Source organism: Pseudomonas sp. 300, assembly GCF_055803035.1.
The window spans coordinates 285470-343140 of sequence record NZ_JAVLRV010000003.1; the positions used below are offsets into that span (position 1 = coordinate 285470).

Consider the following 57671-nt stretch of genomic DNA (forward strand, 5'->3'; position numbering starts at 1 on the left):
AATGGGCACAAACAAAAACGCCCCGATCAATGATCGGGGCGTTTTTTATTGCCTTCGCGCAGCTTAGGCGGCGATCGACAACTTGAGCTTGTTCATCGCACTCTTCTCGAGCTGACGAATACGCTCGGCCGACACGTTGTACTTTTGCGCCAGGTCGTGCAGCGTGGCTTTCTCTTCAGCCAACCAGCGCTGATAAAGGATGTCACGGCTGCGGTCGTCCAGCACTTCCAGCGCTTCGTGCAGGTTGTGGTTGGAGTTGTCGCTCCAGTCAGCATCTTCCAGTTGACGGGCCGGATCGTACCGGTGGTCTTCCAGATAGTTGGCCGGCGATTGGAAAGCGCTGTCATCGTCCGCTTCTGCGGCCGGGTCGAAGGCCATGTCATGGCCGGTCAGGCGACTTTCCATCTCGCGCACTTCCCGCGGCTCCACGCCGAGGCTTTCCGCCACACGGTGGACTTCCTCGTTGTTCAGCCACGCCAGGCGTTTCTTCTGGCTGCGCAGGTTGAAGAACAGCTTGCGCTGGGCCTTGGTGGTCGCGACTTTCACAATGCGCCAGTTGCGCAGGATGAACTCGTGAATTTCCGCCTTGATCCAGTGCACAGCGAACGACACCAGGCGCACACCCATTTCCGGGTTGAAGCGCTTCACGGCCTTCATCAGGCCGACGTTACCTTCCTGGATCAGGTCAGCCTGAGCCAGACCGTAGCCGGAATAGCTACGGGCGATATGTACGACAAAACGCAGGTGGGCGAGCACCATCTGCCGAGCCGCCCCCAAATCCTGCTCATAGTAGAGACTCTCGGCCAGTTCACGCTCCTGCTCCGGCGTCAGCAATGGAATGCTGTTCACGGTGTGCACATAGGCCTCCAGGTTCGCACCCGGGACCAGAGCATATGCAGGTTGCAAAGAATTGGTCATACGAAAAAACCTCCGTCTTACAAACTCGTGCAGTTCAGCACTGCGAAAATTGACCGGAAACCGAAAGACAAGTTCCCAAAAACGCTGAAAGGTCAATACGAGCAAAATGATACTACTTAGGCGCAAGCTCCCTCAGGTGGCGTGCGACTGCAATCCATGCACCGATATACCCCAACAGCACCGCGCCAAGCAAGAGAGACAGACCGTCGGCTACTGGCACTCCGGCCAGCGCAAAATTACTGCCGTACAAACCAGCCAGTCCAACCACTGCCTCGTTCAGCCAGTTCAGGCCGAACGCCAATACGCCCCAGGAAAGTATCCCCGCACCGAAGCCATACAACGCGCCCATGTACAGAAAGGGCCTGCGCACATAACTGTCAGTGCCGCCGACGAGTTTAATCACTTCTATCTCTGTGCGGCGGTTTTCAATATGAAGACGAATGGTATTGCCTATCACCAAAAGTAATGCAGAAACCAGAAGCACGGTCAGACCGAAGACAAAACGGTCACCCAGCTTGAGGATGGCTGCCAGACGCTCGACCCAGACTAGATCAAGTTGCGCCTGTTGTACCTTCGGCAGCTCGGAAAGTTTTTGTCGTAATGCTTCAAGCGCAGGCTTGTCGACCTCGTTCGGGGTCACCAGCACCACGCCTGGCAACGGGTTTTCCGGCAATTCCTTCAACGCCTCACCCAGACCGGACTGTTGTTGGAACTCTTCCAGCGCCTGATCGCGGCCGACATATTCAGCATCGGCGACGCCCGGAATGCCTTTGATCTGGTCGCGCAACGACTCGCCTTCAGCCGGGCTGACCTCAAGTTGCAGGTACAGGGAAATCTGCGCCGCTCGCTGCCAGGAACCGCCGAGACGTTCCACATTACTTAGCAAAAGTGACAGACCCATTGGCAAACTCAGGGCCACCGCCATCACCATGCAGGTGAAGAAACTGCCGATGGGCTGCTTGCCCAGGCGACGCAGGCTGTCCAGCAGACTGGCGCGATGGCTTTCAATCCAGGCACGGAACAGCGTGGCAAAGTCCGGGCCGTCGTCATCGTCGCGTTTTTTCTTCTGCGGTTGCGGATCGGCGGCTTTCGGCGCCACGCGCTCGGAAACCTTGGGGCTGCGTGTCGCACTCATACGCCGGCCTCCCCGTCGCCGATCAGTCGGCCGCGTTGCAGGGTCAGCATGCGGTGACGCATGCGAGCGATCAGGGCCAGGTCGTGGCTGGCGATCAGCACGCTGGTGCCCAGACGGTTGATGTCTTCGAACACGCCCATGATTTCGGCCGCCAGACGCGGGTCGAGGTTACCGGTCGGCTCATCCGCCAGCAGCAAGGCCGGGCGGTGAACGATGGCGCGGGCGATGCCGACGCGCTGCTGCTGGCCGGTGGACAGGTCGCCGGGGTACAGATCGGTCTTGTCCGACAGCGCCACGCGCTCCAGGGCCGAATCCACACGCTTGGCGATTTCGGCTTTGGACAGACCCAGAATCTGCAACGGCAGTGCGACGTTGTTGAACACAGTGCGATCGAACAGCAACTGGTGGTTCTGGAACACCACACCGATCTGCCGACGCAGGTAAGGAATCTGCGCGTTGCTGATGGTGCCGAGGTCTTGGCCCGCGAGCAGTAATTTGCCGGTGGTCGGCCGCTCCATGGCCAGCAGCAGACGCAACAAGGTGCTTTTACCGGCGCCAGAGTGGCCGGTCACAAACAAGAATTCGCCCCGACGGACTCGAAAGCTCAGCTCATGCAAGCCGACGTGACCGTTCGGGTAGCGTTTACCGACCTGTTCGAAACGAATCATGAACGCTCCCGCTCGGCAAACAGTGCCTGGACAAAGGGTTCTGCTTCAAAAGTACGCAAGTCATCGATGCCTTCACCGACGCCGATGTAGCGGATCGGCAGGCCAAACTGCTTGGCCAGGGCGAAAATCACCCCGCCCTTGGCGGTGCCGTCGAGCTTGGTCAGCGCCAGGCCAGTCAGTTCGACCGTCTGGTTGAATTGCTTGGCCTGGCTGATGGCGTTCTGCCCGGTGCCGGCGTCGAGCACCAACAGCACTTCGTGGGGCGCGTCGGCGTCGAGCTTGCCGATGACCCGGCGCACTTTCTTCAGCTCTTCCATCAGATTGTCTTTGGTGTGCAGACGACCGGCGGTGTCGGCGATCAACACGTCGATACCACGGGCCTTGGCAGCCTGAACGGCGTCGAAGATCACCGAAGCCGAGTCGGCGCCAGTGTGCTGGGCGATGACTGGAATCTTGTTGCGCTCGCCCCAGACCTGCAATTGCTCCACCGCTGCTGCGCGGAAGGTATCGCCCGCCGCCAGCATGACTTTCTTGCCTTCGAGCTGCAGCTTCTTCGCCAGTTTGCCGATGGTGGTGGTCTTGCCGGCGCCGTTGACGCCGACCACGAGGATCACGAACGGCTTGTTCTGCGAGGTTATTTTCAGCGGTTGCTCGACGGGTTTGAGCATCGCCGCCAGTTCAGCCTGCAGGGACTTGTAGAGAGCGTCGGCATCCGCCAGCTCTTTACGCGCAACCTTTTGGGTCAGGCGCTGGATGATCACCGAAGTGGCTTCAACGCCAACGTCGGCGGTCAGCAGACGGGTTTCGATGTCTTCGAGCAGCTCGTCATCGATGATTTTTTTGCCGAGGAACAGACTGGCCATGCCTTCGCCGATGCTGGCGCTGGTCTTGGACAGGCCTTGCTTGAGGCGGGCGAAGAAACCGGCTTTGGTTTCTTCGGTGCGCGCAGGCTCTGCGGGTGTTTCGACCGGCACGACGGGCGCGGCGACCGGTGCAGGCTCTGGCGCTTGAACAACCGGCGCAACAAAGGCTGGAATCACAGGCTCTGGAACAACCGGCGCAGGCTCGGCCACAACAACCGGCTCAATCACTGGCACCTGAACCGGCGCAGGAGAAAACGCGCTCGGCGCTGGAATCGGCGGCGTAAAGTGCGGCGCCAACTCGTCCTCAACCAATGCCACCGGCTCTTCCGCCACCGGCAATGTCAGCCACGGCTCGGCGGCTGGGGTCTGCGGCTGTTCAGCCACAACTTCAGGTTGTGCCTCAACCACCGGCTGCAGCACCGGCTCGGAGATCGGCAAGACGACCGGCGCCGGCGCTTCATTTATTACCGGTGCAGGTTCTGGCTCAGGAATGGGTTGTGGCTGTTCGACGACGGTTTCCTGCGGCTTTTTGCGCAGCCATCCGAACAGGCTTTTTTTCTCGCCAGCCGCAGCTGGGGCTTTCTTGTCGTCGTTGGAACCAAACATGGAGGACGGCTATCTCACAGTAGCGACGCGCCAAAGGGCGCCTCGGCAAATAAATATTCGATGCAGAACAGACTGCGATTGACCCAGCTTGTTCACGCGCAACATTTTGTAGAGGTGCAAACAGCGCCTCAAAGGTCGACTAATACGAAGGACTGGAACGGCATCGTCGGCGAAAACGCAGAGTTTAGCTGACAAACTCAAAGCTTCCGGCGCAAACCCAAACAACCTGCTGACCGATCAAAGGCCTGATAGGCGTGGCCGCCAGTAAAACGGATCAGTATCCTAGCACCCTCTCGCCCGCCGACGCTAAGAACAAGCGGGCAGCTCAACAGGTTTAAAAACGAATGAATGCTCTAGCCCGCCGCGCTGCAGGCCTGCTGCTCAGCACAGTTTGTCTGCCACTTTCAGCCCTCGCTGCCGATCCGCAACCCACCCACGAATTCACCCTCGACAACGGTCTGAAGGTCGTCGTGCGTGAAGACCATCGTGCACCGGTGGTGGTTTCCCAGGTCTGGTACAAGGTCGGTTCCAGCTACGAGACGCCAGGGCAGACCGGTTTGTCCCACGCCCTGGAGCACATGATGTTCAAGGGCAGCGAGAAAGTCGGCCCCGGCGAGGCCTCGCTGATCCTGCGCGACCTTGGCGCCGAAGAGAACGCGTTCACCAGCGACGACTTCACCGCCTACTATCAAGTGCTGGCCCGCGACCGTCTGGGCGTGGCCTTCGAACTCGAAGCCGACCGCATGGCCAGCCTGCGCCTGCCGGCCGACGAGTTCGCCCGCGAGATCGAAGTCATTAAAGAAGAACGTCGTCTGCGCACCGACGACAAGCCGATGTCCAAGGCCTACGAACGCTTCAAGGCCATGGCCTACCCGGCCAGCGGCTACCACACGCCGACCATCGGCTGGATGGCGGACCTGGACCGCATGAAAGTCGAAGAGCTGCGCCACTGGTACCAATCCTGGTACGTACCGAACAACGCCACACTGGTGGTGGTGGGTGACGTGACGCCGGACGAAGTGAAAACCCTGGCCCAACGCTACTTCGGCCCGATCGCCAAACGCGACGTGCCACCGGCGAAAAAACCGGTCGAACTGGCCGAGCCCGGCGAACGGCAGATTACCCTGCACGTGCAGACCCAACTGCCGAGCCTGATGCTGGGCTTTAACGTGCCGAGCATCGCCACCGCCGAAGACAAACGCTCGGTCAACGCCTTGCGCCTGATCTCGGCCCTGCTCGATGGCGGCTACAGCGGGCGTATCCCGACGCAACTGGAGCGCGGCGAAGAGCTGGTGTCCGGTGGCTCGTCGAGCTACGACGCCTACACCCGCGGCGACAGCCTGTTCACGCTTTCGGCAACCCCGAACACTCAGAAAAACAAAACCATGGCCCAGGCCGAAGCGGGTTTGTGGAAGCTGCTCGAACAGCTGAAAACCACCGCGCCGTCCACCGAAGAGCTGGAGCGCGTGCGGGCTCAGGTGATTGCCGGCCTGGTTTACGAGCGTGACTCGATCACCAGCCAGGCCACCGCCATCGGTCAACTGGAAACGGTCGGCCTGTCGTGGAAACTGATGGACACCGAACTGGCCGAACTGGAAAGCGTCACGCCAGAGGACATCCAGAAAGCCGCCAAGCTGTATTTCACCCGCGAACGTCTCAGCGTCGCCCATGTCCTGCCACTGGAGACGACTCATGAGTGAGCGTAAAAAACCACGTCTGGCCTTGATCGGCCTGATCGCTGTCGCACTGATCGGCTCGGCGATCTTCTATTTCTCCAAGACCGATGATTCCAACGCCAGCGAGGCCCTCGACAAGGCCAAGTCCAGCCAGAAACTGCAATCGCTGGCCGAGCTCGACGGCAAGGCGCCGAGTCGCCGCTCGCTCAACGTGCAAACCTGGAACACCGCCGAAGGCGCCAAGGTGCTGTTCGTCGAAGCCCGCGAGTTGCCGATGTTCGACATGCGCCTGATCTTCGCCGCCGGCAGCAGACAGGACGGCGATGCGCCGGGCCTCGCCGTGCTGACCAACGCAATGCTTAACGAAGGTGTGGCGGGCAAGGATGTCGGCGCCATCGCTCAGGGCTTCGAAGGCCTGGGTGCCGACTTCGGCAACGGCGCGTTCAAGGACATGGCGCTGGCCTCGTTGCGCAGCCTTAGCGCCGCCGACAAGCGCGAACCGGCACTGAAACTGTTCTCTGAAGTCGTCGGCAAACCGACCTTCCCCGCTGATTCGTTTGTGCGCATCAAGAACCAGATGCTCGCCGGCTTCGAATACCAGAAACAGAACCCCGGCAAACTCGCCAGTATCGAGCTGATGAACCGCTTGTACGGCGATCACCCGTACGCGCATTCCAGCGATGGCACGGCGAAAACCGTTCCAGCCATCACTCTGGCTCAGTTGAAGGCGTTCCATGAGAAAGCCTACGCCGCCGGCAACGTGGTGATTGCGCTGGTGGGCGACCTGTCCCGCGCCGAAGCCGAGGCGATTGCTGCGCAAGTCTCCGGCGCGCTGCCAAAAGGCCCGGCGCTGGCGAAACTGCCGCAACCTGCCGAACCGAAAGCCAGCATCGGCCACATCGAGTTTCCATCCAAGCAGACCAACCTGATGCTCGCGCAACTGGGCATCGACCGTGACGACCCGGATTACGCTGCCCTGTCCATGGGCAACCAAATCCTCGGCGGCGGTGGCTTCGGCACCCGTTTGATGAGCGAAGTGCGCGAGAAGCGCGGCCTGACCTACGGCGTTTATTCGGGCTTCACTCCGATGCAGGCGCGCGGCCCGTTCATGATTAACCTGCAAACCCGCGCCGAGATGAGCGAAGGCACGCTGAAACTGGTGCAAGACGTACTCGCCGACTACCTTAAAACCGGACCGACCGAGAAAGAACTCGACGACGCCAAGCGTGAACTGGCCGGCAGCTTCCCGCTGTCCACCGCCAGCAACGCCGACATCGTCGGTCAGCTCGGCGCGATGGGTTTCTACAATTTGCCGCTGAGTTATCTGGAGGACTTCATGCAGCAGTCCCAGAACCTGACCGTCGAGCAAGTCAAAAACGCACTGAACAAACACCTGAGCACGGACAAAATGGTCATCGTCAGCGCTGGCCCGACCGTGCCGCAAAAGCCGTTACCGGCCCCTACTGATAAACCTGCCGAGCAGCCGCTCGGGGTTCCGGAGCATTAATGGCCACTCGTCCTAAAAAACCTGTTCACAACGTGCACAACGGCGTGAACCAACTGCGCATCATCGGCGGTGAATGGGGCAGCCGAAAGCTGAGCTTCCCCGATGCACCGGGCCTGCGTCCGACGCCGGACCGGGTGCGTGAAACCCTGTTCAACTGGCTCGCGCCTTATATCGCCGGCGCCAAGGTACTTGATCCATTCGCCGGCAGCGGCGCGCTGTTCCTTGAAGCGCTGTCCCGTGGCGCTGCGATGGGCCAGGCGCTGGACGCCAGCAACATCGCGGTCTCAAGCATCAAGGAACATCTGGGCACCCTGCGCTGCACCACCGGCCAGATTCAGACGGCCGATGCCTTGCGCTATCTGGAGACCCAGGCCGCGAGCGCTTATGACGTGGTGTTCCTCGACCCACCGTTCAACCAGAACCTGTTGCCGGCCGTTTGCACGCTACTGGAAGAGCGCCAATGGCTGGCGGACGACGCGTGGGTGTACACCGAAAGCGAAACAGCACCCTCGACGCTCGGCCTGCCGGCCAACTGGCGCCTGCACCGTGAGCAGAAATCCGGGCGCGTCTACTATTCGTTGTGGCAGCGAAGCACTGAAACACCTTCTTAAAGGAATCGCCTGGACGGAATACCGTCCGTCCAGGACACCCTCCCGTTTTCTCAAACGGCAACATACCCGGTTTGCCTGGTTCTTTTCCTTTAGTTCATTGTGAACTTGCGAAACAACTCGCATGGACGCAAAGGACTATTAACGGAATGAAAGTATTAACTAACGAGACAACTTCCAGTTCAACTACCGAGTTCACACTCGATAACGGCCTCAAGGTCATTGTGCGCGAGGATCATCGGGCTCCGGTGGTAGCCTCCCAGGTCTGGTACAAGGTCGGCGCCAGCTACGAGCCCCCAGGTCAGACCGGCTTGTCCCACGCTCTGGAACACCTGATGTTCAAGGGCAGCAAAAAAGTCGGCCCAGGCAAAATCCTGCCACTCCTGCGCGAGCTCGGCATCCAATTCAACGCCGTCACCGGTAACGACTTCACCGCGTACTACCAAACGCTGGCTCGTGATCGTCTGGGCGTGGCCTTCGAGCTGGAAGCGGACCGCATGACCAATCTGCTTCTGCCGGTCGACGAGTTCGCCCGGGAGATCGACGTCATCAAGGAAGAACGTCGCCAGACCACCGATGACAAACCAATGGCCAAGGCCTACGAACGCTTCAAGGCCATGGCCTATCCGGCCAGCGGCTATCACACGCCCACCATCGGCTGGATGGCGGACCTCGACCGGATGAAGGTCGAAGAACTGCGTCACTGGTATGAGTCTTGGTATGCGCCGAACAACGCCACGCTGGTGGTGGTCGGCGACGTGACCCCGGACGAAGTCAAAGCCCTGGCCCAACGCTACTTCGGCCCGATCGCCAAACGCGATGTGCCGGCCGCGAAAAGACCGCTGGAACTGGCCAGGCCCGGTGAACGCAAGATTACTCTGCACGTGAAGACGCAATTGCCCAGCCTGATGCTGGCCTTCAACGTGCCGAGTATCGCCACCGCCAAAGACAAACGCTCAGTGCATGCCTTGCGCCTGATTTCGGCCTTGCTCGGCGACGGCCACAGCGCGCGCATCCCGACGCAACTGCAACGCGATGAAGAGCTGGTGTCCGACGGTTCGTCGAGCTATAGCACTTACACCCGGGGCGACAGCCTGTTTCTCCTGTCGGCAACACCCAACAACCAAAAAAACAAAACCATCGCCCAGGCCGAAGCCGGTTTGTGGAGGCTGCTGGACCAGCTGAAAACCACTCCGCCGACCACTGAAGAACTGGGACGCGTACGCGCGCAAGTCATCGCCGGGGTGGTTTACGAGCGCGACTCGGTCACCCGCCAGGCCAGCGCTATCGGCCGACTGGAAACTTTCGGCCTGTCGTGGAAACTGATGGACACCGAACTGGCCGAGCTGGAAAGCGTCACGCCAGAAGACATCCAGAAAGCCGCCACGCTGTATTTCACCCGCGAGCGGCTCAGCGCCGCCCATATACTGCCAATGGAGGCCAATAAAGAGGAGGGGGATGAGTCCGGCGACGGCGAAGTGCCCGACAAGGAGAACTCCGGCCAAATGCTGCAATCGCTGACTGAACTCGACGGCAAGGCGCCAAGTCACCGCATGGTCGACATTCAGACCTGGAATACCGCCGAAGGCGCCAAAGTGTTGTTCGCCGAAGCCAGAGGGTTACCGATGTTCGACGTGCGTCTGACCTTCGCTGCCGGCAGCAGCCGGGATGGAGACACTCCGGGATTGGCCATGCTGACAAACGTGATGCTCAACGAAGGGGTTGCCGGCAGTGATGCCAACGCTATTGCCCAAGGTTTCGAAAGCCTGGGCGCACAGTATGCCCCCGGCACTGATCTGGATACGGCGCAAGTCTCCCTGCGCAGCCTCAGCGCCAAGGACAAACTCGAACCGGCATTGACCCTCTTCGCCGAAGTCGTAGGCAAGCCGACCTTCCCTGACGACGCGTATGCGCGCCTGCGCAATCAGACCCTCGCCACTTTCGAAGATCAGAAGCATGACCCGGGCAAACTGGCGAGTCTTGAGTTGATGAACCGCTTGTATGGCGATCATCCGTACGCGCACGCCAGCGGTGGCACGGCGCAAGCCATTCCGTCCATCACCCCGGCCCAGCTGCGCACGTTCCACGAAAAAACCTACGCGGCCGGCAACGTGGTGATCGCGTTGGTGGGCGACTTGTCCCGTATCGAAGCCGAAGCCATTGCCGCGAAGATATCCGCAACCCTGCCCGAAGGCCCGGCCCTGGCGAAAGTCCCGCAGCCGATAGAACCCAATGCCAGCAAAAGCCACATCGAATTCCCATCGCAACAGACCATTCTGATGCTCGCCCAACTGGGCATCGACCATGACAATCCAGACTACGCGGCACTGTTCATGGGCAACCAGATCCTTGGCGGCGGTTTCGGCACTCGTCTGATGAGCGAAGTCCGCGAAAAACGTGGCCTGACATACGGGGTAGTTTCAGCCTTCACCCCGATGCAGGCGCGCGGTCCATTCATGATCAAACTGCAGACCCGCGCCGAAACAAGCGAAGGCACTCTGAAACTGGTACAGGACGTGCTCGCCGACTACCTTAAAACCGGCCCGACCGAAAAAGAACTGGATGATGCCAAACGCGCGTTGGCCGGCAGCTTCCCGCAGTCCACTGCCAGCAACGCACAAATCGTCGCGAAACTGGCGTCTATCGGCTTTTATAACCTGCCGTTGAATCATCTGGACGACTTCATGCAGCAGTCCCAGCGCCTCACCGTAGAGCAAGTCAAAACCGCCTTGAACAAACACCTGAGCATGGACAAATTGGTCATCATCAGCGCAGGACCGATCGTCCCGCAAAAGCCATTGCCGGAGCCTACTGTCGAACCTGCCAGGTAATTGCTCAATCTGTCAGGCGACTTTCGCAGCATCGGAAAGCAGAAAACCGAGCGACTCTACTGTTCGTTGTGGCAACGTATGGCAGAGATCGCCGGTTAACCGACCGGCCTGAAAAGGTGCGCACAGGTTGCGCACCGCTGCATCGAGAGCAATCGTGTCCCCTCCGCCAGAACGCTTCACCCCTGCCTTCGGCCTGGGCAATCCGCACTTGCAGACCTTGTGGGGACCGCTTTGGCGCAAAACCACGCATATCGAGCGCGAGCGCGAACGCTTGTGGCTGGAAGATGGCGACTTTCTTGACCTGGACTGGCATGGCCCACACAGCGCCGATGCGCCGCTGGTGTTGGTGTTGCATGGCCTGACAGGGTCTTCCAATTCGCCTTACGTGGCCGGCGTGCAAAAAGCCCTGGACGCCCAAGGCTGGGCCAGCGTCGCGCTGAACTGGCGCGGCTGCTCGGGCGAACCAAACCTGTTGCCGCGCAGCTACCATTCCGGCGCCAGCGAAGATTTGGCCGAAACCATCAAGCACCTGCGGGCCAAACGACCGCTCGCGCCGCTGTACGCGGTCGGTTATTCCCTCGGCGGCAACGTTTTGCTCAAACACTTGGGCGAGACCGGCAGCGACAGTGGCGTGCTCAGCGCCGTCGCGGTGTCGGTTCCGTTTCGGCTCGATCAGTGCGCCGACCGTATCGGCCAGGGTTTTTCCAAGGTGTACCAGGCGCACTTCATGCGCGAGATGGTCGCCTACATCAAGAACAAGCAGCGGCAGTTCCAGCATGACGGGCGCGAGGATGGCCTGGCGAAGCTGGCCGCGCTGGGCTCGCTGGAAAACATGCGCACCTTCTGGGATTTCGATGGCCGGGTCACCGCGCCGTTGCACGGCTTCACTGATGCGCAGGATTACTATCGCCGCGCCTCGAGCCGTTATTTCCTGGGCGAGATTCGCACGCCGACGCTGATCATTCAGGCAGCCGACGACCCGTTTGTATTTCCTCACAGCCTGCCGCAAGCCGAGGAATTGTCCGCCTGCACTCAATTCGAACTGCAAGCCAAGGGCGGGCATGTCGGCTTTGTCGATGGCTCGTTCCGGCAGCCAGGTTACTACCTTGAACGGCGCATCCCACAGTGGCTGGCCGCCGTGGGTCGCGGGTAAATCGATGCAGACCGATCAGGGTGAGTCGATCCGTTTCTGGCAAACAGCGCCGCTGGCCGGGGTCGAGTTGTTGTCCGCACGCTACATCGAACACCGTTTCGCCCCGCATGTGCATGACGGTTACGTGATCGGCATGATCCTGGCCGGCGCCCAGCGATATCGCTATCGGGGCGCTGAACACCTGGCGGGCAGCGGCACGCTGGTGTTGATCAATCCGGATGAATTGCACACTGGGCACAAGGGCACGGAAGACGGTTGGTTGTACCGGGCGTTTTATCCCGATAGCGGGCAGATTCTGTCGCTGCTCGATGAGCTGGAACTGCCGGCCCATCATTTACCGGCATTTGGCGCCACCCTGTATCGCGATCCGGATCTGGTGAAAGGCTTCTGCCAACTGCATCGTCTGCTCGAAACGCCGTCCACCGCCCTGCAACAGCAGACAGCCTGGCGAGAAATGATGTTGTCGTTGCTGCAACGTCACGCCGCCGTTCCGGACGCCGGCAAACCCGGCAAGGAACACCGGGCAGTGACGCAGGCCAAGGAACTGCTGCAAGCGCAATTGGCGGCACCGCCGTCGCTGGAAGAACTTGCGGCAGCGGTCAACCTGTCACCCTTTCACTTCGCCCGGGTGTTTCGCAGCGCCACTGGCATGCCACCGCACACCTGGTTGATGCAGCAGCGCATCGCTCGGGCGCGAGCGTTGTTGCAGGGCGGCTGTTTGCCGTTGGAGGTCGCGACGCAATTGGGGTTTGCCGACCAGAGTCATCTGAGTCGACAGTTCAAGCAGGTGTACGGGGTGGGGCCGGGGGCGTATCGCAGAGCACTCCTGTAGGAGCCGGCTTGCTGGCGATAAGAACGTTGCGGTGTTTCAGACAGACCGCGTTGTCCCAATCGCCGGCAAGCCGGCTCCTACAGGAGATCGGTGTTACTCGCCAGTGGCGACGCCCCGCGCAGGCTCGTTGATCCACTCGCTCCACGACCCGGCATACAACGACCCCAACGGATAGCCCGCCAGGCACAAGGCGAACAGGTTATGGCACGCCGTCACGCCGGAACCGCAATACGCCACCAGATCGGTCGGTGAACGGTTGCCGAGTTTCGCGGCAAACCGCTGCTGGAGCTGATCGGCCGGCAGAAAACGCCCGTCGCTCCCCAGGTTGTCGGTGAACGCCGCACATTGTGCGCCGGGAATGTGCCCTGCAATCGGGTCGATCGGTTCCACTTCACCCTTGAAACGTGGCAAGGCGCGCGCATCGAGCAAGGTCAAATCGGGCTGACCGAGACGCTGCTGAAGCTGTTCGGCGCTCAACAGCAACGCATTGTCCGGCGTTCCCGTGAAGGTGCCACGTTCAACACCGGGAGCATCGAGGCTCAAGGGCAAACCCGCTGCGTGCCACGCCTTGAGTCCGCCATCGAGGATAAACACGCCGTCACGCTTGCCCAGCCAGGCCAGCAACCACCACGCCCGCGCCGCATAGGCACCCGGGCCGTCGTCGTACAAAACCACATCACTGTCGGCATTGATGCCCCAGGCTTGCAGGCGTTCGATCAAGTCCGCAGGTTGCGGCAAGGGATGACGCCCGGTCACACCCTTGACCACCGCCCCGCTCAAATCACGTTCAAGATCGGCGAAGCTCGACCCGGCGATATGCCCTTCGGCATAGCTGCGCTGGCCATAGTCCGGGTCATCGAGGGCAAAACGACAATCAAGAATCACCAACCCCGGCTGGTCCTTTTTCAGGTCCAGTGCTTGCGGGCTGATCAGTTGCGCAATGGGCATAACGGGCTCCTGTGAGGTTGTCGATTTTGAATCCTACTGCACTTCTTCCAGCGCCTGGGCCAGCGGCACGTAATACTCCTCGCACAGCGCGTTCACCGCATCGCGAGACTGATCGGTGACGAAGCCGGCCTCCAGCACCAGCACCTGATACACGCCACGCTTGATCGCCTGCTCGCTCAGGTGATTGGAGTTTTCCCGCGTGGTGCACAAAAAACGCACCCAGGACGTGAGGATGATCCACGCATTGAGCGTCAGGGATTCAATCTGCACCTTGTCCATTTGCAGGATGCCCGCATCGACGAAGGCGGCGTAGATGTGCGTGCCATGGATCAGGCAGCGCTGGGAAAAGCGCCGATAACGGGCGGCCAGTTCCGGATCGCTGTCGAGCAAGTGCTCCAGATCACGGTGCAAAAACCGGTAGCGCCACATCGCCGCCAGCAACTCCTGAAGGTAGAAGCGCTTGTCCTCAACCGTCGAGGCGCGCCCCTGGGGCGGGCGCAGGAAGCTGTCCACCAGGCTTTCGTACTCACTGAACAACACGGCGATGATCGCCTGCTTGTTGGGGAAGTGGTAGTACAGGTTGCCCGGAGAAATCTCCATGTGGGCAGCAATGTGATTGGTGCTGATGCTGCGCTCGCCCTGCTGGTTGAACAGCTCCAGGCTGTTCTGCACGATGCGCTCGCTGGTTTTGATCCGAGGGGCCATGGCTTGAGCTTTAATTCAGAGTGCGTTGAGGGGCATCTTACGGCCTAACTGCGAGTGGATAAAACAACACGATGCCAGGATGGCATTTGACTTTATAGAGCACAAACTCTAAAAAGCTTTTCATTACAATAAAATCCGGAGCCGACCATGACTGCTGACATCGCCTATCTGCAGAACCTGCAGCAGCCCCTGGAGGAACTTCAAACCCGGTTCGACGCCCAGCGCGCAGCCTATGCCGCCAACCCGATGCCGCCCGCTGCCCAGCGACTTCAATGGCTCAAAGCCCTGCGCGATTTGTTGAGCAATGAACGTCAGGCCCTGATCGATGCGATCAGCCAGGATTTCAGCCACCGCAGCGCCGATGAAACCCTGCTCGCGGAACTGATGCCCAGCCTGCACGGCATTCATTACGCCAGTCAGCACCTCAATGGCTGGATGAAACCTTCGCGGCGCAAAGTCGGCGTGGCCTTTCAGCCGGCCTCGGCCAAAGTGGTTTATCAACCGCTGGGCGTGGTCGGGGTGATCGTGCCGTGGAACTACCCGCTGTACCTGGCCATCGGGCCGTTGGTTGGCGCGTTGTCGGCGGGCAATCGGGTGATGCTCAAACTCAGCGAGTCGACCCCCGCCACGGGCCTGCTGCTCAAGGAGCTGCTGGGCCGGATCTTTCCCGAAGACCTGGTTTGCGTGGTGCTCGGTGAGGCTGATATCGGCGTAGCGTTCTCCCGCTTGCGTTTCGATCACCTGCTGTTCACCGGCGCCACCAGCATTGGCAAACACGTGATGCGCGCGGCGGCCGAGAACCTGACGCCGGTGACGCTGGAGCTGGGCGGCAAATCCCCGGCCATCGTCTCTCGCGATGTGCCGTTGAAGGACGCCGCCGAACGCATTGCGTTCGGCAAGACGCTGAACGCCGGGCAAACCTGCGTCGCCCCGGACTACGTGCTGGTGCCGGAGGATCGCGTGGGCTCTTTCGTCGAAGCCTACCGTCAGGCGGTTCGTGGGTTTTATCCGACACTGGCTGACAACCCGGACTACACCGCGATCATCAATGACCGGCAACTGGCCCGGCTCAACGGCTACATCAGCGATGCCACCAGCAAAGGCGCGCTGCTGATTCCGCTGTTCGATCAGGGCCAAGGCCGGCGCATGAGCCATAGCCTGCTGCTCAACGTCACCGACGAGATGATGGTGATGCAGGACGAAATCTTCGGCCCGCTGCTGCCAATCGTTCCGTACAAGGATCTGGATGAAGCATTTGCCTACATCAACCAGCGACCTCGTCCGCTGGCCCTCTATTACTTCGGCTACGACAAGCGCGAACAAAACCGCGTCCTGCATGAAACCCATTCCGGCGGTGTGTGCCTGAACGACACGTTGCTGCACGTCGCGCAGGACGACATGCCCTTCGGCGGCATCGGCGCCTCAGGCATGGGCCATTACCACGGCCATGAAGGTTTCCTGACCTTCAGCAAGGCCAAGGGTGTGCTGATCAAACAGCGTTTCAACGCGGCGAAATTGATCTACCCGCCGTACGGCAAATCCATTCAGAAACTGATCCAGAAGCTGTTTATCCGCTAATGACCGTCACCGTCGGGTAATAACAATAATGAGCCCAAGCCTGTCCGATACACCCGCGCTGTCTCGGCGCGGCTTGCTTAAATTCAGCCTCGGCGCGAGTGTTTTCCTGGCGACGGCCGGTTTGGGCGCGAGCCTCAGCGGCTGTTCGTCGAGCCTCCCGGCCGACGGTTTCGCGATGCTGCGCAGCGGCGATCTGCTGTTTTTGCGGGCGCTGATTCCGGTGATGCTCGAGGGCGCCGTGGTCGCCGGAACAATGCCGATGGCGCTCGACCAGACCTTGCACTGCCTGGATAACAGCCTCAATCACCTGTCGCCGGAAATGCTCAAGCTGACTCGGCAATTGTTCGATGTGCTGGGAATGGCCGTGACGCGTGGGCCGTTGACCGGGATTTGGGGCAGTTGGGAAAACGCCAGTGCTGATGAGATTCGGCACTTTCTTGATCGCTGGGAAAACAGTTCATTAAGCCTGTTGCGCATGGGCCACAGCTCGTTGCTGCAACTGGTGATGATGGCGTGGTACAGCCGGGCGGAGTCGTGGGCGCATTGCGGGTATCCCGGGCCGCCTACGGTTTGAGACCCGGTCGACCCAATCGCTGGCAAGCCCGCGCCCACAGAGTTCGAGTCGTTCACAAAAGGGTGGCCCACCTTAAATCCTGTGGGAACGGGCTTGCCCGCGAAGGCGTCAGCCGCTTCACCACAGAATCGAAAAACAATAAGAGAACCCGAATATGCCCGTACCCGATCCGTTCCGCGAAGGCATGGCCCGCGGCTGGAAAACCCGCGACGGCTCGCAACTGACCGAAGACCTGACCCTCGAAGCGGACGTGGCGATCATCGGCAGCGGCGCGGGCGGCGGCACCACCGCTGAAATCCTCAGCGCCGCCGGCTACAAAGTGTTGCTGATCGAAGAAGGTCCGCTCAAAACCAGCAGCGACTTCAAAATGCTTGAAGACCAGGCCTACACCAGCCTCTATCAAGAAGGCATCGGCCGCATGAGCAAGGACGGCGCGATCACCATCCTTCAGGGCCGCGCGGTGGGCGGCACCACGCTGATCAACTGGACCTCGAGTTTCCGCACACCGGAGCCGACGCTCGAACACTGGGCCAGAGAGCACGACGTCAAAGGCCACAGCCCGGCCGAGATGGCGCCATGGTTCGAGAAAATGGAGCAGCGTCTCGGCGTCGCGCCCTGGAGGGTCCCGCCCAACGCCAACAATGACGTGATCCGCAAGGGCTGCGAGAAGCTCGGTTACGCTTGGCACGTCATCCCGCGCAACGTGCGCGGTTGCTGGAACCTCGGCTATTGCGGCATGGGCTGCCCGACCAACGCCAAGCAATCGATGATGGTGACGACGATTCCGGCGACCCTGGAAAAGGGTGGCGAACTGATTTACCTGGCCCGCGCGGAAAAACTGGAGATCAAGGACGGTAAGGTCACCGGCCTGCAATGCGTGGCGATGGACGACCGTTGCGTCGCCCCCACGGGTAAGACGATCACGGTCAAGGCGCGGCATTACGTGCTGGCTGGCGGCGGGATCAACAGCCCTGCGCTGCTGTTGCGATCGAAGGCGCCGGACCCGCACAAGCGGCTGGGCAAACGGACCTTTCTGCATCTGGTCAACATGTCCGCGGGGCTGTTCGACGAGGTGATCAACCCGTTCTACGGCGCGCCACAGTCGATCTACTCCGACCACTTCCAATGGCAGGACGGCACGACCGGCAAGATGGCTTACAAACTCGAAGTGCCACCGCTGCACCCGGCGCTGGCGGCCACCTTGCTCGGCGGTTTTGGCCAGGAAAGCGCCCGACACATGGAGAACCTGCCGCATACCCACGCCATGCTGGCGTTGCTGCGCGATGGTTTTCACCCCGACAGCCCTGGCGGCAGTGTCGAGTTGCGCGGTGACAACACGCCCGTGCTCGACTATCAGGTTTCACCCTACGCCTGGGACGGACTGCGTCGCGCCTTCCACAGCATGGCCGAAATCCAGTTCGCCGGCGGTGCCAACGCTGTGATGCCGATGCACGCTGATGCGCGCTATGTGAAAACCCTGGCTGAAGCACGCACGCTGATCGACGGTCTGAGCCTTGAGTTGTATCGCACACGGCTGGGCAGTGCCCATGTGATGGGTGGTTGTGCCATGGGCGAGGACCCGAAAAACGCTGTAACCGACAGCCTCGGCCGGCATCATCAGCTCAGCAATCTATCGATCCACGATGGCTCGCTGTTTCCCACCAGCATTGGTGCAAACCCGCAATTGTCGGTCTACGGGCTGACGGCGCAACTGGCAACTTCGCTGGCCGAACGTTTGAAAAAACCTTGAAAAGAGCGAATATTCCCATCGTCTATAGTGCTTTCTTACCCAACAGGCGACTTGGCCGACCGGGAAGGCTGCGATACCATCCGACTCCCCAACGGACTCCCGCCAGGACGACGCGATGAACCGAGTGTTGTACCCAGGTACCTTCGACCCTATTACCAAGGGCCATGGCGACTTGGTCGAACGCGCCGCGCGCCTGTTCGATCATGTGATCATCGCCGTTGCTGCCAGCCCGAAGAAAAACCCGTTGTTTCCCCTGGAACAACGTGTGGAGCTGGCCCGCGAGGTCACTAAACATCTGCCGAACGTTGAAGTCGTCGGCTTCTCGACGCTGTTGGCGCATTTCGCCAAAGAGAAGAATGCCAACGTGTTCCTGCGTGGTTTGCGCGCCGTGTCGGACTTCGAATACGAATTTCAGCTGGCCAACATGAACCGTCAGCTGGCGCCGGATGTGGAAAGCCTGTTTCTTACGCCGTCCGAGCGTTATTCGTTCATCTCCTCGACGCTGGTCCGTGAAATCGCGGCCTTGGGCGGCGATATCACCAAGTTCGTGCACCCTGCGGTGGCGGACGCCCTGACCGAACGCTTCAAGAAGTAACGACCGCTCAAGCGGCGCCCGCGTGCACTGCGGGCGCCAATGCGGCACAATTGCGCGCATTGGTTTTTAGCGCCCGGGCCTGCCGCCCCGGCTGGAGTTAGCATGTCCCTGATCATCACCGACGATTGCATCAACTGCGACGTCTGCGAACCCGAGTGCCCGAACGCCGCCATTTCCCAAGGCGAAGAGATCTACGTGATCGACCCGAACCTGTGCACCCAGTGTGTCGGCCACTATGACGAACCTCAGTGCCAGCAGGTCTGCCCGGTGGATTGCATTCCACTGGACGAGGCGCATCCGGAGACTGAAGAGCAGTTGATGGAGAAGTACCGGAAGATTACCGGCAAGGCTTGAATGTGCGGAGTCTGTCCTGACGCCATCGCGGGCAAGCCCGCTCCCACAGGTATTGCGCGGTCACTTGTGGGAGCGGGCTTGCTCGCGATGAGGCCATCAAACACACCAAACATGTGACTGGTTTCACTCCCGCTGCTCAAACCCCTCCCCGATACACCCCAGACACCGCACGAACGCCGCTTTCGCCGGGTCAACCACCAACGCCTGTCCTGCATCGCCGACATTGCCGCCCAACGCGGTAAACGGCAACGACACCACAAACGCCCCCGCGCCGATCACCGTTGCCACGACCAGCAAGGGTCGGGCAATCAGCAAGTCGCCAAGCATGGCGTACGCCGGGGGATTCTGGATGGTGTAGCGCGGATCACCGCTGCCCGTGTTTGCCGCCTGCGCTGGTGCACCGACACTCAGCAGCAAAACGACGACAGCGGTTCGAAGCAGGTTCATGGCTCAGTCCTATAGCAGTGAGAACACTGACTATAGACCGTAGGACATATCAGCTCTGACAGCGCGGGCAAAAGACGCTGGCGCGCTGCCCGAGTTTGACTTCCCGCAGCTCTGTACCGCAGACCTTACACGGCTGACTGCCACGGCCGTACACGAACAATTCCTGCTGGAAATAACCGGGCTGACCGTCGCCACCGATAAAGTCGCGCAACGTCGTACCGCCGCGCTCGATGGCGGCGGCCAGGATGCGTTTGATCTCGATCGCCAATTTCAGATAGCGCGCCCGGGAAATACTCTTGGCCTCACGACGCGGATCGATCCCGGCCGCAAACAGCGCTTCGGTCGCGTAGATATTGCCGACGCCGACCACCACCGCGTTGTCCATGATGAACGGTTTGACCGCCATCGAGCGCCCGCGGGATTGCTGGAACAAGCGCTCACCGTCGAACAGGTCGGTCAACGGCTCCGGGCCCAGGCGAATCAGCAATTCGTGGTTGAGCGGATCGAGGCTCCAGAGCATCGCGCCGAACCGTCGCGGGTCGGTATAACGCAGGGCCAGGCCCGATTCCAGTTCGATGTCCACATGCTCATGCTTGGCCGCCGGCATGCCGACTTCCACCAGACGCAGATTGCCCGACATGCCCAGATGGCTGATCAACGTGCCGACTTCGGCGTTGATCAGCAAGTACTTGGCACGCCGTTCCACCAGCACGATACGCTGGCCGGAAAGGCGCACATCCAGGTCTTCAGGGATCGGCCAGCGCAGGCGACGATCACGCACGACCACCCGGCTGACGCGCTGGCCTTCCAGGTGAGGCGCAATCCCGCGGCGGGTGGTTTCGACTTCTGGCAGTTCAGGCATGGCGCTCTCGAATCAGGCTCTGACGACACTCAGCGGTGAGTGCCGAGGTCGCGAATCGTTTGTTTGAGGGTTTCGAAGTCGTAGTCCGAGAGGCCGACGTAATCGAGCACCAGCGGCGCGATGGTGTTCCATTCATGGTCATCATTCTGGTTGCCCAGAACCCGGTAGGACGCACAAATGTGCTCGGCCATTTTCAGGATCGCCAACAGGTTTTTCAGCTGGCTGTTGCGCGATGACTCATCGCTGAAAATCGCCAGCGCGTTGTGGTGGTTGGCGATCGCGGTGCTCACGTGCTCCGGCAGGCGCCAGGATTTGGCCGTGTAATAACCCACCACCGCATGGTTGGTATTGAACACCCGATTTTCTGTGTCCACTACCCGGCATTCGGCACTGGCGCTGGCGTAGGCTTCTTCCAGCGTGGTCATGTAGTCCGGGAATCGCTGAAGCATCAGCGGCACGCCGCAGTCGTGGAACAGGCCCAAGGCGTACGCTTCATCCCCCGCCTGGACGCCGATGCGCTTGGCCAGGGTCAGGCAAGTCATCGCCACATCCTGCGCGGTGTCCCAGAAACGGTTCAGGGTGACGATGGTGTCATCGTTCATTTCACCCTTGATCGACTGCGCGTTGATCAGGTTGATGATCGAACGGCTACCCAGCAGATTCACCGCACGCTGGATCGAGGCGATCTTGTTGCTCAGGCCGTAATACGGCGAGTTGACGATTTTCAGCAGGGAACCAGAGAGTCCCGGGTCCTGGGAGATCAGCTTGGCGATGACCTCCAGATCCGGGTCGGGCATGTACTGCTCCATCTGCAAATCCACCATGATCTGCGGCTGGGCCGGCACGCTGATGCCTTGCAGGGACTGTTGGATCTGTTCGGTGGTCAGCTCTTGGGACATAAGTACACACTCTGGGACAGGCGCCGATTCTAACCTTTATAAAGTTGGATCCGACACACTGGCGGGCAACATCGGCCAAAGTTTCATGTCGGCGTTGCATTTGAAATCGCTTACGCGAGCAGGTCATCAGTGTTTCATCGCCTTCAAACCCGTCGTCACCCTCAACACGCTATACTCCCGCTCTTTTTTCCGGAGCGACGTCATGTCCCTGCCTAGCCTGCGCCTCAAAGCCAACGCCGACCGTCGCCTGCGAAACGGTCACTTGTGGGTCTACAGCAACGAAATCGATGTAGCGGCGACCCCTTTGCACGGTTTCAAGGCCGGCGACCAGGCGATCCTCGAAGCTGCCGGCGGCAAGCCGCTGGGCATCGTCGCCATGAGCCCGAACAACCTGATCTGCGCCCGCCTGCTGTCGCGCGACATCAAGTTGCCGCTGGACAAATCGCTGCTGGTGCATCGTCTGAACGTCGCCCTGTCCCTGCGTGATCGCCTGTTCGACAAGCCGTTCTATCGCCTGGTCTACGGCGACTCCGACCTGCTGCCAGGCCTGGTGGTCGACCGTTTCGGCGACATCCTGGTGGTGCAGATCGCGTCGGCGACTATGGAAGCCCATAAAGACGACGTGATCGCGGCGCTGACCCAAGTGCTCAAGCCAAGCGGCATTCTGTTCAAGAACGACTCCGCGGCTCGCGATGCCGAAGGCCTCAACCGCTACGTCGAAACCGTGTTCGGCCTGGTGCCAGAGTGGGTGGCGCTGGAAGAGAACGGCGTGAAATTCGAAGCGCCGGTCATCCAGGGCCAGAAAACCGGCTGGTTCTACGACCACCGCATGAACCGCGCACGCCTGGCCCCTTACGCCAAAGGCAAACGCGTGCTCGACCTCTACAGCTACATCGGTGGCTGGGGCGTGCAAGCGGCCGCGTTCGGTGCCAGTGAAGTGTTCTGCGTCGATGCTTCGGCCTTCGCCCTCGATGGCGTAGAGCGCAACGCCGCGCTGAACGGTGTCGCCGAAAAAATGACCTGCATCGAAGGCGACGTCTTCGAAGCCCTGAAAGAGCTGAAAGCCAGCGAAGAACGTTTCGACGTGATCGTGGCCGACCCGCCGGCGTTCATCAAACGCAAGAAAGACATGAAAAACGGTGAAGGCGCCTACCGTCGCCTGAACGAGCAAGCCATGCGCCTGCTCAGCAAGGACGGCATCCTGGTCAGCGCTTCGTGCTCGATGCACCTGCCGGAAGACGATCTGCAAAACATCCTGCTGACCAGCGCCCGTCACCTGGATCGCAACATCCAGATGCTGGAACGCGGCGGCCAGGGTCCGGATCATCCGGTGCATCCGGCGATTGCTGAAACGCGTTACATCAAGAGCATTACTTGCCGGTTGCTGCCAAACAGCTAAACCGCTCACTGCTTGCAGGAGCGAGTCAGCTCGCCCCTGCAACAGTTTCAGAACAGTCCTACACACCCCGCATTGACTTCCATGTCCATCAGGTCAACTCTCGGCCACCCCTCACGGATCGAGAGCGTTGTTGATGAACCCTTCCACGCATACCGCGAAAAAATCGTCGCTCATCCTGCTATTGATGACGATGACGCTGCTGGGTGTTTTCCCGCTGGACGTCGTGCTCCCCTCCTTTCCCGCGCTCTCTGACTACTTCCGTACCTCCGCGTCCGACATTGCCCTTTCAGTCAGCCTGTTTGCCATTGGCCTTGGGCTATCGGTGGTGCTGGTCGGGCCGCTGTCGGATAGGTGGGGGCGCAAGAACCTTTTGCTGACCGGTATCGCCATCTCGATGGTGGGTGCAACCGGTTGCCTGCTTTCCAGCGATTACAGTTGGTTCCTGGTGTTTCGCGTCATTCAGGCCGTGGGTTGCGGTTCCTTTGTGCTGTCGCAGGCCTTGATTCAGGATTTGTTCGTCGGCAAGCAACAGGAGCGAATCAGGATCTGGATGACGACCGGCGGCGGGGTGTTCATTTCCATATCGCCGCTGCTCGGAACCTGGCTGCAAATGCACCTGGGCTGGGAGGGCAGCTTTTATGTCTTTATCGCGTTAGCCGCCATTGTCTGGACAAAGGCTGGCGTCTTGCTCAAGGAAACGCCGCGCAGTCATACGGCGGCGCCCGCTCGCTTTTTCAGTGCCTATTGGCGGCTGTGTGCCGACGTACGCTTCATGGGTTACTGGCTTATTTCCGGCCTGGCCTTCGCCTGCCATTTTTCATTCATCGTCATGTCGCCGATCATTTTCATGGAGCGCCTGGCACTCACGCCCTACGAATTCGCCTGGACATTGTTGCTGTATGGCGTGGCTTATGTGTTCGGCGGGATAGTCGCCAGCGCGCTGCATCGGCGCCTGCCGGCCAACTCGCAGATCGTGATCGGCCTGGGGCTGATCGCCCTGTCGGGGCTGGTCATGCTGTGGCTGGCCAATCAGTTCGGGCTCACTGCGGCGGCGGTGCTGATCCCCATGCTCATTTGCACGGCCGGCACCACCATTGCCCGGCCTATCGCCAATTCCAAAGCCATGACCCTTTATCCACAGGATGCCGGTACGTCCTCATCGGTCGGCGGCGTGATGATCTTCCTCTGCGGCGGGGTGATCAGTGTGGTGATCAATCTCGCCTCCGAGGATCTCACCACCGCACTCGCCTTGTGCTTCCTGGTCCTGAGCGCCACAGGTCTGGGTCTGAACGCGCTGATCATGCAGCGCAATCTGGCGCTGAACGCGAGTTGATACACGCCGGTCGTCATCCCGCGCGCGCCACTGAGGCAGGATCAGCGTTTCCCGGCATTCCCTCCTGACGCCAGCCGTGTAGAATCGCGACATTCATCGCCAGTCATCCCCCGGCGGGTTTATGAGCTCAAGCTGAAGCGCGCGGCGATCCCGCAAAGTTATCGGCAACTTCCGGACACACGGCCATTTCTGAGTGTTCCAGACGTCAATAGAAGCTCACTTCCCTTTTGATACCTGAATTAGCCGCCCGGAGTGCTTCATGCCTGATTACCGCTCGAAAACATCCACCCACGGCCGCAACATGGCCGGTGCCCGCGCACTGTGGCGCGCCACGGGGATGAAAGATGACGACTTCAAAAAGCCGATCATCGCCATAGCCAACTCGTTCACCCAGTTCGTACCGGGCCACGTCCACCTCAAGGACCTGGGCCAACTGGTCGCCCGCGAAATCGAACGCGCCGGCGGTGTAGCGAAAGAATTCAACACCATCGCTGTCGATGACGGCATCGCCATGGGCCACGACGGCATGCTGTATTCGCTGCCGAGCCGCGAGATCATCGCCGACTCCGTCGAATACATGGTCAACGCCCACTGCGCCGACGCCATCGTCTGCATCTCCAACTGCGACAAGATCACCCCAGGCATGCTGATGGCCGCCCTGCGCCTGAACATCCCGGTGATCTTCGTGTCCGGCGGCCCGATGGAAGCCGGCAAGACCAAACTGGCCAGCCACGGTCTCGACCTCGTCGACGCCATGGTGATCGCCGCCGACTCCAGCGCTTCTGACGAGAAAGTCGCCGAGTACGAGCGCAGCGCCTGCCCGACCTGCGGTTCGTGCTCCGGCATGTTCACCGCCAACTCGATGAACTGCCTGGTTGAAGCCCTGGGCCTGGCCTTGCCGGGCAACGGTTCGACCCTCGCCACCCACAGCGACCGCGAGCAGCTGTTCCTCCAGGCCGGCCGCACCATCGTCGAGCTGTGCAAGCGTTACTACGGCGAGAACGATGAGTCGGTATTGCCGCGCAACATCGCCAACTTCAAGGCGTTCGAAAACGCCATGACCCTGGACATCGCCATGGGCGGTTCCACCAACACCATCCTGCACTTGCTGGCCGCCGCCCAGGAAGCCGAGATCGATTTCGACCTGCGCGACATCGACCGCCTCTCCCGTCACGTGCCGCAACTGTGCAAAGTCGCGCCGAACATCCAGAAGTACCACATGGAAGACGTGCACCGCGCTGGCGGGATCTTCAGCATCCTCGGCTCGCTGTCCCGTGGCGGCCTGCTGCACACCGACCTGCCGACCGTGCACAGCAAGACCCTGGCCGAAGGCATCGCCAAATGGGACATCACCCAGACCGACGATGAAGCCGTACATCACTTCTTCAAGGCTGGCCCGGCAGGCATCCCGACGCAAACCGCGTTCAGCCAGTCGACCCGCTGGGAAACCCTGGACGACGACCGTGAAAACGGCTGCATCCGCAGTGTCGAACACGCTTACTCGAAAGAAGGCGGCCTGGCCGTTCTCTACGGCAACATCGCGCTGGACGGCTGCGTGGTGAAAACCGCCGGCGTCGACGAGTCGATCCACGTGTTCGAAGGCAACGCGAAGATCTTCGAAAGCCAGGACAGCGCCGTGCGCGGCATCCTCGCGGACGAAGTGAAGGCCGGCGACATCGTGATCATCCGTTACGAAGGCCCGAAAGGCGGCCCGGGCATGCAGGAAATGCTGTACCCGACGTCGTATCTGAAATCCAAAGGTCTGGGCAAAGCCTGCGCCCTGCTCACCGACGGTCGCTTCTCCGGCGGCACTTCGGGCCTGTCCATCGGCCACGCTTCGCCCGAGGCCGCTGCCGGCGGCGCGATTGGTCTGGTGCAGGACGGCGACAAAGTGCTGATCGACATTCCGAACCGCTCGATCAATCTGTTGGTCAGCGATGAAGAATTGGCCGGGCGCCGTGCCGAGCAGGACCAGAAAGGCTGGAAGCCTGTGGAAAAACGTCCACGCAAGGTGACCACCGCACTGAAGGCCTACGCCCTGCTGGCGACCAGCGCCGACAAGGGTGCTGTGCGTAACAAGGCGATGCTTGACGGGCTGTAAGCCTTAGTCGCCGCCATAAAAATGCCCCGCCAAGTGCGGGGCATTTTTTTGCAGCCAACTCGGCCTACTGTGGGAGCGAGCCTGCTCGCGAAGGGGCCGTCACATCCAACATTGATACCGACTGACCCGACGCTATCGCGAGCAGGCTCGCTCCCACATGGGATTTGTGTCGATCACAATATTGTGACCTTACACCTATCCTATGTGAGCGACTCGGTCTTACTGGATTTCCGCCGGTGTGACGACCACCCAGTTCTTGTCCGCCGTCACCGGCAACCCTTCCTTGGCTTGAGCCGCAGCGTGTTTGGCCATCATGCCGTTAATCTGGGTCATGTATTTCTCCTTGCGGTTGATCCACAAGTGGATGCCGCCCTTGGCCACGTCAACGCTGTGGAAGAGCATGTAACCGTCGCTGGTTGGTGTATCACCGCCCACCAGTACCGGTTTTTTCCACTCATCGATGTAGGTCAGGATCGCCGCGTGCTTGCCGGCCATCCAGGTCGCCGGAGTCCACAGGTACGGAGTCAGTTCGAGGCCGAGGTTGGCCTTCTCGTCATACTTGCCAGCGGTGATCTGTTTGCGCGCGGTGGTCAGCTCGCCGGACTGTTGATCCTTGAGCAGCAGGCTCACACCGATCACATTCTGCGGTTTGACGTTGTAGCCGTACTTCGGATCGGCCGCGACCATACGCACCAGTTCTTCGGAAGCGGCGGTCATCACGTAGACCTCGATGCCGTTCTCCATCAGCTTGTTGTAGAGCTCTTGCTGGCCGGTGAAGATTTTCGGTGGGTTGACGTCGAGCTTCTTGACCACGTCGCCTTCGTAATAAGTCGCCGGCACCGGTTTGCCGGAGGCCATCAACTCGTCGACATAGCCCTTGAGCTCCTGGAGCGTGAAACCGGAGAACACCTGGGCGACCCATGGATAGCAAACCATGTCGTCGACTTCGCAGAGGCGGTAGTAGTAACTGAACAGGCTTTCCTTATGGTCGGCGGTGTCCTTGAACGGCATCAGTTTCAGGGAGGGGTCGAGTTTCTCGCGGGTAATCAGGCCCTTGTTCTCCATGAACGGCAGCAACGACTCTTCAAGGTCGTAGCGGTAACTGGTGTTGTCCATGTCGAACACCGCGTAGTTACCCTTGTTGGCGTTGGCCGCGATCATCGCGTCCAGCGCCTTGGCCTGATCGGCTGGCCAATGCTTCAAGTCCGTGGCGAGGGTTTGGCCGGCAAGCCCTAGGCAAAGTGCTGCAACTAAAAATTTCGGTGCGAATCTCATCGTCAAACCTCCCTGATTCAAAGATATCGACGCTAACAAATAACTGTGACAGTCCTCGTCTGTCAGCGACCGCACACGTCCCCTTCGCGTCAGCTGCATCCCTGACAGCGACACCCGCTTATTCCAAAAACGACAGTTATCAGACTTTTTTGATATTAATTCATTGGAAATCAAGCTGTTAGGCTTACCGGTTCGCAGCTGCCCCGGAAGGCAGTTGGCACATGTCTAATGGGAGTTCCAATGAATCTGCCGCTGATTCTCAACCTGCTGGTGTTCCTCGCCCTGCTCGTCGCACTCGCACAAACCCGTCACACGACGTGGAGCCTGGCGAAAAAAGTCCTGCTCGCTTTGGTGCTGGGCGTTGTGTTCGGTGTCGCATTGCACACGATTTACGGTGCCGGCAACCCGGTGCTGAAAGCCTCGATCGGCTGGTTCGATCTGGTGGGCAACGGTTACGTGCAGTTGCTGCAAATGATCGTGATCCCGCTGGTGTTCGCCTCGATCCTCAGCGCCGTGGCGCGTCTGCACAACGCTTCGTCGCTGGGCAAGATCAGCTTCCTGACCATTGGCACGCTGCTGTTCACCACCGCCATCGCGGCGCTGATCGGTATCGGTTTGACCAACCTGTTCGGTCTCACCGCTGAAGGACTGGTGGCCGGCACGCAGGAAATGGCCCGTCTGCAAACCATTCAGACCGACTATGCCGGCAAGGTTGCCGACCTGAATGTGCCGCAGTTGCTGCTGTCGTTCATCCCGCAAAACCCGTTTGCCGACCTGGCACGCGCCAAGCCGACATCGATCATCAGCGTGGTGATTTTCGCCGCGTTCCTCGGGGTCGCCGCGCTGCAACTGCTGAAAGATGATGTCGAGAAAGGTCAGAAAGTGATCAACGCCATCGACACCTTGCAAGCCTGGGTGATGCGCCTGGTGCGTCTGGTGATGAAGCTGACCCCGTACGGCGTGTTGGCGCTGATGACCAAAGTGGTCGCCGGTTCCAACCTGCAAGACATCATCAAGCTCGGCAGTTTTGTCGTGGTGTCCTACATCGGCCTGGGCTTGATGTTTGTGGTCCACGGCGTGCTGGTCTCGGCGGCCGGGATCAACCCGCTGCGCTTCTTCCGCAAGATCTGGCCGGTGCTGACGTTTGCCTTCACCAGCCGTTCGAGTGCGGCGACGATTCCGCTGAGCATCGAAGCGCAAACCAGTCGCCTGGGTATTCCGCAGTCCATCGCCAGTTTCGCCGCTTCGTTCGGCGCGACCATTGGCCAGAACGGCTGTGCCGGCCTGTACCCGGCGATGTTGGCGGTGATGGTCGCGCCGACCGTGGGCATCAATCCGCTGGACCCGCTGTGGATCGCAACGCTGGTGGCGATTGTGACGCTGAGTTCGGCGGGTGTGGCCGGTGTCGGTGGTGGCGCGACATTTGCAGCGCTGATCGTGTTGCCGGCGATGGGCTTGCCGGTGTCACTGGTGGCGTTGCTGATTTCGGTGGAGCCGCTGATTGATATGGGTCGGACGGCGTTGAACGTGAGTGGTTCGATCACGGCCGGGGCGATGACCAGCCAGATCATGCAGCAGACGGATAAAGAACTGCTGGATGCGGATGAGCATTCGGAGTTGGCGCACGCTTAAATCCTTTAGCGTCTGATCTGGCCTCATCGCCAGCAGGCTGGCTCCCACAGGGATTTTGGGTGTTCACACGATCTGTGTTTCACCTCAAACCCACTGTGGGAGCCAGCCTGCTGGCGATGCTTTTAGACTTTTTCCCAGACTTCGAAGTTGTACCCTGGTTTGTCGCCTTCGGCCGGATTCGGCACATTCGACACCAACTTCCACTGGTCCAAATCAAACTCTGGAAACCACGCATCCCCTTCCGGGCTCAACGCCACGCGCGTCAGGTACAACCGATCCGCTTGCGCCAACCCCTGCGCATACAACTGCGCGCCGCCAATCAGCATCAACTCATCGACGCCCTGCTCTTTCGCCCATTCTTCAGCGCGAACCACCGCAGCCTCCAGCGACGGATAAACCTCCGCGCCGTCCAGCACCAGATCCGCCTGACGGCTGACCACGATGTTCAACCGGCCCGGCAGCGGACGACCGAGGGAATCCCAGGTCTTGCGACCCATGATGATCGGCTTGCCCAAGGTGGTGGCCTTGAAGTATTTGAAGTCCCCCGGCAAGTGCCAGGGCATGCTGTTGTCGACGCCGATCACACGGTTTTCACCGAGGGCTGCGATCAGGCTGAGGGGGAGTGATTTAGTCATGTCGGCGAGGATACCAGAGCCTCCCGTACCCCGATAAGCGCCACAGCGGTTATGCTCACAGCTCAATTGAGCGACGGGATGCCGCGTGACTGAACTGAATAACCTCTGGCTGACGGAAACCATTCGCCTGCGCGAAGAACACGCCGGCCCTCTGGATGATCTGGAAGCCAACCGACTGGCTCGTGCCGCAGGTGGCGACCTGCCGACACGGATTTCGCGCCGGGCCTTGTGGCTGGCCCAGCGCGATGGACTGACCGAAGCCCTCAGACATTGGCTGCAAGGCGCGCGACTGGCGCTGCTGGTGTTGGCCGTGCTGGCTGTGGTCAGCGGCGCCGGGCTGGCGTTTGCCGCGCTGGGTGACGGACAACCCCCGGTCAATGTTTTCTGGGCCTTGGGCAGTTTGCTCGGGCTGAACCTGATTCTATTGCTGAGTTGGGCGCTGGGCCTGGTGTTTGCCGGCGAACATGGCGCAACGCTGGGACGCTTGTGGTTGTGGCTCAGCGAAAAACTCGCCCGCGACGCCAAAGCCGCGCAACTGGCGCCCGCCCTGCTGTTGTTGCTGCAACGACGCAAACTCAATCGCTGGGCGCTTGGCGTGCTGGTCAATGGCTTGTGGTTGCTGGCAATGCTCAGCGCCTTGGTGATTCTGCTGATGCTCATGGCGACCCGGCGCTACGGCTTCGTCTGGGAAACCACCCTCCTCGGTGGCGACACGTTTGTCGCCATGACCCAGGCGCTCGGCGCCCTGCCGGCGCTGCTGGGCTTCAACGTGCCAACGGTTGAAATGATCCGCGCCAGTGGCGACGCCGCGCTGAACATCGAAAGTGCCCGTCAGGCCTGGGCGACGTGGTTGGTCGGCGTGCTGGTGGTTTACGGCATTGTGCCGCGCCTGCTTCTGGCGCTGTTGTGCCTGTGGCGCTGGAAAAGTGGTCGCGCCATGTTGCGTCTGGATCTGAACCTGCCCGGTTACGCGCAACTGCGCGAACGCCTGATGCCCACCAGCGAACGCCTGGGCATCAGTGACGAGGCGCCCGAGCATCTGCATCGCGTCGAAAGCGGCGTCAGCGAACTGCAAAGTGACGGCGCGTTGCTGGTGGCCATCGAGCTGGACGATCAACGCCCATGGCCGCCACAACTGCCTGAAAACGTGAGCAACGCGGGCATCCTCGACAGTCGCGAATCACGCAACAAACTCCTCGAACAGTTGAGCCGTTTCCCTCCAGCCCGCTTGGCCATCGCCTGTGATCCACGGCGCTCGCCGGATCGCGGCAGCCTCGCACTGATCGCCGAACTGGCCCGCAACGCCAGCGCCACCCGCGTCTGGCTGCTGCAAGCGCCGCCCGGCGAAGCATTGGATTCCGAGCGCCTCGGCGACTGGCACATGGCGTTGCAGCAACTGAATCTGCCCTTCGCCGATTGTGCGCCGTTGAACTGGCTGGAGAACGGTCATGACTGATTCGTGGAAAGCGCCGTTGAAGCTCGCGGTGGTCGGCCACACCAACGTCGGCAAAACCTCGTTGCTGCGCACGTTGACCCGTGATGTCGGTTTCGGCGAAGTCTCTCATCGCCCGAGCACCACGCGACACGTCGAAGGCGCGCGGTTGTCAGTGGACGGCGAGCCCTTGCTCGACCTGTTCGACACGCCGGGACTGGAAGACGCCATCGCCCTGCTCGACTACCTCGAACGCCTGGAGCGTCCAGGTGAACGCCTCGACGGCCCGGCGCGCCTGGCGCGTTTTCTTGAAGGCAGCGAAGCCCGGCAGCGGTTCGAACAGGAAGCCAAGGTGCTGCGGCAACTGCTCACCTGCGATGCCGGCCTCTATGTGATCGACGCCCGCGAACCGGTGCTGTCCAAGTACCGCGACGAACTGGAAGTGCTGGCCAGCTGCGGCAAACCGTTGCTGCCGGTGCTGAATTTTGTCAGCAGTGCCAACCACCGAGAGCCGGCTTGGCGTGAAGCGCTGGCGCGTCTGGGCTTGCATGCGTTGGTGCGTTTCGACAGCGTGGCGCCGCCGGAAGATGGCGAGCGTCGGCTCTATGAAAGCCTCGCGCTGTTGCTGGAAAACTCTCGCGAGCAACTGGAGCGATTGATCGCCGATCAACAGGCCCAGCGCCTGGCCCGACAGCAAAGTGCGGCGCGGTTGATTGCCGAATTATTGATCGATTGCGCGGCGTGCCGGCGCAGCGTGGTCAGCGATGCTGAACAGGAACAGCACGCCATCAGTGAGCTGCGCAAAGCCGTTCGCCAACGGGAACAGCGCTGCGTCGAAGCCCTGCTCAAACTCTATGCCTTCCGCCCGCAGGATGCAGCGGCCAGTGATCTACCGCTGCTCGATGGCCGTTGGGGCGATGATCTGTTCAACCCGGAAACCCTCAAGCAACTGGGCGTGCGGGTCGGCGGAGGTATCGCGGCGGGTGCAGCGGCCGGGGCCGGGGTGGATTTGCTCGTCGGCGGTTTGACCCTTGGCGCAGCGGCGCTGGCCGGCGCGATTGCCGGTGGCGCGCTGCAAACCGCACGCAGTTATGGCAGCCGGTTGCTGGGCAAGATCAAGGGTCAACGCGAATTGACGGTCGATGACAGTGTGTTGCGGTTGTTGGCGTTGCGTCAGCGCCAGTTGCTGCAAGCGCTGAATGCGCGCGGGCACGCGGCGATGGACAGCATCCAGGTCGCCACTCCACAGGACAAGACCTGGCGCGAAGGCAAACTGCCCGAGGCCCTGAACAAGGCTCGGGCGCATCCGCAGTGGTCGTCACTGAATCCGCAGGCGAAGTTGAATCAGGCGGAGCGGCAGGAGCAGATTGAGGTGTTGGCGCAGCAGCTTTAGTTCTGTGGTGTAAGCGCGGACCTCATCGCGAGCAGGCTCCGACGCTCACTTCCATTTGAACTTCAGGTAGGTATCACTCAGCAACGACACCAGCTCACGATCCGTCGCATCCGTATCGCCATCGTTATCCATATCAAAGTGGATCGACCAGTCCAGAGTTCCGTTGTTATCGGTGTCGTAGGCCGCCGCCGTGTAAGCCAGCGTCTTGTCTGTCGGCTTTCCCGTACCTTCGTGAAAGTGAAAACGCACCGTATCCGGGCTGCCATCCCCGGCGAAATCCTCTGTGAACATTTTCAAATAACGCTTTGTAGAAGCGCCGGGGTTGAACCAGTTGAGTCTGAGACAAGCATTAGCGAAGGTCTTCAACAGACGTTGGTCAACGCTGTTTTCCTTACCGTCGTGAGTGACGTCGCCCATTTTGTAATCGACTTTGCCATCGGCATCGAAATCCAGTGCGAAGGCTTTGCTGACCAGGACATCGTCACCGGGCGTACAGGCTGATTCATAGAACTGCAGCAGGACAGAATCGGCCCGACCATTGCCGATCCGATCCTGAACGGTGACTTTCAAATAGCGCATGAGTGTTCCTCAACAATAAAGAAACTCAAACACTAGCCGCTCGAAAACACGCGAGCCATGGCTCAACTTCGCCACGGGAAGTAGGTTTTTTCGCTAAAGACACGCCGCAAAAGGGTTCTCTGCTGAAGGAACACTGGACTTGGCCAACAGCGCCGATGCCTTTGTCTTTAACACTTCAAGGTCGATCACCGGCACCCACATTTCCTTGGCCAACTCATCCCAGTGCCGCATGCGCAAACTGACCTCGCACAATGGGTCCTGTTCGAACGCTTCAGCCTCCGCCTCGGTCATTACCCCACCCTGATACACCAGGGTCCGGCGGCTGGCTTCGCTCAATCGCTCGTAGTACCCAGGCGTTTTGAGTGTCAGATAACGCTTGGCCTGAACGTGGTATTCCACCAGCCGCGCCATGCGTTCGCTGAAGCCTGCGCGACGCAAATAATCAGCGCCCAACCGCTCGTGGCTAACCACGCCGAAACCGCCCATGTTCTGCGCGCTGTCGGCGCAGATATGGCCGATGTCATGGAAGAACGCGGCCAGCACTACTTCGTCATCGAAACCTTCGGCCATGGCCAGTTGTGCGGCCTGGGACATGTGCTCGATCTGCGACACCGGCTCACCGATGTAATCGCTGTCGCCAAAACGTTCATACAAACCGAACACCTCGGCGATCACTTGCGTAATGCGGTCCATCAACGTTCTCCCAATACCGTTGCGACATTGCGTTCGGCCATCGCCGGGCCGACGCTCATGCCGACGCCGGTGTGCATCAGCGCCACGCTCACGCCCGGCATCGGCCGCAGGAATGAAAACGGTCCCGGCCCGCGTGAACCATAAACACCCTGCCACCGCTCGACCACTTGCACCTTGCAGCGCAACGTCTGCTCGGCCAGTTCGATCATCCAGTTATCCACCTGCTCGGCGTTGAATGGCGAGGGGTCGCGGCCATAGTGATGGGAGTCGCCGATGATCAGTTCGCCGTAAGGCGTCGGGCTGATCAGCAAGTGAATGCCGTTTTCGTGCAGGTGCGGTTCTTCGCGCAGGATCTGCGCCTGCACTGCCGCCGCTTCCGGCAGATCGGCAAAGGCGCCGTAGTGCACGCAACTCAAGCCGGTAAGCAGTGCATGTTGCAGATTGAGGTTGATCTGCGGGCGGGCGCGGAGCATTTGCAGGCGGCAGATTTGCGGGTTGAGCGCGGCAATCGGCTCGGCGAGCAAGGTCTGATAATCGTGACCGGAGCACACAATGATCTGCTCGGCGCTGAAGGTGCCGGCGGTGCTGTGCAAGCGGCCGGGCTCGATGTCGCGCACGAGGGTGGAGAAGTGAAAGTCGACGTTCATTTCGCGGCGCAGGTAATCGATCAATGCCGGTATCGCTTCGCGGGAATACAGTTGTTGATCGTCCATGCCGTGCAACGCGGCGCGGTGATGGCTGAACTGGCCGCCGTACAGGTCACGCAATGCGGCGCCGCGCAGCAGGTCGACGCGGTAACCGTGCTCCACGGCTCGTCCGGCGCAAAAAGCTTCCAGCAGGTGCTCTTCGGCTTCGGTGCGGGCGAACAGGTATGAGCCGTTGCGTTTCAGTTGCAGGCCGGCCAGTTGCGCCCATTGCCCCCAGATCTCGCGGCTGGCCTTGGCCAGTTCGAGCATCGGGCCTGGTGGCTGGCCGGTGACGAGGGCCTGGCCGAAGTTGCGCACCGAGGCGCCCAAGGGCGTTTCGCTGCGTTCGAAAACCGTGACCTTGAGGCCGCGTCGGGCGGCAGCGTAGGCGTGGGACAGGCCGAGGATGCCGGCGCCTACGATCAGCAGGTTGTTGTGGTGTGTCATGGAGATTTTCCCTGAATGGGAGACCGCTATCGCTAGCAGGCTAGCTCCCACAGGAAATCGGGGGTGTTCACAAAGTTTGTGTCCACTGAAGATCCAATGTGGGAGCTAGCCTGCTAGCGATGAGGTCCTTACAGACTACGAAGATTTATTTGGCAGCCACTTTCTCGGACTTGCCGTCATAGCGCTTGCGCCACTCGGTCAGGATCTCGTCGCGATTCTTCGACGCCCAGGCAAAGTCGTTCTTGATCAGACGCTGCTCGTAATCCGCCGGCAATTCGGTCTGCGGCTTGGCAATCCCCGGCTGTGCAAGCACCGCGAAGTTCTCTTTATAAAGCTCCATCGCCGCCGGGCTGGCCGAGAAGTCAGCCAGTTTCTTCGCCGCGTCTTCATGCGGTGTGCCCTTGATCACAGCCGTCGCTTCGATCTCCCAGCCCAGGCCTTCTTTCGGCAGGATGATGTCCAGCGGCGCGCCCTGACGCTTCAACTGAACGGCCGGGTATTCAAAGGAAATACCAATCGGGAACTCGCCCGCCGCCGCCAGTTTGCAAGGCTTGGAGCCGGAGTGGACGTACTGGCCGATGTTCTGGTGCAGGTCGTCCATGTACTGCCAGCCCTGCTTCTCGCCGAAGGTTTGCAGCCAGGCGCTGACGTCGAGGAAACCGGTGCCGGACGAGGCCGGGTTTGGCATGACAATCTTGCCTTTGTACTCAGGCTTGGTCAGGTCCTGCCAGCTCACCGGTTTGCTCAGGCCCTGCTTCTCGGCTTCAACGGTGTTGAAGCAAATGGTCGCGGCCCAGACGTCCATGCCGACCCATGCCGGAGGATTGGCGGCGTCGCGGTAGTTGCCGCCGATCTTGCCCAGGTCCTTCGGCGCGTAGCTTTGCAGCATGCCTTGCTGATCGAGAATCGCCAGGCTCGATGCCGCCAGGCCCCACACCGCGTCAGCCTGCGGGCGGGCTTTTTCGGCCAGCAGCTTGGCGGTGATGATCCCGGTGGAATCACGCACCCACTTGATCTCGACGTCCGGGTTGGCTTTTTCGAAGGCTTCTTTGTAGGTCTTCAGTTGTTCGGCTTCGAGGGCGGTGTACACCGTCAACTCGGTTTTCGCCGCGAAGGCGTTCAGGCTGAAAGCGGTGAGGACAGCAGCGGCCAGGGCCAGGGGCTTGAACATGATCTTTTCCTGTTTTGAGTTGAGGTTTGCGGGATGGGAAATCAATGACCGGGCGCGGTCTGCCGCCAGGCCTGGGAGCGGCGCAGCAAACCGCGCGAGGCCCACGCCAGTAGCAGGGACACGCCCGCCGAGGTGAACAGAATCAGGGTCGACATTGCCGCCGCGCCGCCAACGTTGCCGGCATCATCCATGTTCAGCACCGCCACCGCCGCGAGGATGGTGTCGGGGCTGTAGAGGAAGATCGCCGCCGAGACGGTGGTCATGGCCGAGACGAACAGGTAGCGCACGATGTCCAGCAGCGCCGGCAGGCAGATCGGCACGGTGACCCGCAGGTAGTGCCGATACAGCGGCGCCTTGAGCGACAGCGCGGCGGCTTCGAACTCGGCATCGAGTTGGCGCAGCGCGGTGGTCGCGGTCATTTGCGCGGTGGTCAGATAGTGAGCAATGGTGCAGACCACCAACAGGGTCATGGTGCCGTAGAGCACATGCAGCGGATTGTCGGTGAGGTTGAAGAAGAAGACGTAACCCAGGCCCAGCACCAGACCCGGCACCGCCATCGGTACGAAACTGAGCATGCGCAGGGCCAGGTTCAGTCCGCGCTGGCCCTTGGTTTTTTCCATCAGGTAGGCGCCGGTGAAGATCAGCACGCTGCCGATCAACGCCGTGCACAGGGCCATCTTCACGCTGTTGCCGTAGGCCAGCCAGCCGCCGCCCGCCGTGTCGTTGAACTGGTAATGGTTGAGCGAGAGCGACAGGTTGTACGGCCAGAATTTCACCAGCGACGAGAACACCGCCATACCGAACACCAGCAGCAACACCGCGCAGATCAGCAGCACGATGGCGAGATAGACGCCGTCGCGCAGTTTCGACGGTGCCGGTTGAAAGACCTGCGCCCGCCCGCTCATGGAGTCGCCGTGACGCCGACGCAACCACGCATCGACCGCGAAGCTGAACAGCGCCGGCAGCAACAGGATCATGCCGATCAACGCACCGCGACCGAATTGTTGCTGGCCGACCACGGCTTTGTAGGCTTCCAGCGCCAGCACCTGATAGTCGCCGCCGACCACCACCGGCACGCCGAAGTCGGTGATGGTCAGGGTGAATACAAGGCAGAACGCCGCGAACACAGCCTGACGCGTCGCCGGCCAGGTGATGCTACGGAAGGCCTTGGCCGGACTGGCGCCCATACTTGAAGCGGCATCGAAGAGGCGCGCATCCGCCAGGGACAGGGCTGACAGCAAAATCATCAAGGCGTGTGGGAAGGTGTAGATCACCTCACCCAGAACAATGCCCCAGAAGCCGTAGATATTGTCCGAGAGCAAACCACGCAACAGGCCCTGGTTGCCGAACAGGTAAACCAGTGCAATGCCGGGCAGCATCGACGGCGCCATCAGCGGCAACAACGACATCCCGCGCCAAATGCCTTTGCCCGGAATCAAGGTGCGTTGCAGCGCGTAGGCAAACAGGTAGGCCAGCGGTACGACAATCGCCGCGACGCTGAGGGACACTTTCAGGCTATTGCCGAGCAGCCAGTGGAAGTTCGCACTCGTCACCAGTTCACGCGCCGCGACCAGACCACCGCCCTGCCCGGCTTCCGAGCTGAAGCCACGCCAGAAGATCGCCAGCAATGGCATCAACACCGCAACGCCGAGCAACACCAGCAGAAGAACTTTGCCACCGACCACGAACACCCGGTCGCCGATCTCGGCACGGGAGGTCTGCCGAACCAGCTTGTGCGGTATCGGCAGCGCGATACGCGCGCTCATCAGGCAAACACCTGCAGGCTGCGCGGCGGCAAGGCGACCATGATCTGCTGAGCACCGAGGCGCGGCATGGCTTCCGGTGCCAGTTCCGCGAGCAACGCGTGGCCCGGCAGTTGATCGAGTTCGAAACTCATGCGGCAGCGGTTGCCAAGGAAGGTGATTTCGCGAACCTTGGCCGGGAACAGGTTTTCTTCATGCACCAGCGGGTTGACGTTGATCGCCTCAGGCCGGCAGAACAACCGGCCCGACGCGGCTTTGGCGCTGCCATCCGCCAGGCGCATGTTCATCCCGCCGACCTGCGCATGGCTGTCGCTGCTGCGCTGGAACGGCAGCCAGTTGCCCTGGCCGACAAACTCCGCCACGAACGGTGTGGCCGGGCGGTCGTAGATTTCCTGCGGCGTGGCGTACTGCTCGACCTTGCCGTTGTTCATCACGGCGATGCGGTCGGCCATCAGCATGGCCTCGTCCTGATTGTGCGTGACCATCAGCGTGGTGATGCCGAGGTTGCGTTGCAGTTGGCGCAGTTCGGTGCACAAGTGCTCGCGGACTCGGGCGTCGAGGGCCGACATCGGTTCGTCCAGCAACAACAACGACGGCGCCGGCGCCAAGGCGCGGGCCAGTGCGACCCGTTGCTGCTGGCCGCCGGACAATTGGCCGGGGTACTTTTTCTCGCTGCCGATCAGGCCGACCAGTTCCAGCATCTGACCGACGCGCTTGCGCACTTCATCGCGACCGCTGCCGGCGAGACCGTAGGCAATGTTCGCTTCGACGGTGAGATTGGGGAACAGCGCGTAGGACTGGAACAGAATGCCGTAGTCCCGGGCCTGAGGTGCCAGGTGCGAGACGTCGCGATCCCCCAGATACAACTCGCCGCTGTCCTGCTTCTCGAGACCGGCGATGCAGCGCAGCAAAGTGGTTTTACCGCAGCCCGACGGCCCCAGCAGACACACCAGTTCACCGGCCGCCACGTCGAGGGAAACATTATCCAGCGCAGTGAAGGCGCCGAAGCGCTTCTGCACGCCACGCACCCTCATTGGGGCGCCGGGGTTGGTCAGGGCAGTTGCGATCGATTGGTTCATGGACAGGCCTCATCAAGCAGATGAAGCTCATCCTAGGGATGTAATGCGTCCGTCATGTGGCAGTGAGGCCAAAACGGCTGATAGTGGTATTCAGGGATTTGGGTTGGGCCTTCATGGCAGGTGGTGTCCGGACTGACGCCTTCGCGGGCAAGCCCGCTCCCACAGGGTTCTCCAGTGAACACAGATCTATGAACACCAAAGACACCTGTGGGAGCTGGCTTGCCAGCGAAGAGGCCAGCACAGGCAACACAACTCTCAGGCGGGAGCCATTTCCTGCGCCAACCCCAGAAACGCCGCCGGCAACCGCGCACCTTTGCGCTCCTTGAGGCAGTACAAATACTCGGGAATCTGCGGTGCATTCTCGATGGTCAGCACGCGCAGTTGCGGATCATGCGGCACTTCTTGCCGGGCGATGATGCTAATCCCGATGTTGCGCAGCACCGCTTCACGGATCGACTCACGACTACCGATCTCCAGCAACGGCCCAAAACTCACCCCGGCAGTGGCCAGCAATTCTTCAGTCAGCCGCCGAGTGGTCGAGCCCGACTCGCGCATCAACAGCGTATGCCCGGCCAACGCACTCAGCGGCACATGATCATGCACCGCCAGCGGATGATTGCGATGCACCGCCAACACCAGCGGATCGCTGCCGAGCACCCGGCGAATCAGTCGCGCATCGTCAAGCAATTGCGAGGAAGCGGCGACATCGACCCGGTAATCCTCCAAGGCTTCGAGCACCTGCTGCGAATTGCCGATTTCCACCGACACTTCCACTTGCGGCAAACGCTCGCGAAAAGTCTTCACCAGATCGAGGATGTAATACGGAGCGGTGGCGGCGATGCGCAGCGTGCCCTGGACCTGGCCGCTGTTACGCAGGAAGAACTCGATGTCGGCTTCCTGTTGCAGCAGCGCCTTGACCATCGGCAGCAACCGCGCGCCTTCGTCGCTGACGCTGAGGCGGCGGCCGCCCCGGTAGAACAGCTCAACCGAGTACTGGCTTTCCAGATTGCGGATCTGCGTGGTGACCGTGGGCTGGCTCAGGCCAAGTTTTTTCGCCGCCAGGGTAATGCTGCCCAGGCGGGCCACCATGTAAAACGCCTTCAGCTCGGCACTCAGCACACCCGCTCCTCATCGATTATTTGCGCAACAGGCGCAAACCGTTGAACACCACCAACAGGCTCACGCCCATGTCGGCGAACACCGCCATCCACATGGTGGCGATCCCGGCGAAGGTTACCCCAAGAAAGATCGCCTTGATGACCAATGCGAGGGCGATGTTCTGTTTGAGGATGCTCGACGTCTGCCGCGACAAACGGATGAACGCGGGGATCTTGCGCAGATCATCGTCCATCAGGGCGACATCCGCGGTTTCGATGGCGGTATCGGTGCCCGCGGCGGCCATCGCGAAACCGATTTCTGCCCGGGCCAGCGCCGGGGCATCGTTAATGCCGTCACCGACCATGCCGACGTTATGGCCCTGGGCATAAAGCGCTTCGATGGCTTGCAGTTTGTCGGTCGGCAGCAAATCGCCCTTGGCTTCGTCGATACCGACTTGTGCAGCAATCGCCTGAGCGGTGTGGATGTTGTCGCCGGTGAGCATCAGGGTTTTGATGCCCAGATCGTGCAGCTGCTGGATCGCCTCGCGGCTGGACTCCTTGACCGTATCGGCCACGGCGAACAGCGCCAATGGGCCGGATTTGTCGAGCAACAGCACCACGGACTTGCCCTGTTTCTCCAGCGCAAACAGCTTTTCTTCCAGCGCGGGCGAACACAGGTTCAACTCTTCCACCAAACGGTGGTTGCCCAAGTGGTAGACCTGACCGTTGATCTCACCGCGTACCCCACGACCGGCGAGCGCTTCGAAGTTATCCACAACGAGTGAGGCGAACGATTTATCCACAGCGGCGTTGGCAATGGCCAGCGACACCGGGTGGTCCGAGCGTCCGGCCAATGCAGCCGCAATTGCCGGCGCCGAGGCATCGGCCGTCGGATCAAGCGACAGGTAATCAGTCTGCACCGGCTTGCCGTGGGTGATCGTGCCGGTCTTGTCCAGCGCCAGGTAGTCGAGTTTGTAACCGCCTTCCAGATAGACGCCGCCCTTGACCAGAATCCCTTTGCGCGCCGCTGCCGCGAGGCCGCTGACGATGGTCACCGGGGTGGAAATCACCAATGCGCAGGGGCATGCGACCACCAGCAACACCAGTGCGCGATAAATCCAGTCGAACCAGACTGCGCCCATGAACAACGGCGGAATCACCGCCACCGCGAGGGCGAAGATGAACACGGCGGGGGTGTAGATTTTCGAAAAATGGTCAACGAAGCGTTGGGTCGGCGCCCGTGCGCCTTGCGCCTGTTCGACGGCGTGGATGATCCGCGCCAGGGTCGAATGGTTGGCGGCGGCCGTTACGGAATACTCCAGAGAGCCGGCCTGATTGATGGTGCCTGCGAACACCTTGTCGCCAATGGTTTTCTCAACTGGCAGGCTTTCCCCGGTGATCGGCGCCTGATCGATGGTCGAACTGCCCGACACGACTTCGCCGTCCAGGCCTATCCGCTCGCCGGGGCGGACGCGCACTCGCGCGCCCAGCTCAATGGCTTTCACGTCTTGCAAGATCCAGCTGCCATCGGCCTGCTGTACCGTGGCCTGCTCCGGGGCCATCTGCATCAGGCCGCTGATGGCGTTGCGCGCGCGGTCCAGGGACTTGGCCTCGATCAACTCGGCCACGGTGAACAGGAACATCACCATCGCCGCTTCCGGCCACTGCCCGATCAGGATCGCGCCGGTCACCGCGATGCTCATCAAGGCGTTGATGTTCAGGTTGAGGTTCTTGAGCGCGATCCAGCCTTTCTTGTAAGTGGTGAGGCCACCACTGAGGATCGAAATCAGCGCGATGATCGCCACCACCCAGTCCGGCGCGGCGCTGGTGAAGTGGATCACTTCCGCTGCCAGCGCACCCACGCCGGACAGTGCCAGGGGCCACCAGTGCTTTTTCTCGGGGATCGGTGCTGGCGCTTCGGCGCCCTGCTCCATCGGTTCGGCCACCATGCCCAGCGACTTGATCGCCTCGATGATCGGCGCAGTGCTTGGCAAGTCGTGAGTGACGCCCAACACGCGGTTGATCAGGTTGAATTCCAGCTGCTGCACACCGGCGAGCTTGCCCAGTTTGTTCTGGATCAGCGTCTGCTCGGTCGGGCAGTCCATCGCGTCGATGCGGAAACTGCTCAGCCGTGCATTGGCGGTTGGCGCTTCACTGAGTTTGATCAGCGACGGCGCCGCCGCTTTGGAAGAACAGCAGGAATCCCCGTGGCCGCCATGGTCATGCTTCTGCACAGGCTGCAGCTTGTGGCTGTGATCGTGATCGTGATCGTGATCGTGATCGTGATCGTGATCGTGATCAGCCTCGGGTTTGTGGGTGTGAAGGGAATCGCTCATTGGTTGCGTCCATGAAGGTGCCTGTTGCCAAGTAAAGACCCTGTAGCCACTATAGGGTCAAGCACCTATTTGGAGATGGCCGTCATGAAGATCGGAGAACTGGCGAAACTCACCGACTGCGCCGTGGAAACCATCCGCTATTACGAGCGCGAAAACCTCCTGCCGGAGCCGGCCCGCAGCGACGGCAACTACCGCGTCTACACCCAGGCCCACGCCGAGCGCCTGACCTTCATCCGCAATTGCCGCACCCTCGACATGACGCTCGAGGAAATCCGCAGCCTGCTGGCCTTGCGCGACAGCCCGCAGGATCAATGTGAAAGCGTGAATGCGTTGATCGATGAACACATTCACCACGTGAAAGCGCGGATCGATGGGTTGCAGGCGTTACAGGCACAACTGCTCGACCTGCGCCAACGCTGTGGCGAAGGGCCGGATATTGATCAATGCGGGATTTTGCAGCGGCTGGAAGTGAGTGGCGGGGTTGTGGCGACAGAGGTTGAGCATTCACATGTTGGCCGCAGTCACGGCCATTAAACCCACCACCAGACCAATGTGGGAGCGAGCCTGCTCGCGATGAGGCCATCACATTCAACATCTATGTTGTCTGTCAGGCCGCTATCGCGAGCAGGCTCGCTCCCACAGGGGTTATGCGTTGAGTTTTAGACCGCCATCGGTGCCGTCATCGGCGCGTGGTGTTGATACCCCTCAAGCGAAAAATCACTCGGCTCGATCAACTCCAGCCATTCCGGTTGGTATTCGCCAGTCTTGGCAAACTCCGGCACGCGGTCACTGATCACCAGCTTCGGCATCGGGAACGGCTCGCGCTTGAGCTGTTCATTGAGCATGTCCAAATGGTTTTCGTAGACGTGCGCATCGCCGATGAAATAGGTGAACCAGCGCGGCGTGTAGCCGGTCAGGCGACCGATCAGGCTCAGTAGCGCGGCGCCTTCGGTGAGGTTGAACGGTGTGCCCAGACCCAGGTCATTGGAGCGGATGTAGAGCGTCAGAGAAATCTCTTTGGTCTCGACATTCGGGTGGAACTGGTACAGCAAGTGGCACGGCGGCAAAGCCATTTCATCAAGCTGCGCAACGTTCCAGCCATGGAACAGGATACGGCGGCTACCCGGGTCCTTGATGATGGTGTCGACGCACTGGCGGATCTGGTCGATCGCTTTGTACAGGACGACGTATGCCTGGCCGTTTTCTTCGCCTTCGGCGATCTGACGGTAGCCCTGGCTCAGGGTCTGCTCGATAGCAGCCTTGTTGCTGACCGGGATCTGCTTGTACGCCGGCCATTTGCGCCATTGCACACCGTAGATTTCGCCAAGGTCGTCTTCGCCCTGGCGGAACGGATTGGCTAGCCATTGCGCGTTTTCGTTGGCGTTCTGATCCCAGACCTTGCAGCCCAGCGCGCGGAATTCGGCGGCGTTGTTCACGCCCCGCAGGAAACCACACATCTCGCCTATGGCCGATTTGAAGGCCATCTTGCGCGTGGTGATCGCCGGGAACCCTTCCTGCAGGTCATAACGCAGCATCGCGCCGGGAAAACTGATGGTGTTCACGCCAGTGCGGTTGGCTTGTTTGGTGCCGTTCTTGATGACGTGGGCGACCAGTTCGAGATATTGCTTCATGAGTTACCTGTGTCCTTGAACCCGGGGTCGTCACCCCGGGATTCGAATTTATACGGCAGCCGCTGGAGTCGCCGGGGCGCGGTGATACGCCAGCCAGATCAGGAACAGACCGCCGACGATCATCGGCACGCAGAGCACTTGGCCCATGGTCAGCCAGTTCCAGGCCAGATAGCCCAGTTGCGCATCCGGTACGCGGACGAATTCGACGATGAAACGGAAGATGCCATAGAACAGCGCGAACATCCCGGACACCGCCATGGTCGGCCGCGGTTTACGCGAGAACAGCCAGAGGATGGCGAACAGCGCCACGCCTTCCAGGGCGAACTGATACAGCTGCGACGGGTGACGCGCCAGTTGCGCCGGATCGGTCGGAAAAACCATTGCCCATGGCACGTCGGTCGCCTTGCCCCACAACTCGGCGTTAATGAAGTTGCCGATACGCCCGGCGCCCAGGCCAATCGGCACCATCGGCGCGACGAAGTCCATCAGTTGGAAGAACGACTTGTTGTTCTTTTTACCGAACCACAACGCCGCCAGCATCACGCCGATAAAGCCGCCGTGGAACGACATGCCGCCCTTCCACACTTCGAAAAGCAGCGTCGGGTTAGCCAGGTAAGCACTCAGATCGTAGAACAGCACATAACCCAGGCGACCGCCGACGATAACGCCCATCGACATCCAGAAGACCATGTCGGAGAGTTTCTCCTTGGTCCAGGTCGGGTCGAAACGGTTGAGCCGGCGCGACGCCAGCAGCCACGCACCGCCGATGCCGATCAGGTACATCAAACCGTACCAGTGGATTTTCAGCGGACCGATGGCCAGGGCCACCGGGTCGATCTGCGGGTAAGGCAGCATTGCGACTCCTCGTTAGAGTTGAAAGCTTCAAAATTCCCGGGCGACGCTGCCACCTCAGGATTAAGCCAGGATTGTGCGATGGGTCAGATCAGAAAACTCAAACCCACGCAGAACAGCAAAGCGGCGAACAGTCTTTTCAGCAACTTCGGCGACAGCCGGTGGGCCAGTCGCGCACCGAGGCGGGCGAAGACCATGCTGGTCAGGGCGATCCCCAGCAGCGCCGGCAAATAAATAAAACCGAGACTATGGGCCGGCAGCAACGGATCGTGCCAGCCCAGAATCATGAAACTTAATGCACTGGCCAGCGCAATGGGCAGGCCGCAGGCCGACGATGTCGCCACCGCTTGCTGCATCGGCACGCTGCGCCAAGTCAGGAACGGCACAGTCAGCGAACCGCCGCCAATCCCGAAAATCGCCGAAGCCCAGCCAATCACCGTGCCGGCCACGGTCAGACCGACTTTCCCCGGCACCGTTCGGCTGGCCTTGGGTTTGACGTCCAGCGCCAGTTGCGCGGCGATGACCAGGGCGAACACGCCGATGATTTTCTGCAGGTTTGGCCCGGAGATCGCTTCGGCCGTCAGCGCGCCGAACCCGGCGCCGAGCAGGATGCCGACGGTCATCCAGGCAAAAATCGGCCAGCGCACGGCGCCGCGGCGATGATGCTCGCGCACCGCGTTGACCGAGGTGAAGATGATCGTCGCCAGGGACGTACCGACCGCCAGGTGCGTCAGGATCGAGGCGTCGAAACCCTGCAAGGTGAAACTGAACACCAGCACCGGTACGATGATAATTCCGCCACCGACGCCGAACAGTCCGGCCAGCACGCCTGCGCAGGCGCCGAGCGCCAGATAGAGCAGAAATTCCATGTACGACCCCCAAAGAAGAGCGGCATGGTAACGGATGCATGGCCTTCGGCTCCACTGGATGGCGATGGATACCCGCACAATGACTGCGTAGAGTGGGCAAAAAACACACAAGGACCACCTTATGTGCCTGATTGTCTTTGCCTGGCGCCCGGGTCACGCCCAGCCGCTGATCGTCGCCGCCAACCGCGACGAATTCTATGCCCGGCCCAGCCTGCCACTGGCGCCATGGCCCGAAGCGCCGCACGTCCATGCCGGACGCGACCTTGAGGCCGGCGGCACCTGGCTCGGTGTCGGGGCCAATGGGCGCTTCGCGGCGCTGACCAATATTCGCGATCCTCACCAACCGGCCGGTCGAAAATCCCGAGGCGAACTGGTCGCGCGATTTCTCGACGGCGATATGCCAATTGATGATTACTTGGACGACGTTGTCGGACGTTCGCTGGAATATGCCGGTTTTAACCTGCTGATCGGCAACACCAATGAACTGTGGCACTTCAATGCGCGGGAGTCTGAAGCGGTGCTGCTGCCGGCTGGGGTGTATGGGTTGTCGAACGCGGGACTGGATACGCCGTGGCCAAAGTTGCTCAAGGCGCGGGCGGCGCTGGAGACTGTCCTGGAGGATCCTCAGCCGGAGGCGTTATTGGCGTTGCTCAGTGATTCGCAGACAGCAGCATTTGCAGAGCTGCCGGACACGGGTGTCGGGTTGGCGACCGAGGCGTTGCTGTCGAGTGTGTTCATTGCCAGCCAGAGCTATGGGACTAGGGCGAGTACGGCGTTGATTGTTCATGCCGACGGGACGCGGCATCTGGTTGAACGGAGTTTCGGGCCGTATGGCGGGCATCTTGGGGAAGTGGAGATCAGAATTTAGCATTGTCTGATCCGGCCTCATCGCCAGCAGGCTGGCTCCCAAAGGGGATTTGCGTCAAACACAAATCCAATGTGGGAGCCAGCCTGCTGGCGATGAGGTCATCAGCCTTTTAGAGGGCCTTGACCGCAGACGGGCTGACCATCTTCGCCAACCCAAGGTTCTTCAGCGCCAATTGCAGCGAGCTGTGGATAACTTGCGGGTTGTCGATGGTCATCAGCTCCGCGAGCAATTCCTTGGCCTTGCTCAGGTTGATCTGGCGCAGCATCCACTTCACCTTCGGCAGGTTGGTGGCGTTCATCGACAGGCTGTCGAAACCCATCGCCATCAGCAGCACCGCCGCTGCCGGATCACCGGCCATCTCGCCGCAGATGCTCACTGGCTTGCCTTCGGCATGGGCATCACGCACCACATTCTGCAACGCCTGGAGCACCGCCGGGTGCAGGTAGTCGTAGAGGTCGGCCACCCGTGGGTTGTTGCGGTCCACGGCCAGCAGGTACTGGGTCAGGTCGTTGGAGCCGACCGACAGGAAGTCCACTTGCCGTGCCAGTTCCTTGGTCTGATAAACAGCCGCCGGAATCTCGATCATCACGCCAATCGGCGGCATCGGCACGTCGGTGCCTTCGTCGCGAACCTCGCCCCACGCTCGGTGAATCAAATGCAGGGCTTCTTCGAGTTCATGGGTGCCGGAGATCATCGGCAACAGAATCCGCAGGTTGTTCAGACCTTCGCTGGCCTTGAGCATGGCGCGGGTCTGCACCAGGAAAATTTCCGGGTGGTCGAGGGTGACGCGAATGCCGCGCCAGCCGAGGAACGGGTTGTCTTCCTTGATCGGGAAGTACGACAGCGACTTGTCGCCGCCGATGTCCAGGCTGCGCATGGTCACCGGTTGCGGGTGGAACGCGGCGAGTTGCTCGCGGTAGATCGCCAGTTGTTCCTTTTCGCTCGGGAAGCGCTGGTTGATCATGAACGGCACTTCGGTGCGGTACAGACCGACACCCTCGGCGCCGCGCTTTTGCGCCCGCGCCACGTCCGCCAGCAGGCCGGTGTTGACCCACAGCGGCATGCGGTGACCGTCGAGGGTCACGCACGGCAGGTCGCGCAGGGAATCGAGACCGAGCGCCAGCTGCTTCTCTTCTTCCACCACCTCGGCGAACTGCTTGCGCAGCACGTCGCTGGGGTTGGTATAGACCTCGCCGCGATTGCCATCGACGATCAATTCGATGCCGTCGACCTTGGCATAGGGCAGGTCCACCAGACCCATTACCGTCGGGATGCCCATCGCCCGAGCGAGGATCGCGACGTGGGAGTTACCGGAGCCGAGAACCGAGACCAGACCGACCAGCGTGCCTTCCGGCACCTCGCCGAGCATCGCCGGCGTCAGTTCTTCGCTGACCAGAATGGTTTTTTCCGGGTAGACCAGATTCTGCTGGCGCTCTTCCTGCAAGTAGGCGAGCAAACGGCGGCCAAGGTCCTTGACGTCCGAGGCGCGCTCACGCAGGTAAGCGTCGTCCATCAATTCGAAACGGTTGACGTGCTCAGTGACCACCTGGCGCAACGCGCCCTGGGCCCACTGACCGGTCTTGATCACCGTGGTCACTTCGTTGCCCAGCGCCTCGTCGGCGAGCATCATCAGGTAGACGTCGAACAAGGCCCGCTCTTCGGGGCGCAACTGCGAGGCCAGTTTGGCCGACAACGCACGCATGTCGGCGCGCACGCCTTCGATGGCGGTCTTGAACAGCGCCAGTTCGGCGTCGATGTCGGTGATGGTCTTGTCCGGCACCACGTCCAGATCGGCCGGTGGCAACATGACCACCGCCGTACCGACCGCCGCACCTGGCGAACCCGGCACGCCGACGAACTTGGCTTCCTGGATGCCTTTGCCCTGACGCCCCAGGCCACGGATCGAACCGGTGGCCTCGGCGTGGGCGATAACCCCGGCGAGCTGCGCGCTCATGGTCACGAGGAAGGCTTCTTCACCTTCATCGAACTGGCGGCGTTCTTTTTGCTGAATGACCAACACGCCGACAACGCGGCGGTGGTGAATGATCGGGGCCCCGAGGAATGAGGCATAGCGCTCTTCACCCGTCTCGGCGAAGTAGCGGTAGCGCGGGTGATCCGCGGCGTTTTCGAGGTTCAGGGGTTCTTCACGCGTGCCGACCAGGCCGACCAGACCTTCGTTGGGTGCCATGCTGACTTTGCCGATCGAGCGCTTGTTCAAGCCCTCGGTCGCCATCAGCACGAAGCGGTTGGTCTCGGGGTCAAGCAGGTAGACCGAGCAGACCTGGCTGCCCATGGCCTCTTTGACGCGCAACACAATAATCCCCAACGCCGCCTTGAGATCCTTGGCGGAGTTAACTTCCTGGACGATCTTGCGCAGCGTATTGAGCATGGCTCGGGGTCGAACTCCGTCGTCAGTCGCGCGCTAAAAGGCGCGGGGCAAGCTCTTTGAGAGCGCGTCGATACACCTCGCGCTTGAATGTCACCACCTGGCCCAACGGATACCAATAGCTGACCCAGCGCCAGCCATCGAATTCCGGTTTACCGGTCAAATCCATCCGCACCCGCTGCTCGTTGGAGATCAGGCGCAGGAGAAACCATTTCTGTTTCTGGCCGATGCACAGCGGTTGGCTGTGGGTACGGACCAGACGTTGCGGCAAACGATAGCGCAACCAGCCCCGGGTGCAGGCGAGAATTTCAACATCTTCGCGCTCAAGACCCACTTCTTCGTTCAACTCGCGGTACAAGGCGTCTTCCGGCGTCTCCTGAGGGTTGATACCACCCTGTGGAAACTGCCAGGCATCTTGATTGATACGGCGAGCCCATAGCACCTGTCCGGCATCATTCGTGAGAATGATCCCGACATTGGGGCGGAAACCATCGGGGTCGATCACGGCAACAACCTCGCAAACGCATGTCGCCGCATTGTTCCACAAAGGTTGTGAAGGCGGCAACGAGCCGGCCTACCTTATGTGCACTCTTGTGAAAAGTCCGTATTCTGGACACCTTTCTACAGACTTTTCAGCGAGTAACTGCAATGCGGCTGGCTTTATTCGACTTGGACAACACACTTCTGGGCGGCGACAGTGACCATGCCTGGGGCGATTACCTGTGCGAACGCGGCTTCCTCGACGCCGTCGCCTACAAGACACGCAACGACGAGTTCTATCAGGACTACCTGGCCGGCAAGCTGGACAACGCCGCCTACCTGAACTTTTGCCTGGAAGTCCTCGGCCGCACCGAGATGGCTACGCTGGACCAATGGCACAGCGATTACATGCGCGATTGCATCGAGCCGATCGTGCTGCCCAAGGCTATTGAATTGTTGGCCAAGCATCGTGAAGCCGGCGACAAACTGGTGATCATCACCGCCACCAACCGCTTCGTCACCGGACCGATTGCCCAGCGTCTGGGCGTCGAGACCCTGATCGCCACTGAGTGCGAAATGGTCGATGGCCGTTATACCGGCCGCAGCACCGACATCCCCTGCTTCCGTGAGGGCAAGGTGACGCGGCTGGTTCGCTGGCTGGAAGAAACCGGGCATTCGCTGGAAGACAGTTACTTCTACAGCGACTCGATGAATGATTTGGCGTTGCTGGAGCAGGTGGTGAATCCGGTGGCGGTTGATCCGGATCCTAACCTGCGCGCCGAAGCCGAGAAGCGTGGCTGGCCGGTGATCAGTCTGCGCAACTGATTACGCCATCGCGGGCAAGCCCGCTCCCACAGGTTTATCTGGTGTTCACCAAATTTGCGTTCGACAGAGATCCCTGGGAGCGGGCTTGCCCGTGATTGTGGCGACGCGGTTTAAAGCATCAAACCGGTTTGGCGCCCATCAACCCCGCAATCGCAACAAGACAGACAAAAGCTGAACAACGCCAAGGCAAAGGTGAATTTCCCACAGGTTTATCTGGTGTTCACCAAATTTGCGTTCGACAGAGATCCCTGTGGGAGCGGGCTTGCCCGCGATTGTGGCGACGCGGTTTAAAGCATCAAACCGGTTTGGCGCCCATCAACCCCGCAATCGCAACAAGACAGACAAAGCTGAACAATGCCAAGGCAAAGGTGAATTTCCCATTGCCCCCCGGTGCCTTGCGTAACTTGTTCAACCGCACCAACAGCCAGAACCAGCCCAACGCCGCCACGGTGTAGAGCACGCTGGACGCCAGCAACCAGGTCTGCCCCAGCGGCCAACCCACCAGATGCACCATCCACCAGCCGGTAAACGGCATGCTCAGCAACGCCACGCCCATCAGTAGCCAGACGAACACCCGTGGCCGCTGCAGCGTACGTGCCGCAGCAGTCGCATCGCCATTACGTCGCGTTTGCCAAACCCATATCCCCAGGCCCAGCGCACAGCCCAACAACATTGCCGTCGCCGCGGTGTGCGCCATTTTCAGGGCGGTTAACGTTTCCATTGTTCGATTTCCTTATGGCCTGCCCATCAGCGTAGCCGTTCAGCCGAGAAACAACTTATAGGCCGGGTTGTCGCTTTCGTCCCAGTACGGGTAGCCGATTTCTTCCAGCGCCGCTGGCACCAGATGACGCTCCTCGTGAGGCACTTGCAGCCCTGCGACCACCCGACCGTCCGCCGCGCCGTGGTTGCGGTAGTGGAACATCGAGATGTTCCAGCGCCCGCCGAGCTTGCTGAGGAAGTTGAACAGCGCGCCCGGACGCTCCGGGAATTCGAAGCGCAGCACCACTTCATCAACGACCTGCGCCGCGCGCCCACCGACCATGTGTCGGATGTGCAACTTGGCCAGTTCGTTGTCGGTCAGGTCCAGCACTGGAAAACCCTGCTCGGTCAGACTGGCAAGCAGCGCACTGCGCGGATCGTTTTCCGGATGCGTCTGCACGCCCACGAAGATGTGCGCTTCGCTGCCGGTGTTGTAGCGGTAGTTGAATTCGGTGATCTGGCGCTTGCCGATGGCTTCGCAGAACGCTTTGAAGCTGCCCGGCTTCTCGGGGATGGTCACCGCGATGATGGCTTCGCGGCCTTCGCCCAGTTCGGCGCGCTCGGCAACGTGACGCAGGCGGTCGAAGTTGACGTTGGCGCCGGAATCGATGGCCACGAAAGTATGGCCGGTGACGCCGTGCTGCTCGACGTACTTTTTGATCCCGGCCACGCCCAAGGCGCCGGCAGGTTCTGTGATCGAGCGGGTATTGTCGTAGATATCCTTGATCGCCGCGCAGATCTCGTCGGTGCTGACGGTGATCACTTCATCGACATAGTCTTTGCAGATGTCGAAGGTGTGCTGACCGATCTGAGCCACCGCGACGCCGTCGGCGAAAATGCCGACAGTCGGCAGCACCACGCGCTCACCCGCAGCCATGGCCGCTTGCAAGCAGTTGGAATCGTCCGGCTCGACGCCGATGATTTTGATTTCCGGGCGCAGGTATTTCACGTACGCCGCAATACCGGCGATCAACCCGCCGCCGCCCACCGGACCGAAGATCGCGTCCAGACGGCCGGGGTGCTGGCGCAGAATCTCCATGGCCACCGTGCCCTGCCCGGCGATGGTGTGGGGATCGTCGTACGGGTGAATGTAGACGTAGCCCTTTTCGTCGACCAGTTTCAGCGAGTAGGCCAGGGCTTCGGGGAACGAATCCCCGTGCAGCACCACTTTGCCGCCGCGGGAACGCACGCCTTCGACTTTGATCTCGGGAGTGGTCTTGGGCATGACGATGGTGGCTTTCACGCCGAGCACTTTCGCCGCCAGGGCCAGGCCTTGCGCATGGTTGCCCGCCGAAGCCGTGACCACGCCGCGCGCGCGTTCTTCGTCGCTCAGTTGCGTGAGCTTGTTGTAGGCCCCGCGAATCTTGAACGAGAACACCGGCTGCAAGTCTTCACGCTTGAGCAAAATACTGTTGCCCAGCCGCTCGGAGAGCTGGCGGGCAGGCTGCAATGGGGTTTCTACGGCAACGTCATAAACGCGCGAGGTGAGGATCTTTTTGACGTACTGTTCGAGCATCGGAAAGCATCACTGAGCGGGTTGGGCAGGGCCAAGGAGTCTAACCCGGCTTTCGGCCGGGCGACCACACGAATCAAGAGGTTTTAGCCCGACATGGGGCTATAATGCCGGCCTTTCCGTTCTCCCCTTGCCCGCTTTCGGAGCCCGCATGACCCAGGATCAACTCAAACAGGCAGTGGCCCAGGCCGCCGTCGACTTCATCCTCCCGAAACTCGACGACAAGAGCATCGTCGGGGTCGGCACCGGCTCCACCGCCAACTGCTTCATCGACGCCCTGGCCAAACACAAAGGCGCATTCGACGGCGCCGTTGCCAGCTCCGAAGCCACCGCTGCGCGCCTCAAGGGCCACGGTATTCCGGTGTATGAGTTGAACACCGTCAGCGACCTGGAGTTCTACGTCGACGGCGCGGACGAAAGCGACGAGCACCTGAACCTGATCAAGGGCGGCGGCGCAGCCCTGACCCGCGAGAAGATCGTCGCGGCCGTGGCCAAGACCTTCATCTGCATCGCCGATGGCAGCAAACTGGTGCCGGTGCTCGGCGCGTTCCCGCTGCCGGTCGAAGTGATCCCGATGGCCCGCAGCCATGTGGCCCGCGAACTGGTGAAGCTCGGCGGCGACCCGGTTTACCGTGAAGGCGTGCTGACTGACAACGGCAACATCATTCTGGATGTGTTCAACATGCAGATCACCAACCCGGTGGAGCTGGAGACGCAGATCAACGCGATCGTCGGCGTGGTGACCAACGGTTTGTTTGCGGCGCGTCCGGCGGACTTGCTGTTGCTGGGTACCAGCGAAGGCGTGAAAACCCTGCGCGCCCAATAATCAGACACGCAGATAAACCCTGTGGGAGCGAGCCTGCTCGCGATAGCGGTCTTTCAGTCAACATCTCTATCGACTGACACGACCTCATCGCGAGCAGGCTCGCTCCCACATTGGTTTTGGGGTGTTGCTTAGGGTTGTGCCGGTTTCTTGAAGACGTAGAACAGGTTCGGCTCGCTCACCAGGTACAGCGTGCCGTCGTCATCCATGGCGATCCCTTCCGCTTGCGGCACCGTCTTCTGCAACCCCTGACGCCCTTTGTTCAGTGACAGAGTGCTCAGCGGACGCCCGTCCACATCCAATTCCAGAATCAGTCGCGACTCGTCGGACAGCGCCAGCAAATGTCCGCTGCGCTCGTCGTATTGCAGGCTCGACAGGTCTCGCACAAACATCCCGGCATCGCGCTTGGGGTTGTTGACCACGTGCACCGCGTAAGATTTTTCCGGGTTGAAATGCGGAAAACCCTGCACTTCGTAGATCAGCATCGGGTCACGTTCCTTGGCGACAAACAGTCGCTTGCCCACTGAATCGTAAGCCAGGCCTTCGAAACCCTTGTTGCTGCTCATGTGCACGCCGAGGGTTATCTGTTCGGCATCCGCGGCATCGAGGAACGTGGTGTCCTTTTCCAGATGAATCTTGATCAGCCGTTGCTGGCGCTCGTCAGTGATCACATACGTGTCGGCGCTGATGAACTCCACCGCCTCCGGATCACCGAAGCCGACCAGCGCGATCCGCCGAATGATCCGGCCCTCCAGCGACAACTCGATCAGCTCGGAGTTTTTGTTGGTGACGGTGAACAGGCTTTTACGCACCGGATCGAAGGTCAGCGCTGACACATCGTCGTCCAGACCGTCGATGACGCTGGCCTCCACCGTGACTTGATAGCGATCCAGTCCGATCGACTGGGCGCTCTCGGCCTGCCAAAGCGTATGCAGATTGAACCAGGTGCGCTCGAACAGCCGCAGGTACTGCCCAAACGCAACCAGCACGATCAGCGCAATCACCAAGAAGATCAGGATCAGGGGTTTGGGGCGGGCAAGTCGGCGCATTCAGGCAAGCTCGGAATCAGGACGGACGGATGAAATACCACGGCAGTCTGAATTGAAGCTTAATGGCCATTAGTCTGAGACTACAACCGAGTAAGGCGTTTCCTACAAAATCGCGAATCAGCGTTGCTTTTCGAAACGATAGAACAGATTCGGCTCGCTCACCATGTACAGCGTGCCAGTGTCGTCCATGGTCACGCCTTCGGCACGGGGAATGGTCTTCTTCAGGCCATTGAAGCCACCCAGCAAGGTCATGAAACTGACCTGCTCGCCCTTCTCGTCCAGCTCCAGCAGCAAGTGGGAGTCGGCGGACAGCACCAGCGTATGACCCGTGCGCGGATCGATGGCCAGGGCCGAGAGGTTGCGGATGTCCAGCTCATCACTGGCAAGCTTCTGCTTGTCGCCGGCGAGTGTCAGACCGTCGGCGCTTTTCCAGGTGAACAGCGCCGGTGGCCGCTCCTCACCCAGCAGCATTTGTTGATTGCGTGCATCCCAGACGACCGCTTCGAAGGCTTTGTTCTGGTCTTTCGACGGGCCGAGGTCGTACTTCGGGAAGTTGGCGATGTTCAGCTCACGGGTATCGGCGTCGACCTTGACGATGGTCAGCAAGTGCTCACGCTCATCGACGATGGCCAGCAGACCATTGCCCATGACCGTCACGGCTTCCGGATTGCTCCAGCCCACCAGTGGCATTTTGCGCAGCACGTCGCCCTGCAGGGTCAGCTCCACCAGGAACGGGTTCTTGCCCATGACCGAGAACAGGGTTTTGGTTTGAGGGTTATAGGCCAGGTCGGACGCTTCGTCCTTTTCCATCCCTGGCAATAGCTTGGCATCGATCACGGCCCGATAGTCCGGCAGCCAGATACTTTCCTGGCGTTCGGCCGGGCTTTCGAAGCGCTCCAGCACCCAGAGCACACCGCGGTCATCCCAATGCATCGCAAAAGCGAGGCCATACGCAGCGGCCGCGACCAGCAAAAGCCAGCCATACCAGCGCATGAAAAAGCGCGGGCGACGGGCAGTTTTAAGCGTGGGCAACGGTTGGGTGGCCATCAAGGGATGCGTTCCAGAAATTCAGGCTAAGGGTAATAGCACAATTGGGACCGGCTCAGACGCCGGATTCCGCGGAATTATCCAGACAAGATGTGAAAAAAACGGCAAATGGCGGGATTGCCCTTCTTCGGTCGACCACAAAAACCAGTGTGGGAGCGAGCCTGCTCGCGATGAGGCCGTGTCAGTCGACAAAGATGTTGAATGACAGACCGCCATCGCGAGCAGGCTCGCTCCCACAGGGTTCAGCGGTGTTTCGGTTAGCGGACGCTGCTGGTGAAGCTGCTGGCGCCTGGCAATTCGATGACCAGTTCATCACCGACATTCAGCGGACCGACGCCCACCGGCGTGCCAGTCAGAATCACATCACCGGCCTGCAGCGAGAAGCAGCCGGCCATGTGCTGGATCATCGGCACTATCGGGTTGAGCATCGCGCTGCTGTTGCCATCCTGGCGCACTTCGCCGTTGATGGTCAGGCGAATGCCGATGTCGGTCAGGTCTGCAAAGGTACTGCCGGACACGAACGGGGCAATCACTGCCGCACCGTCGAAGGACTTGGCGATTTCCCAAGGCAGGCCTTTGGACTTCAGCTCGGCCTGCTTGTCGCGCAAGGTCAGGTCCAGCGCCGGAGCGAAACCGGAGATCGCATCGAGTACTTCTTCACGGCTTGGCTTGGTCGACAAAGGCTTGCCGAGCAACACCGCGATTTCAGCCTCGTAATGTACTGAACCGCGCTCGGTCGGAATGCTGAAGCCGCCTTCCAGCGGCACGACGCAGCTGCCTGGCTTGATGAACAGCAGGGGCTCCGTTGGCACAGGGTTGTCCAGTTCCTTGGCGTGTTCGGCGTAGTTGCGGCCGATGCAGACCACTTTACCCAATGGAAAGTGGATACGCGTACCGTCGACATACTGGTGCTGATAGCTCATTGACCGACTCCTGGTTCGTAGCTCTTAAGTTCGAAAGTCAAACAGCGAAAATCTTGCCCGGGTTCATGATGCCGTTCGGGTCGAACACCGCTTTAACCGCTTTCATGTACTCGATCTCAACCGGCGAGCGGCTGTAGGTCAAGTAGTCACGCTTGGTCATGCCCACGCCGTGTTCGGCGGAAATCGAGCCGTTGTATTTCTCGACGGTCTCGAACACCCACTTGTTCACGGTCGCGCACTTGGCGAAGAACTCATCCTTGCTCAGGTTATCCGGCTTGAGGATGTTCAAGTGCAAGTTGCCGTCGCCAATGTGGCCGAACCAGACGATTTCGAAGTCCGGGTAGTGTTCGCCGACGATCGCGTCGATTTCCTTCAGGAACGCCGGGACTTTTGACACGGTGACCGAAATGTCGTTTTTGTACGGCGTCCAGTGGGAGATCGTTTCAGAGATGTATTCGCGCAGTTTCCAGAGGTTCTGCAACTGGGTTTCGCTCTGGCTCATCACGCCGTCCAGCACCCAACCCTGCTCGACGCAGTGTTCGAAGGTTTCCAGCGCGTGGTTGGCCACTTCTTCGGTGGTCGCTTCGAATTCCAGCAGCGCGTAGAACGGGCAGTCGGTTTCAAACGGCGCAGGTACGTCCCCGCGCCCCATGACCTTGGCCAGGGCTTTGTCGGAGAAGAATTCGAACGCGGTCAGGTCGAGTTTGCTCTGGAATGCGTGCAATACCGGCATGATCGAGTCGAAGTCGGTGGTACCCAGCACCATCGCGGTGAGGTTTTTCGGCGCACGGTCCAGGCGCATGGTCGCTTCGACCACAAAACCCAAGGTGCCTTCGGCGCCGATGAACAGCTGACGCAGGTCATAGCCGGTGGCGTTCTTGATCAGGTCGCGGTTCAATTCCAGCAGATCACCCTTACCGGTGACCACCTTCATGCCGGCCACCCAGTTGCGGGTCATGCCGTAGCGAATAACCTTGATCCCGCCGGCATTGGTGCCGATATTGCCGCCAATCTGGCTCGAACCTGCAGAAGCGAAGTCCACCGGATAGTACAGGCCCTTTTCTTCGGCGACGTTCTGCAGGTGCT

50 protein-coding genes and 2 pseudogenes (1 of these 52 cut by a window edge) are annotated in these 57671 nt (G+C 60.6%); 22 read left to right on the plus strand and 30 right to left on the minus strand.

Going from position 1 to position 57671, the window contains the following annotated elements; genetic code table 11:
* Positions 1 to 63: 63 nt before the first annotated feature.
* From rpoH to ftsY, 4 genes are all read right to left on the minus strand, one after another.
* On the minus strand, positions 64 to 918 hold the full coding sequence (rpoH, locus tag Q7W83_RS26685; RefSeq protein ID WP_007897890.1) for an RNA polymerase sigma factor RpoH: 855 nt from the start codon (positions 916 to 918) through the stop codon (positions 64 to 66).
* A gap of 112 nt (positions 919 to 1030) precedes the next feature.
* Entirely contained in the window at positions 1031 to 2053 is a 1023-nt protein-coding gene (ftsX, locus tag Q7W83_RS26690; RefSeq protein ID WP_150632765.1) for a permease-like cell division protein FtsX, read from the minus strand.
* Complete coding sequence (gene ftsE / locus Q7W83_RS26695) at positions 2050 to 2721, minus strand: cell division ATP-binding protein FtsE (RefSeq protein WP_020295825.1); 672 nt, start codon at positions 2719 to 2721, stop codon at positions 2050 to 2052. The genes ftsX and ftsE overlap by 4 nt, the downstream gene beginning before the upstream one ends.
* Complete coding sequence (gene ftsY, locus Q7W83_RS26700; protein WP_150638003.1) at positions 2718 to 4190, minus strand: signal recognition particle-docking protein FtsY; 1473 nt, start codon at positions 4188 to 4190, stop codon at positions 2718 to 2720. Before ftsY ends, ftsE begins: the two co-directional genes overlap by 4 nt.
* A 344-nt stretch (positions 4191 to 4534) precedes the next feature.
* On the opposite strand from ftsY, the gene Q7W83_RS26705 reads away from it, so the two are divergent.
* The 7 genes and pseudogenes from Q7W83_RS26705 to Q7W83_RS26735 all read left to right on the plus strand — a co-directional run bounded on the left by Q7W83_RS26705 (position 4535) and on the right by Q7W83_RS26735 (position 12797).
* Positions 4535 to 5890, plus strand: a complete 1356-nt coding sequence (locus tag Q7W83_RS26705) for a M16 family metallopeptidase (protein WP_150638005.1) — start codon at positions 4535 to 4537, stop codon at positions 5888 to 5890.
* Positions 5883 to 7373: a M16 family metallopeptidase gene (locus tag Q7W83_RS26710; protein WP_150638007.1), complete on the plus strand. Its 1491-nt coding sequence runs from the start codon at positions 5883 to 5885 to the stop codon at positions 7371 to 7373. Before Q7W83_RS26705 ends, Q7W83_RS26710 begins: the two co-directional genes overlap by 8 nt.
* Positions 7373 to 7984, plus strand: coding sequence for a 16S rRNA (guanine(966)-N(2))-methyltransferase RsmD (gene rsmD / locus Q7W83_RS26715; RefSeq protein ID WP_150632761.1), 612 nt, complete (start codon positions 7373 to 7375; stop codon positions 7982 to 7984). The genes Q7W83_RS26710 and rsmD overlap by 1 nt, the downstream gene beginning before the upstream one ends.
* A gap of 182 nt (positions 7985 to 8166) precedes the next feature.
* A pseudogene (locus Q7W83_RS26720) lies at positions 8167 to 9432 on the plus strand (M16 family metallopeptidase); the annotation flags it as partial.
* 24 nt (positions 9433 to 9456) lie between these two features.
* Positions 9457 to 10812, plus strand: a pseudogene (locus tag Q7W83_RS26725) (M16 family metallopeptidase); the annotation flags it as partial.
* A gap of 154 nt (positions 10813 to 10966) precedes the next feature.
* Complete coding sequence (locus tag Q7W83_RS26730) at positions 10967 to 11965, plus strand: hydrolase (protein ID WP_473657996.1); 999 nt, start codon at positions 10967 to 10969, stop codon at positions 11963 to 11965.
* Between the two features lie 4 nt (positions 11966 to 11969).
* Positions 11970 to 12797 (plus strand): AraC family transcriptional regulator, encoded by an 828-nt coding sequence (locus Q7W83_RS26735; RefSeq protein ID WP_150632812.1) that lies wholly within the window; start codon positions 11970 to 11972, stop codon positions 12795 to 12797.
* A 93-nt stretch (positions 12798 to 12890) separates the two neighbouring features.
* On the opposite strand, the gene Q7W83_RS26740 is transcribed toward Q7W83_RS26735, so the two are convergent.
* Complete coding sequence (locus Q7W83_RS26740; RefSeq protein ID WP_150638011.1) at positions 12891 to 13745, minus strand: sulfurtransferase; 855 nt, start codon at positions 13743 to 13745, stop codon at positions 12891 to 12893.
* A 33-nt stretch (positions 13746 to 13778) separates the two neighbouring features.
* Positions 13779 to 14450, minus strand: coding sequence for a TetR/AcrR family transcriptional regulator (locus tag Q7W83_RS26745; RefSeq protein WP_150632758.1), 672 nt, complete (start codon positions 14448 to 14450; stop codon positions 13779 to 13781).
* Positions 14451 to 14597: 147 nt separating this feature from the next.
* On the opposite strand from Q7W83_RS26745, the gene Q7W83_RS26750 reads away from it, so the two are divergent.
* From Q7W83_RS26750 to Q7W83_RS26770, 5 genes are all read left to right on the plus strand, one after another.
* Positions 14598 to 16028, plus strand: coding sequence for a coniferyl aldehyde dehydrogenase (locus tag Q7W83_RS26750; RefSeq protein WP_150638012.1), 1431 nt, complete (start codon positions 14598 to 14600; stop codon positions 16026 to 16028).
* 28 nt (positions 16029 to 16056) lie between these two features.
* Entirely contained in the window at positions 16057 to 16602 is a 546-nt protein-coding gene (locus Q7W83_RS26755; protein WP_458376942.1) for a twin-arginine translocation pathway signal protein, read from the plus strand.
* A gap of 154 nt (positions 16603 to 16756) precedes the next feature.
* Complete coding sequence (locus Q7W83_RS26760; protein WP_150653961.1) at positions 16757 to 18352, plus strand: GMC family oxidoreductase; 1596 nt, start codon at positions 16757 to 16759, stop codon at positions 18350 to 18352.
* A gap of 115 nt (positions 18353 to 18467) precedes the next feature.
* On the plus strand, positions 18468 to 18947 hold the full coding sequence (gene coaD / locus Q7W83_RS26765) for a pantetheine-phosphate adenylyltransferase (RefSeq protein ID WP_007945531.1): 480 nt from the start codon (positions 18468 to 18470) through the stop codon (positions 18945 to 18947).
* A 102-nt stretch (positions 18948 to 19049) separates the two neighbouring features.
* Positions 19050 to 19301 carry a YfhL family 4Fe-4S dicluster ferredoxin gene (locus tag Q7W83_RS26770; RefSeq protein ID WP_003195146.1) on the plus strand — a complete coding sequence of 84 codons (252 nt, stop codon included), beginning with the start codon at positions 19050 to 19052 and terminating at the stop codon, positions 19299 to 19301.
* 123 nt (positions 19302 to 19424) lie between these two features.
* Here the strand turns inward: Q7W83_RS26770 and Q7W83_RS26775 are convergent, their stop codons facing one another.
* The 3 genes from Q7W83_RS26775 to Q7W83_RS26785 are packed head-to-tail and all read right to left on the minus strand — an operon-like array spanning position 19425 to position 21455.
* Positions 19425 to 19748, minus strand: coding sequence for a multidrug transporter (locus Q7W83_RS26775; protein WP_473658000.1), 324 nt, complete (start codon positions 19746 to 19748; stop codon positions 19425 to 19427).
* Between the two features lie 49 nt (positions 19749 to 19797).
* A complete protein-coding gene (mutM, locus tag Q7W83_RS26780) occupies positions 19798 to 20610 on the minus strand; it encodes a bifunctional DNA-formamidopyrimidine glycosylase/DNA-(apurinic or apyrimidinic site) lyase (protein WP_150638018.1) in 813 nt (270 codons plus the stop codon).
* 29 nt (positions 20611 to 20639) lie between these two features.
* On the minus strand, positions 20640 to 21455 hold the full coding sequence (locus tag Q7W83_RS26785; RefSeq protein WP_191623715.1) for an HDOD domain-containing protein: 816 nt from the start codon (positions 21453 to 21455) through the stop codon (positions 20640 to 20642).
* A 256-nt stretch (positions 21456 to 21711) separates the two neighbouring features.
* Between Q7W83_RS26785 and Q7W83_RS26790 the strand changes: the two genes are divergently transcribed.
* The 3 genes from Q7W83_RS26790 (at position 21712) to ilvD (ending at position 26342) form a co-directional block, all read left to right on the plus strand.
* Positions 21712 to 22908, plus strand: a complete 1197-nt coding sequence (locus tag Q7W83_RS26790; RefSeq protein WP_095052499.1) for a class I SAM-dependent rRNA methyltransferase — start codon at positions 21712 to 21714, stop codon at positions 22906 to 22908.
* Between the two features lie 133 nt (positions 22909 to 23041).
* Positions 23042 to 24241 carry an MFS transporter gene (locus tag Q7W83_RS26795; RefSeq protein WP_150632751.1) on the plus strand — a complete coding sequence of 400 codons (1200 nt, stop codon included), beginning with the start codon at positions 23042 to 23044 and terminating at the stop codon, positions 24239 to 24241.
* Between the two features lie 259 nt (positions 24242 to 24500).
* The gene (gene ilvD / locus Q7W83_RS26800) at positions 24501 to 26342 is read left to right on the plus strand and encodes a dihydroxy-acid dehydratase (protein ID WP_150632750.1); all 1842 of its coding nucleotides are present in this window, start codon (positions 24501 to 24503) and stop codon (positions 26340 to 26342) included.
* 219 nt (positions 26343 to 26561) lie between these two features.
* On the opposite strand, the gene Q7W83_RS26805 is transcribed toward ilvD, so the two are convergent.
* Positions 26562 to 27617, minus strand: coding sequence for an HAD family hydrolase (locus tag Q7W83_RS26805; protein ID WP_473658004.1), 1056 nt, complete (start codon positions 27615 to 27617; stop codon positions 26562 to 26564).
* 240 nt (positions 27618 to 27857) lie between these two features.
* Between Q7W83_RS26805 and Q7W83_RS26810 the strand changes: the two genes are divergently transcribed.
* Positions 27858 to 29249 carry an L-cystine transporter gene (locus Q7W83_RS26810; RefSeq protein WP_150653957.1) on the plus strand — a complete coding sequence of 464 codons (1392 nt, stop codon included), beginning with the start codon at positions 27858 to 27860 and terminating at the stop codon, positions 29247 to 29249.
* A 122-nt stretch (positions 29250 to 29371) separates the two neighbouring features.
* Here Q7W83_RS26810 and Q7W83_RS26815 read toward each other — a convergent pair whose 3' ends face one another.
* Complete coding sequence (locus Q7W83_RS26815) at positions 29372 to 29884, minus strand: dihydrofolate reductase (protein ID WP_473658008.1); 513 nt, start codon at positions 29882 to 29884, stop codon at positions 29372 to 29374.
* 85 nt (positions 29885 to 29969) lie between these two features.
* Here Q7W83_RS26815 and Q7W83_RS26820 point away from each other — a divergent pair, with 85 nt between their 5' ends.
* Both Q7W83_RS26820 and Q7W83_RS26825 read left to right on the plus strand, forming a co-directional pair.
* Complete coding sequence (locus Q7W83_RS26820) at positions 29970 to 31340, plus strand: DUF2868 domain-containing protein (RefSeq protein WP_473658010.1); 1371 nt, start codon at positions 29970 to 29972, stop codon at positions 31338 to 31340.
* Positions 31333 to 32709 carry a GTPase/DUF3482 domain-containing protein gene (locus Q7W83_RS26825; protein WP_458376938.1) on the plus strand — a complete coding sequence of 459 codons (1377 nt, stop codon included), beginning with the start codon at positions 31333 to 31335 and terminating at the stop codon, positions 32707 to 32709. The genes Q7W83_RS26820 and Q7W83_RS26825 overlap by 8 nt, the downstream gene beginning before the upstream one ends.
* A gap of 45 nt (positions 32710 to 32754) precedes the next feature.
* Here Q7W83_RS26825 and Q7W83_RS26830 read toward each other — a convergent pair whose 3' ends face one another.
* From Q7W83_RS26830 to Q7W83_RS26865, 8 genes are all read right to left on the minus strand, one after another.
* The gene (locus Q7W83_RS26830; RefSeq protein WP_473658016.1) at positions 32755 to 33288 is read right to left on the minus strand and encodes a hypothetical protein; all 534 of its coding nucleotides are present in this window, start codon (positions 33286 to 33288) and stop codon (positions 32755 to 32757) included.
* Between the two features lie 93 nt (positions 33289 to 33381).
* A complete protein-coding gene (locus Q7W83_RS26835; RefSeq protein ID WP_473658018.1) occupies positions 33382 to 33981 on the minus strand; it encodes a phosphonate degradation HD-domain oxygenase in 600 nt (199 codons plus the stop codon).
* Positions 33981 to 35114: a TIGR03364 family FAD-dependent oxidoreductase gene (locus Q7W83_RS26840; RefSeq protein ID WP_473658021.1), complete on the minus strand. Its 1134-nt coding sequence runs from the start codon at positions 35112 to 35114 to the stop codon at positions 33981 to 33983. Before Q7W83_RS26840 ends, Q7W83_RS26835 begins: the two co-directional genes overlap by 1 nt.
* Before the next feature lie 145 nt (positions 35115 to 35259).
* The gene (locus tag Q7W83_RS26845) at positions 35260 to 36285 is read right to left on the minus strand and encodes a putative 2-aminoethylphosphonate ABC transporter substrate-binding protein (RefSeq protein WP_123719723.1); all 1026 of its coding nucleotides are present in this window, start codon (positions 36283 to 36285) and stop codon (positions 35260 to 35262) included.
* Between the two features lie 41 nt (positions 36286 to 36326).
* On the minus strand, positions 36327 to 38051 hold the full coding sequence (locus Q7W83_RS26850) for a putative 2-aminoethylphosphonate ABC transporter permease subunit (protein ID WP_150653953.1): 1725 nt from the start codon (positions 38049 to 38051) through the stop codon (positions 36327 to 36329).
* Positions 38051 to 39127, minus strand: coding sequence for a putative 2-aminoethylphosphonate ABC transporter ATP-binding protein (locus Q7W83_RS26855; RefSeq protein ID WP_150653952.1), 1077 nt, complete (start codon positions 39125 to 39127; stop codon positions 38051 to 38053). Before Q7W83_RS26855 ends, Q7W83_RS26850 begins: the two co-directional genes overlap by 1 nt.
* Before the next feature lie 255 nt (positions 39128 to 39382).
* On the minus strand, positions 39383 to 40246 hold the full coding sequence (locus tag Q7W83_RS26860; protein WP_150632156.1) for a LysR family transcriptional regulator: 864 nt from the start codon (positions 40244 to 40246) through the stop codon (positions 39383 to 39385).
* Between the two features lie 16 nt (positions 40247 to 40262).
* On the minus strand, positions 40263 to 42560 hold the full coding sequence (locus Q7W83_RS26865) for a heavy metal translocating P-type ATPase (protein WP_473658030.1): 2298 nt from the start codon (positions 42558 to 42560) through the stop codon (positions 40263 to 40265).
* An 84-nt stretch (positions 42561 to 42644) separates the two neighbouring features.
* Here Q7W83_RS26865 and cadR point away from each other — a divergent pair, with 84 nt between their 5' ends.
* A complete protein-coding gene (gene cadR, locus Q7W83_RS26870) occupies positions 42645 to 43094 on the plus strand; it encodes a Cd(II)/Pb(II)-responsive transcriptional regulator (RefSeq protein WP_150638036.1) in 450 nt (149 codons plus the stop codon).
* A gap of 125 nt (positions 43095 to 43219) precedes the next feature.
* On the opposite strand, the gene Q7W83_RS26875 is transcribed toward cadR, so the two are convergent.
* From Q7W83_RS26875 to Q7W83_RS26885, 3 genes are all read right to left on the minus strand, one after another.
* A complete protein-coding gene (locus Q7W83_RS26875; protein ID WP_150632154.1) occupies positions 43220 to 44191 on the minus strand; it encodes a thymidylate synthase in 972 nt (323 codons plus the stop codon).
* Between the two features lie 48 nt (positions 44192 to 44239).
* Positions 44240 to 45046, minus strand: coding sequence for a prolipoprotein diacylglyceryl transferase (gene lgt, locus Q7W83_RS26880; protein WP_473658038.1), 807 nt, complete (start codon positions 45044 to 45046; stop codon positions 44240 to 44242).
* 83 nt (positions 45047 to 45129) lie between these two features.
* Positions 45130 to 45912, minus strand: a complete 783-nt coding sequence (locus tag Q7W83_RS26885) for a sulfite exporter TauE/SafE family protein (RefSeq protein ID WP_150653950.1) — start codon at positions 45910 to 45912, stop codon at positions 45130 to 45132.
* Between the two features lie 121 nt (positions 45913 to 46033).
* Here Q7W83_RS26885 and Q7W83_RS26890 point away from each other — a divergent pair, with 121 nt between their 5' ends.
* Positions 46034 to 46780, plus strand: a complete 747-nt coding sequence (locus tag Q7W83_RS26890) for an NRDE family protein (RefSeq protein WP_150632151.1) — start codon at positions 46034 to 46036, stop codon at positions 46778 to 46780.
* Positions 46781 to 46889: 109 nt separating this feature from the next.
* Here Q7W83_RS26890 and ptsP read toward each other — a convergent pair whose 3' ends face one another.
* Both ptsP and Q7W83_RS26900 read right to left on the minus strand, forming a co-directional pair.
* On the minus strand, positions 46890 to 49169 hold the full coding sequence (ptsP, locus tag Q7W83_RS26895; RefSeq protein WP_150632150.1) for a phosphoenolpyruvate--protein phosphotransferase: 2280 nt from the start codon (positions 49167 to 49169) through the stop codon (positions 46890 to 46892).
* A gap of 22 nt (positions 49170 to 49191) precedes the next feature.
* On the minus strand, positions 49192 to 49671 hold the full coding sequence (locus tag Q7W83_RS26900; protein WP_007897732.1) for an RNA pyrophosphohydrolase: 480 nt from the start codon (positions 49669 to 49671) through the stop codon (positions 49192 to 49194).
* 143 nt (positions 49672 to 49814) lie between these two features.
* Here Q7W83_RS26900 and Q7W83_RS26905 point away from each other — a divergent pair, with 143 nt between their 5' ends.
* The gene (locus Q7W83_RS26905; protein WP_150632149.1) at positions 49815 to 50471 is read left to right on the plus strand and encodes a histidinol-phosphatase; all 657 of its coding nucleotides are present in this window, start codon (positions 49815 to 49817) and stop codon (positions 50469 to 50471) included.
* 295 nt (positions 50472 to 50766) lie between these two features.
* On the opposite strand, the gene Q7W83_RS26910 is transcribed toward Q7W83_RS26905, so the two are convergent.
* The gene (locus Q7W83_RS26910) at positions 50767 to 51192 is read right to left on the minus strand and encodes a DUF2269 domain-containing protein (RefSeq protein WP_150632148.1); all 426 of its coding nucleotides are present in this window, start codon (positions 51190 to 51192) and stop codon (positions 50767 to 50769) included.
* 39 nt (positions 51193 to 51231) lie between these two features.
* Positions 51232 to 52746 (minus strand): threonine ammonia-lyase, biosynthetic, encoded by a 1515-nt coding sequence (gene ilvA / locus Q7W83_RS26915; RefSeq protein ID WP_473658048.1) that lies wholly within the window; start codon positions 52744 to 52746, stop codon positions 51232 to 51234.
* Positions 52747 to 52894: 148 nt separating this feature from the next.
* Here ilvA and rpiA point away from each other — a divergent pair, with 148 nt between their 5' ends.
* Positions 52895 to 53569 (plus strand): ribose-5-phosphate isomerase RpiA, encoded by a 675-nt coding sequence (rpiA, locus tag Q7W83_RS26920; RefSeq protein ID WP_149416314.1) that lies wholly within the window; start codon positions 52895 to 52897, stop codon positions 53567 to 53569.
* Between the two features lie 128 nt (positions 53570 to 53697).
* Here rpiA and Q7W83_RS26925 read toward each other — a convergent pair whose 3' ends face one another.
* The 4 genes from Q7W83_RS26925 to Q7W83_RS26940 form a co-directional block, all read right to left on the minus strand.
* Positions 53698 to 54615 carry an SdiA-regulated domain-containing protein gene (locus Q7W83_RS26925; protein WP_150632145.1) on the minus strand — a complete coding sequence of 306 codons (918 nt, stop codon included), beginning with the start codon at positions 54613 to 54615 and terminating at the stop codon, positions 53698 to 53700.
* Positions 54616 to 54732: 117 nt separating this feature from the next.
* Positions 54733 to 55662 (minus strand): SdiA-regulated domain-containing protein, encoded by a 930-nt coding sequence (locus tag Q7W83_RS26930; RefSeq protein ID WP_150638043.1) that lies wholly within the window; start codon positions 55660 to 55662, stop codon positions 54733 to 54735.
* A 257-nt stretch (positions 55663 to 55919) separates the two neighbouring features.
* A complete protein-coding gene (locus tag Q7W83_RS26935; protein WP_150632143.1) occupies positions 55920 to 56585 on the minus strand; it encodes a fumarylacetoacetate hydrolase family protein in 666 nt (221 codons plus the stop codon).
* A gap of 37 nt (positions 56586 to 56622) precedes the next feature.
* A protein-coding gene (locus tag Q7W83_RS26940) for an FAD-binding oxidoreductase (protein WP_150632142.1) crosses the window boundary here: on the minus strand, positions 56623 to 57671 show its 3' portion. 346 nt of this gene lie beyond the right edge of the window; 1049 of the gene's 1395 nt are visible here — the last part of the coding sequence; its start codon lies off the right edge, out of view; the stop codon is at positions 56623 to 56625.

Coding starts and splice junctions, on each gene's coding strand:
- rpoH (WP_007897890.1), bottom strand. CDS start 918: ATGACCAATTCTTTGCAACCTGCATATGCTCTGGTCCCGGGTGCGAAC.
- ftsX (WP_150632765.1), bottom strand. CDS start 2,053: ATGAGTGCGACACGCAGCCCCAAGGTTTCCGAGCGCGTGGCGCCGAAA.
- ftsE (WP_020295825.1), bottom strand. CDS start 2,721: ATGATTCGTTTCGAACAGGTCGGTAAACGCTACCCGAACGGTCACGTC.
- ftsY (WP_150638003.1), bottom strand. CDS start 4,190: ATGTTTGGTTCCAACGACGACAAGAAAGCCCCAGCTGCGGCTGGCGAG.
- Q7W83_RS26705 (WP_150638005.1), top strand. CDS start 4,535: ATGAATGCTCTAGCCCGCCGCGCTGCAGGCCTGCTGCTCAGCACAGTT.
- Q7W83_RS26710 (WP_150638007.1), top strand. CDS start 5,883: ATGAGTGAGCGTAAAAAACCACGTCTGGCCTTGATCGGCCTGATCGCT.
- rsmD (WP_150632761.1), top strand. CDS start 7,373: ATGGCCACTCGTCCTAAAAAACCTGTTCACAACGTGCACAACGGCGTG.
- Q7W83_RS26735 (WP_150632812.1), top strand. CDS start 11,970: ATGCAGACCGATCAGGGTGAGTCGATCCGTTTCTGGCAAACAGCGCCG.
- Q7W83_RS26740 (WP_150638011.1), bottom strand. CDS start 13,745: ATGCCCATTGCGCAACTGATCAGCCCGCAAGCACTGGACCTGAAAAAG.
- Q7W83_RS26745 (WP_150632758.1), bottom strand. CDS start 14,450: ATGGCCCCTCGGATCAAAACCAGCGAGCGCATCGTGCAGAACAGCCTG.
- Q7W83_RS26750 (WP_150638012.1), top strand. CDS start 14,598: ATGACTGCTGACATCGCCTATCTGCAGAACCTGCAGCAGCCCCTGGAG.
- Q7W83_RS26755 (WP_458376942.1), top strand. CDS start 16,057: ATGAGCCCAAGCCTGTCCGATACACCCGCGCTGTCTCGGCGCGGCTTG.
- Q7W83_RS26760 (WP_150653961.1), top strand. CDS start 16,757: ATGCCCGTACCCGATCCGTTCCGCGAAGGCATGGCCCGCGGCTGGAAA.
- coaD (WP_007945531.1), top strand. CDS start 18,468: ATGAACCGAGTGTTGTACCCAGGTACCTTCGACCCTATTACCAAGGGC.
- Q7W83_RS26770 (WP_003195146.1), top strand. CDS start 19,050: ATGTCCCTGATCATCACCGACGATTGCATCAACTGCGACGTCTGCGAA.
- Q7W83_RS26775 (WP_473658000.1), bottom strand. CDS start 19,748: ATGAACCTGCTTCGAACCGCTGTCGTCGTTTTGCTGCTGAGTGTCGGT.
- mutM (WP_150638018.1), bottom strand. CDS start 20,610: ATGCCTGAACTGCCAGAAGTCGAAACCACCCGCCGCGGGATTGCGCCT.
- Q7W83_RS26790 (WP_095052499.1), top strand. CDS start 21,712: ATGTCCCTGCCTAGCCTGCGCCTCAAAGCCAACGCCGACCGTCGCCTG.
- Q7W83_RS26795 (WP_150632751.1), top strand. CDS start 23,042: ATGAACCCTTCCACGCATACCGCGAAAAAATCGTCGCTCATCCTGCTA.
- ilvD (WP_150632750.1), top strand. CDS start 24,501: ATGCCTGATTACCGCTCGAAAACATCCACCCACGGCCGCAACATGGCC.
- Q7W83_RS26805 (WP_473658004.1), bottom strand. CDS start 27,617: ATGAGATTCGCACCGAAATTTTTAGTTGCAGCACTTTGCCTAGGGCTT.
- Q7W83_RS26810 (WP_150653957.1), top strand. CDS start 27,858: ATGAATCTGCCGCTGATTCTCAACCTGCTGGTGTTCCTCGCCCTGCTC.
- Q7W83_RS26815 (WP_473658008.1), bottom strand. CDS start 29,884: ATGACTAAATCACTCCCCCTCAGCCTGATCGCAGCCCTCGGTGAAAAC.
- Q7W83_RS26825 (WP_458376938.1), top strand. CDS start 31,333: ATGACTGATTCGTGGAAAGCGCCGTTGAAGCTCGCGGTGGTCGGCCAC.
- Q7W83_RS26830 (WP_473658016.1), bottom strand. CDS start 33,288: ATGCGCTATTTGAAAGTCACCGTTCAGGATCGGATCGGCAATGGTCGG.
- Q7W83_RS26835 (WP_473658018.1), bottom strand. CDS start 33,981: ATGGACCGCATTACGCAAGTGATCGCCGAGGTGTTCGGTTTGTATGAA.
- Q7W83_RS26840 (WP_473658021.1), bottom strand. CDS start 35,114: ATGACACACCACAACAACCTGCTGATCGTAGGCGCCGGCATCCTCGGC.
- Q7W83_RS26845 (WP_123719723.1), bottom strand. CDS start 36,285: ATGTTCAAGCCCCTGGCCCTGGCCGCTGCTGTCCTCACCGCTTTCAGC.
- Q7W83_RS26850 (WP_150653953.1), bottom strand. CDS start 38,051: ATGAGCGCGCGTATCGCGCTGCCGATACCGCACAAGCTGGTTCGGCAG.
- Q7W83_RS26855 (WP_150653952.1), bottom strand. CDS start 39,127: ATGAACCAATCGATCGCAACTGCCCTGACCAACCCCGGCGCCCCAATG.
- Q7W83_RS26865 (WP_473658030.1), bottom strand. CDS start 42,560: ATGAGCGATTCCCTTCACACCCACAAACCCGAGGCTGATCACGATCAC.
- cadR (WP_150638036.1), top strand. CDS start 42,645: ATGAAGATCGGAGAACTGGCGAAACTCACCGACTGCGCCGTGGAAACC.
- Q7W83_RS26875 (WP_150632154.1), bottom strand. CDS start 44,191: ATGAAGCAATATCTCGAACTGGTCGCCCACGTCATCAAGAACGGCACC.
- lgt (WP_473658038.1), bottom strand. CDS start 45,046: ATGCTGCCTTACCCGCAGATCGACCCGGTGGCCCTGGCCATCGGTCCG.
- Q7W83_RS26885 (WP_150653950.1), bottom strand. CDS start 45,912: ATGGAATTTCTGCTCTATCTGGCGCTCGGCGCCTGCGCAGGCGTGCTG.
- Q7W83_RS26890 (WP_150632151.1), top strand. CDS start 46,034: ATGTGCCTGATTGTCTTTGCCTGGCGCCCGGGTCACGCCCAGCCGCTG.
- ptsP (WP_150632150.1), bottom strand. CDS start 49,169: ATGCTCAATACGCTGCGCAAGATCGTCCAGGAAGTTAACTCCGCCAAG.
- Q7W83_RS26905 (WP_150632149.1), top strand. CDS start 49,815: ATGCGGCTGGCTTTATTCGACTTGGACAACACACTTCTGGGCGGCGAC.
- Q7W83_RS26910 (WP_150632148.1), bottom strand. CDS start 51,192: ATGGAAACGTTAACCGCCCTGAAAATGGCGCACACCGCGGCGACGGCA.
- ilvA (WP_473658048.1), bottom strand. CDS start 52,746: ATGCTCGAACAGTACGTCAAAAAGATCCTCACCTCGCGCGTTTATGAC.
- rpiA (WP_149416314.1), top strand. CDS start 52,895: ATGACCCAGGATCAACTCAAACAGGCAGTGGCCCAGGCCGCCGTCGAC.
- Q7W83_RS26925 (WP_150632145.1), bottom strand. CDS start 54,615: ATGCGCCGACTTGCCCGCCCCAAACCCCTGATCCTGATCTTCTTGGTG.
- Q7W83_RS26930 (WP_150638043.1), bottom strand. CDS start 55,662: ATGGCCACCCAACCGTTGCCCACGCTTAAAACTGCCCGTCGCCCGCGC.
- Q7W83_RS26935 (WP_150632143.1), bottom strand. CDS start 56,585: ATGAGCTATCAGCACCAGTATGTCGACGGTACGCGTATCCACTTTCCA.